The organism is Streptosporangium sp. NPDC048886 (genome assembly GCF_055586905.1).
In genome coordinates this window covers 1-54757 of record NZ_JBVJHH010000054.1, presented here as the reverse complement: position 1 = coordinate 54757, position 54757 = coordinate 1, and the positions used below count along the sequence as shown (strand labels likewise).

52 protein-coding genes are annotated in these 54757 nt (G+C 72.5%); 31 read left to right on the top strand and 21 right to left on the bottom strand.

Annotated elements, in window-relative coordinates; all coding sequences use genetic code 11:
* The 4 genes from ACZ6R6_RS43060 to ACZ6R6_RS43045 form a co-directional block, all read left to right on the top strand.
* A partial coding sequence (locus ACZ6R6_RS43060; RefSeq protein ID WP_470102720.1) for a condensation domain-containing protein occupies positions 1 to 1085 on the top strand: 1085 nt, incomplete at its 5' end.
* The gene (locus ACZ6R6_RS43055; protein WP_470102719.1) at positions 1072 to 4974 is read left to right on the top strand and encodes an amino acid adenylation domain-containing protein; all 3903 of its coding nucleotides are present in this window, start codon (positions 1072 to 1074) and stop codon (positions 4972 to 4974) included. The genes ACZ6R6_RS43060 and ACZ6R6_RS43055, both read left to right, overlap by 14 nt.
* Entirely contained in the window at positions 4971 to 5180 is a 210-nt protein-coding gene (locus ACZ6R6_RS43050) for an MbtH family protein (RefSeq protein WP_451930438.1), read from the top strand. Before ACZ6R6_RS43055 ends, ACZ6R6_RS43050 begins: the two co-directional genes overlap by 4 nt.
* A gap of 82 nt (positions 5181 to 5262) precedes the next feature.
* On the top strand, positions 5263 to 6015 hold the full coding sequence (locus ACZ6R6_RS43045) for a thioesterase II family protein (RefSeq protein WP_470102718.1): 753 nt from the start codon (positions 5263 to 5265) through the stop codon (positions 6013 to 6015).
* Positions 6016 to 6085: 70 nt separating this feature from the next.
* On the opposite strand, the gene ACZ6R6_RS43040 is transcribed toward ACZ6R6_RS43045, so the two are convergent.
* The 3 genes from ACZ6R6_RS43040 to ACZ6R6_RS43030 form a co-directional block, all read right to left on the bottom strand.
* The gene (locus tag ACZ6R6_RS43040) at positions 6086 to 6967 is read right to left on the bottom strand and encodes an esterase/lipase family protein (protein WP_470102717.1); all 882 of its coding nucleotides are present in this window, start codon (positions 6965 to 6967) and stop codon (positions 6086 to 6088) included.
* Between the two features lie 190 nt (positions 6968 to 7157).
* On the bottom strand, positions 7158 to 9209 hold the full coding sequence (locus ACZ6R6_RS43035; RefSeq protein ID WP_470102716.1) for an acyltransferase family protein: 2052 nt from the start codon (positions 9207 to 9209) through the stop codon (positions 7158 to 7160).
* Positions 9210 to 9331: 122 nt separating this feature from the next.
* Entirely contained in the window at positions 9332 to 10711 is a 1380-nt protein-coding gene (locus tag ACZ6R6_RS43030; RefSeq protein ID WP_470102715.1) for a glycosyltransferase family 2 protein, read from the bottom strand.
* Between the two features lie 485 nt (positions 10712 to 11196).
* On the opposite strand from ACZ6R6_RS43030, the gene ACZ6R6_RS43025 reads away from it, so the two are divergent.
* Positions 11197 to 12108 (top strand): carbamate kinase, encoded by a 912-nt coding sequence (locus tag ACZ6R6_RS43025; protein WP_470102714.1) that lies wholly within the window; start codon positions 11197 to 11199, stop codon positions 12106 to 12108.
* 46 nt (positions 12109 to 12154) lie between these two features.
* Entirely contained in the window at positions 12155 to 13246 is a 1092-nt protein-coding gene (gene bar, locus ACZ6R6_RS43020) for a barbiturase (RefSeq protein ID WP_470102713.1), read from the top strand.
* 54 nt (positions 13247 to 13300) lie between these two features.
* On the opposite strand, the gene ACZ6R6_RS43015 is transcribed toward bar, so the two are convergent.
* Positions 13301 to 13426 carry a hypothetical protein gene (locus ACZ6R6_RS43015; RefSeq protein ID WP_470102712.1) on the bottom strand — a complete coding sequence of 42 codons (126 nt, stop codon included), beginning with the start codon at positions 13424 to 13426 and terminating at the stop codon, positions 13301 to 13303.
* Between the two features lie 145 nt (positions 13427 to 13571).
* Between ACZ6R6_RS43015 and ACZ6R6_RS43010 the strand changes: the two genes are divergently transcribed.
* From ACZ6R6_RS43010 to ACZ6R6_RS42975, 8 genes are all read left to right on the top strand, one after another.
* Positions 13572 to 14126, top strand: coding sequence for an SseB family protein (locus ACZ6R6_RS43010; protein ID WP_470102711.1), 555 nt, complete (start codon positions 13572 to 13574; stop codon positions 14124 to 14126).
* 180 nt (positions 14127 to 14306) lie between these two features.
* Positions 14307 to 15212, top strand: a complete 906-nt coding sequence (locus ACZ6R6_RS43005; RefSeq protein ID WP_470102710.1) for a prepilin peptidase — start codon at positions 14307 to 14309, stop codon at positions 15210 to 15212.
* Between the two features lie 22 nt (positions 15213 to 15234).
* Positions 15235 to 15357 (top strand): hypothetical protein, encoded by a 123-nt coding sequence (locus ACZ6R6_RS43000; RefSeq protein WP_470102709.1) that lies wholly within the window; start codon positions 15235 to 15237, stop codon positions 15355 to 15357.
* A 58-nt stretch (positions 15358 to 15415) separates the two neighbouring features.
* Positions 15416 to 16594, top strand: a complete 1179-nt coding sequence (gene aroC / locus ACZ6R6_RS42995) for a chorismate synthase (protein WP_470102708.1) — start codon at positions 15416 to 15418, stop codon at positions 16592 to 16594.
* Between the two features lie 64 nt (positions 16595 to 16658).
* Positions 16659 to 17162, top strand: coding sequence for a shikimate kinase (locus ACZ6R6_RS42990; RefSeq protein ID WP_306867934.1), 504 nt, complete (start codon positions 16659 to 16661; stop codon positions 17160 to 17162).
* Positions 17159 to 18235 (top strand): 3-dehydroquinate synthase, encoded by a 1077-nt coding sequence (aroB, locus tag ACZ6R6_RS42985; protein WP_470102707.1) that lies wholly within the window; start codon positions 17159 to 17161, stop codon positions 18233 to 18235. Before ACZ6R6_RS42990 ends, aroB begins: the two co-directional genes overlap by 4 nt.
* A gap of 112 nt (positions 18236 to 18347) precedes the next feature.
* On the top strand, positions 18348 to 18782 hold the full coding sequence (gene aroQ / locus ACZ6R6_RS42980; protein WP_470102706.1) for a type II 3-dehydroquinate dehydratase: 435 nt from the start codon (positions 18348 to 18350) through the stop codon (positions 18780 to 18782).
* On the top strand, positions 18779 to 19585 hold the full coding sequence (locus tag ACZ6R6_RS42975; RefSeq protein WP_470102705.1) for an SGNH/GDSL hydrolase family protein: 807 nt from the start codon (positions 18779 to 18781) through the stop codon (positions 19583 to 19585). The genes aroQ and ACZ6R6_RS42975 overlap by 4 nt, the downstream gene beginning before the upstream one ends.
* A gap of 36 nt (positions 19586 to 19621) precedes the next feature.
* Here the strand turns inward: ACZ6R6_RS42975 and ACZ6R6_RS42970 are convergent, their stop codons facing one another.
* The gene (locus ACZ6R6_RS42970) at positions 19622 to 21646 is read right to left on the bottom strand and encodes an ATP-dependent DNA helicase (RefSeq protein ID WP_451930441.1); all 2025 of its coding nucleotides are present in this window, start codon (positions 21644 to 21646) and stop codon (positions 19622 to 19624) included.
* A 264-nt stretch (positions 21647 to 21910) separates the two neighbouring features.
* Between ACZ6R6_RS42970 and ACZ6R6_RS42965 the strand changes: the two genes are divergently transcribed.
* The gene (locus tag ACZ6R6_RS42965) at positions 21911 to 23266 is read left to right on the top strand and encodes a hypothetical protein (RefSeq protein ID WP_470102704.1); all 1356 of its coding nucleotides are present in this window, start codon (positions 21911 to 21913) and stop codon (positions 23264 to 23266) included.
* 67 nt (positions 23267 to 23333) lie between these two features.
* On the top strand, positions 23334 to 24920 hold the full coding sequence (locus tag ACZ6R6_RS42960; RefSeq protein WP_470102703.1) for a Na+/H+ antiporter: 1587 nt from the start codon (positions 23334 to 23336) through the stop codon (positions 24918 to 24920).
* On the opposite strand, the gene ACZ6R6_RS42955 is transcribed toward ACZ6R6_RS42960, so the two are convergent.
* Positions 24917 to 25174: a ubiquitin carboxyl-terminal hydrolase 14 gene (locus ACZ6R6_RS42955; protein WP_470102702.1), complete on the bottom strand. Its 258-nt coding sequence runs from the start codon at positions 25172 to 25174 to the stop codon at positions 24917 to 24919. The genes ACZ6R6_RS42960 and ACZ6R6_RS42955 overlap by 4 nt on opposite strands.
* Positions 25175 to 25396: 222 nt before the next feature.
* Here ACZ6R6_RS42955 and ACZ6R6_RS42950 point away from each other — a divergent pair, with 222 nt between their 5' ends.
* The 4 genes from ACZ6R6_RS42950 (at position 25397) to ACZ6R6_RS42935 (ending at position 27366) form a co-directional block, all read left to right on the top strand.
* The gene (locus ACZ6R6_RS42950; protein ID WP_470102701.1) at positions 25397 to 25798 is read left to right on the top strand and encodes a hypothetical protein; all 402 of its coding nucleotides are present in this window, start codon (positions 25397 to 25399) and stop codon (positions 25796 to 25798) included.
* A gap of 57 nt (positions 25799 to 25855) precedes the next feature.
* On the top strand, positions 25856 to 26197 hold the full coding sequence (locus ACZ6R6_RS42945) for a YidH family protein (protein WP_470102700.1): 342 nt from the start codon (positions 25856 to 25858) through the stop codon (positions 26195 to 26197).
* Positions 26194 to 26517, top strand: coding sequence for a DUF202 domain-containing protein (locus ACZ6R6_RS42940; protein WP_470102699.1), 324 nt, complete (start codon positions 26194 to 26196; stop codon positions 26515 to 26517). The genes ACZ6R6_RS42945 and ACZ6R6_RS42940 overlap by 4 nt, the downstream gene beginning before the upstream one ends.
* Before the next feature lie 123 nt (positions 26518 to 26640).
* On the top strand, positions 26641 to 27366 hold the full coding sequence (locus tag ACZ6R6_RS42935; RefSeq protein ID WP_470102698.1) for a hypothetical protein: 726 nt from the start codon (positions 26641 to 26643) through the stop codon (positions 27364 to 27366).
* 25 nt (positions 27367 to 27391) lie between these two features.
* Here the strand turns inward: ACZ6R6_RS42935 and ACZ6R6_RS42930 are convergent, their stop codons facing one another.
* Positions 27392 to 28507: a ferritin-like domain-containing protein gene (locus tag ACZ6R6_RS42930; protein ID WP_470102697.1), complete on the bottom strand. Its 1116-nt coding sequence runs from the start codon at positions 28505 to 28507 to the stop codon at positions 27392 to 27394.
* An 87-nt stretch (positions 28508 to 28594) separates the two neighbouring features.
* Between ACZ6R6_RS42930 and ACZ6R6_RS42925 the strand changes: the two genes are divergently transcribed.
* Entirely contained in the window at positions 28595 to 29227 is a 633-nt protein-coding gene (locus tag ACZ6R6_RS42925) for a TetR/AcrR family transcriptional regulator C-terminal domain-containing protein (RefSeq protein ID WP_470102696.1), read from the top strand.
* 63 nt (positions 29228 to 29290) lie between these two features.
* On the opposite strand, the gene ACZ6R6_RS42920 is transcribed toward ACZ6R6_RS42925, so the two are convergent.
* Positions 29291 to 29755, bottom strand: coding sequence for an aggregation-promoting factor C-terminal-like domain-containing protein (locus ACZ6R6_RS42920; RefSeq protein ID WP_470102695.1), 465 nt, complete (start codon positions 29753 to 29755; stop codon positions 29291 to 29293).
* 368 nt (positions 29756 to 30123) lie between these two features.
* Positions 30124 to 30537 (bottom strand): aggregation-promoting factor C-terminal-like domain-containing protein, encoded by a 414-nt coding sequence (locus ACZ6R6_RS42915; protein ID WP_470102694.1) that lies wholly within the window; start codon positions 30535 to 30537, stop codon positions 30124 to 30126.
* A gap of 222 nt (positions 30538 to 30759) precedes the next feature.
* Here ACZ6R6_RS42915 and ACZ6R6_RS42910 point away from each other — a divergent pair, with 222 nt between their 5' ends.
* Positions 30760 to 31245, top strand: coding sequence for a glutathione peroxidase (locus ACZ6R6_RS42910; RefSeq protein WP_470102693.1), 486 nt, complete (start codon positions 30760 to 30762; stop codon positions 31243 to 31245).
* Here ACZ6R6_RS42910 and ACZ6R6_RS42905 read toward each other — a convergent pair.
* Positions 31217 to 32215, bottom strand: coding sequence for a LacI family DNA-binding transcriptional regulator (locus ACZ6R6_RS42905; RefSeq protein ID WP_306867957.1), 999 nt, complete (start codon positions 32213 to 32215; stop codon positions 31217 to 31219). The two genes, ACZ6R6_RS42910 and ACZ6R6_RS42905, sit on opposite strands and share 29 nt — an antisense overlap.
* 177 nt (positions 32216 to 32392) lie before the next feature.
* Between ACZ6R6_RS42905 and ACZ6R6_RS42900 the strand changes: the two genes are divergently transcribed.
* Both ACZ6R6_RS42900 and ACZ6R6_RS42895 read left to right on the top strand, forming a co-directional pair.
* Positions 32393 to 33613, top strand: a complete 1221-nt coding sequence (locus tag ACZ6R6_RS42900) for an ABC transporter ATP-binding protein (protein WP_470102692.1) — start codon at positions 32393 to 32395, stop codon at positions 33611 to 33613.
* Positions 33614 to 33951: 338 nt separating this feature from the next.
* Positions 33952 to 34641 carry a hypothetical protein gene (locus ACZ6R6_RS42895; protein WP_470102691.1) on the top strand — a complete coding sequence of 230 codons (690 nt, stop codon included), beginning with the start codon at positions 33952 to 33954 and terminating at the stop codon, positions 34639 to 34641.
* A 101-nt stretch (positions 34642 to 34742) separates the two neighbouring features.
* Here ACZ6R6_RS42895 and ACZ6R6_RS42890 read toward each other — a convergent pair whose 3' ends face one another.
* Positions 34743 to 35495 carry an SDR family NAD(P)-dependent oxidoreductase gene (locus ACZ6R6_RS42890; RefSeq protein ID WP_470102690.1) on the bottom strand — a complete coding sequence of 251 codons (753 nt, stop codon included), beginning with the start codon at positions 35493 to 35495 and terminating at the stop codon, positions 34743 to 34745.
* Between the two features lie 176 nt (positions 35496 to 35671).
* Between ACZ6R6_RS42890 and ACZ6R6_RS42885 the strand changes: the two genes are divergently transcribed.
* From ACZ6R6_RS42885 to ACZ6R6_RS42870, 4 genes are all read left to right on the top strand, one after another.
* Positions 35672 to 36850, top strand: a complete 1179-nt coding sequence (locus tag ACZ6R6_RS42885; RefSeq protein WP_470102689.1) for a PQQ-dependent sugar dehydrogenase — start codon at positions 35672 to 35674, stop codon at positions 36848 to 36850.
* A 329-nt stretch (positions 36851 to 37179) separates the two neighbouring features.
* Positions 37180 to 37509 (top strand): hypothetical protein, encoded by a 330-nt coding sequence (locus ACZ6R6_RS42880; protein WP_470102688.1) that lies wholly within the window; start codon positions 37180 to 37182, stop codon positions 37507 to 37509.
* The gene (locus tag ACZ6R6_RS42875) at positions 37499 to 39262 is read left to right on the top strand and encodes a DUF4012 domain-containing protein (protein ID WP_470102687.1); all 1764 of its coding nucleotides are present in this window, start codon (positions 37499 to 37501) and stop codon (positions 39260 to 39262) included. The genes ACZ6R6_RS42880 and ACZ6R6_RS42875 overlap by 11 nt, the downstream gene beginning before the upstream one ends.
* Before the next feature lie 122 nt (positions 39263 to 39384).
* Entirely contained in the window at positions 39385 to 40044 is a 660-nt protein-coding gene (locus ACZ6R6_RS42870) for an arsenate reductase/protein-tyrosine-phosphatase family protein (RefSeq protein ID WP_470102686.1), read from the top strand.
* On the opposite strand, the gene ACZ6R6_RS42865 is transcribed toward ACZ6R6_RS42870, so the two are convergent.
* From ACZ6R6_RS42865 to ACZ6R6_RS42845, 5 genes are read right to left on the bottom strand one after another with little or no spacing between them, the layout of a single operon-like run.
* Positions 40034 to 41455 (bottom strand): tyrosine-protein kinase domain-containing protein, encoded by a 1422-nt coding sequence (locus ACZ6R6_RS42865; RefSeq protein WP_470102685.1) that lies wholly within the window; start codon positions 41453 to 41455, stop codon positions 40034 to 40036. The two genes, ACZ6R6_RS42870 and ACZ6R6_RS42865, sit on opposite strands and share 11 nt — an antisense overlap.
* 4 nt (positions 41456 to 41459) lie before the next feature.
* Entirely contained in the window at positions 41460 to 42476 is a 1017-nt protein-coding gene (locus ACZ6R6_RS42860; RefSeq protein WP_470102684.1) for a glycosyltransferase family 4 protein, read from the bottom strand.
* 20 nt (positions 42477 to 42496) lie between these two features.
* Entirely contained in the window at positions 42497 to 43495 is a 999-nt protein-coding gene (locus ACZ6R6_RS42855) for an NAD-dependent epimerase/dehydratase family protein (protein WP_470102683.1), read from the bottom strand.
* A gap of 14 nt (positions 43496 to 43509) precedes the next feature.
* Positions 43510 to 44520, bottom strand: coding sequence for an NAD-dependent epimerase/dehydratase family protein (locus ACZ6R6_RS42850; RefSeq protein ID WP_470102682.1), 1011 nt, complete (start codon positions 44518 to 44520; stop codon positions 43510 to 43512).
* Positions 44517 to 45710, bottom strand: a complete 1194-nt coding sequence (locus ACZ6R6_RS42845) for a glycosyltransferase (RefSeq protein WP_470102681.1) — start codon at positions 45708 to 45710, stop codon at positions 44517 to 44519. The genes ACZ6R6_RS42850 and ACZ6R6_RS42845 overlap by 4 nt, the downstream gene beginning before the upstream one ends.
* A gap of 308 nt (positions 45711 to 46018) precedes the next feature.
* On the opposite strand from ACZ6R6_RS42845, the gene ACZ6R6_RS42840 reads away from it, so the two are divergent.
* Positions 46019 to 47014 carry a glycosyltransferase gene (locus tag ACZ6R6_RS42840; protein ID WP_470102680.1) on the top strand — a complete coding sequence of 332 codons (996 nt, stop codon included), beginning with the start codon at positions 46019 to 46021 and terminating at the stop codon, positions 47012 to 47014.
* Positions 47015 to 47154: 140 nt separating this feature from the next.
* Here ACZ6R6_RS42840 and ACZ6R6_RS42835 read toward each other — a convergent pair whose 3' ends face one another.
* From ACZ6R6_RS42835 to ACZ6R6_RS42815, 5 genes are read right to left on the bottom strand one after another with little or no spacing between them, the layout of a single operon-like run.
* On the bottom strand, positions 47155 to 48471 hold the full coding sequence (locus tag ACZ6R6_RS42835; RefSeq protein ID WP_470102679.1) for a lipopolysaccharide biosynthesis protein: 1317 nt from the start codon (positions 48469 to 48471) through the stop codon (positions 47155 to 47157).
* Positions 48468 to 49529, bottom strand: a complete 1062-nt coding sequence (locus tag ACZ6R6_RS42830) for a glycosyltransferase (protein WP_470102678.1) — start codon at positions 49527 to 49529, stop codon at positions 48468 to 48470. The genes ACZ6R6_RS42835 and ACZ6R6_RS42830 overlap by 4 nt, the downstream gene beginning before the upstream one ends.
* A 20-nt stretch (positions 49530 to 49549) precedes the next feature.
* Complete coding sequence (locus ACZ6R6_RS42825) at positions 49550 to 50668, bottom strand: glycosyltransferase family 4 protein (RefSeq protein WP_470102677.1); 1119 nt, start codon at positions 50666 to 50668, stop codon at positions 49550 to 49552.
* Position 50669: 1 nt separating this feature from the next.
* A complete protein-coding gene (locus ACZ6R6_RS42820; protein WP_470102676.1) occupies positions 50670 to 51800 on the bottom strand; it encodes a glycosyltransferase family 4 protein in 1131 nt (376 codons plus the stop codon).
* Positions 51797 to 52948: a glycosyltransferase family 4 protein gene (locus ACZ6R6_RS42815; RefSeq protein ID WP_470102675.1), complete on the bottom strand. Its 1152-nt coding sequence runs from the start codon at positions 52946 to 52948 to the stop codon at positions 51797 to 51799. The genes ACZ6R6_RS42820 and ACZ6R6_RS42815 overlap by 4 nt, the downstream gene beginning before the upstream one ends.
* A 293-nt stretch (positions 52949 to 53241) precedes the next feature.
* On the opposite strand from ACZ6R6_RS42815, the gene ACZ6R6_RS42810 reads away from it, so the two are divergent.
* Together ACZ6R6_RS42810 and ACZ6R6_RS42805 are read left to right on the top strand one after the other, a co-directional pair.
* Positions 53242 to 53385, top strand: coding sequence for a hypothetical protein (locus tag ACZ6R6_RS42810; RefSeq protein WP_470102674.1), 144 nt, complete (start codon positions 53242 to 53244; stop codon positions 53383 to 53385).
* The gene (locus ACZ6R6_RS42805) at positions 53382 to 54716 is read left to right on the top strand and encodes a hypothetical protein (RefSeq protein ID WP_470102673.1); all 1335 of its coding nucleotides are present in this window, start codon (positions 53382 to 53384) and stop codon (positions 54714 to 54716) included. Before ACZ6R6_RS42810 ends, ACZ6R6_RS42805 begins: the two co-directional genes overlap by 4 nt.
* Positions 54717 to 54757: the final 41 nt, after the last annotated feature.

Here is a 54757-nt window from a genome sequence, read left to right as displayed (position 1 = left end):
TGGTGACGGTGCATCATCTGGCGGTCGACGCGGTGTCGTGGCGGATTCTGCTGCCGGATCTGTTCGCCGCCTGGCAGGCGGCCGTGCGGGGTGAGGTTGTCGCGTTGGCGCCGGTGCCGACCTCCTTCCGCAGCTGGGCCCGTCGCCTCCAGGACGAGGCCCGCGACCGGGCCGCTGAACTCGACCTCTGGACCCGGACACTCGGCGGCGGGACCGCGCGGCTGGATCCGGTTGTGGACACCTTCGGCACCCAGGGCCACCGGCTGGATCCGGTTGTGGACACCTTCGGCACCCAGGGCCATCTGACGCTCGAACTGCCCGCGGAGGTCACCGAGCCGCTGCTCACCCGGCTCCCGGCGGCCTTCCACGCCCGGGTCAACGACGTGCTGCTCGCCGGGCTGGCGCTGGCCGTGAGCAGGTGGAGCGGTCAGGACTCGGTCCTGCTGGACCTGGAGGGACACGGCCGGGAGGAGATCTTCCCCGGCGTCGACCTGTCCAGGACCGTCGGCTGGTTCACCACCATGTATCCCGTCCGGCTGGACCCCGGCCAGGCGGACTGGGCCGACCTGCGGGGTCCCACGGCGGGCCGGGCGATCAAACGGGTCAAGGAACAGCTCCGCGCCATCCCCGACAACGGGATCGGCTACGGCCTGCTCCGCCACCTCAACCCCGTGACCGCCGCCGAGCTGAGCCGGTACCCCGTCCCCGAGCTGGCCTTCAACTACCTCGGCCGGGTCGAGGCCGCCTCCGGCGCCGACTGGTCCCCGGCACCCGAATCCGACGCGGCCGGCGGCGGGCACGCGGCGGACCTCGCGCTCCCACACGCGCTGGAGGTCAACGCGGTCACCCGGGACACGCCCGACGGCCCCCGCCTCCGGGCGACCTGGTCCTGGGCGGGACGGCTGTACGCCGAGGCCGAGGTCAGGGAGCTGGCCGAGGCGTGGTTCGCCGCCCTCACCGGCCTGTCCATGCACACCGGCGGCGGCCTGACCCCCTCGGACCTGATGGTCTCCATCAGCCAGGAAGAGATCGACGCGTTCGCGGCGGAACTCGACGCGGAGTGGAGTGCCCGTGAGTCAGCTTGAGGACATCCTGCCGTTGTCGCCGCTGCAGCAGGGGCTGTTCTTCCACGCCCTGTTCGACGAGGCCGCGCCCGACGTCTACACCGCCCAGCTCGTGCTGGAGCTGGAAGGGCCCCTCGACGTCCCCGCCCTGAGGAACGCCGTGGCGACGCTGCTCCGCCGCCACGCCAACCTGCGCGCCTCGTTCCGGCAGCGGACCGGCGGCGAACCCGTCCAGCTTGTGCACCGCCGGGTCGAGGTCCCCTGGCGGGAGGTCGCCACCGCCGACGCCGCCGGGGTGGCCGCCGAGGAGCGGGCCCGCCGCTTCGATCTCACCAGACCTCCGCTGATGCGCTTCGTCCTGGTACGGCTCGCGCCGGACCGGCACCGGCTGGTCTTCACCAACCACCACATCCTGCTCGACGGCTGGTCCACCCCGCTGCTGGCCGCCGAGCTGCTGGCGCTCTACGGGGGTACGGAACCGCCCGCGGCCCCGCCGTACAAGGGGTATCTGGCCTGGCTGGCCGGCCAGGACCAGGCGGCGGCGGCCGGGGCCTGGGCGCGGGCCCTGGACGGGATCGCCGGGCCCACCCTGGTCGCCCCCGACCTCGCGGGCCGCCCGCCCGTCGACCCCGGCCGGGTCCGCGCCCATCTCAGCGAGGACCTCACCGGCCGTCTCACCGCCGCCCTGCGCGCCCGGTCGCTCACCCTCAACACGGTGGTCCAGGGCTCGTGGGCGCTGCTGCTCGCCCTGCTCACCGGCCGCGACGACGTCGTCTTCGGCGGCACCGTCTCCGGCCGGCCGCCCGAGCTGCCCGGCGTCGAGCGCATGATCGGCCTGTTCATCAACACGCTCCCGGTGCGGGTGCGGATCGATCCCGCCGAGACCCTGGCGGCCCTGCTCGGGCGGGTGCAGTCCGAACAGGCGGAGCTGTTCGCCCACCACCACCTCGGGCTCGCCGAGATCCAGCGCCTGCCCGGCCTGGGGCGGCTGTTCGACACCATGACCGTGCTGGAGAACTATCCCCTCGACCCCGCCGCCCTCGGCACCGCCGGGGACGGAGGGAGTCTGCGGCTCGCCGGGGCGTCGGGCACCGACGCCACCCACTACCCGCTCGCTCTGGCCGTCGTCCCCGGCAGGCGGCTCTCCCTGCGTCTGGACCACCGCCCCGACGTCGTCCCCCGTGCCGGCGCCCTCGGGCTCCTCAACCGCCTGACGCGCCTGCTCAAGGCCGTCGCCGCCGACCCCGACCTGCCGCTGGCCCGGCTCGACCTGCTGTCCGCCGACGAGCGCGGGCAGGTCCTGCACGGCTGGAACGGCGCAGCCGCGCCCGCTCCGGCCGAGGCGCCCTCCATCACCGAGGCGCCCGCCACCGCCGGGACGCCCGCTCCGGCCGAGGCGTCTCCCACCGGGACGCCCGCCCCGGCCGGGGACTCCCCCGCGGTCCCCGCCGCGGCGACGATCGTGACCGCCTTCGCCGAGCGGGTGGAGCGGACCCCGGACGCCGAGGCCGTCGTGAGCGGCGCGACCTCCCTCACCTACGCCGAGCTGAACGGGCGGGCCAACCGGCTGGCGCACCGGCTGATCGGGCTGGGCGTCCGGGCCGAGACCCCCGTCGCGGTCCTGCTCGAACGGTCGGCCGAGGTGGTCGTGGCGACCCTGGCGATCGCCAAGGCCGGGGGCGTGTACGTCCCGGTGCACCACGGCTACCCGGCCGGGCGGATGAGCTGGGTGATGGCCGACACCGGCGCGGCCGTCCTGATCACCGACCGCGAGCCCGGCTTCGGGCACGCCGCCGCGGTGGTCCGGGTCGACGCGGACCCGCCGCAGACCCTCGGGGAGGCCGGCCACGCGCCGCAGTACGACCCGCACGTGAGGATCCATCCCGACCGGCTCGCCTACGTGATGTACACCTCGGGTTCGACGGGCCGGCCCAAGGGCGTCGCCGTACGGCACCGCGACGTCCTGGCCCTGGCCGCCGACCGCCGATGGGCCGGCGGCCACCGGCGCGTGCTGATGCACTCGCCGCACGCCTTCGACGCCTCCACCTACGAGATCTGGGTGCCGCTGCTCAACGGCGGCACGGTCGTCGTGGCGCCGCCCGGCGACCCCGACCCCGGCTGGATCGGCGACCTCGTCGCCCGGCACCGGCTGACCGCCCTGTTCATCACCACCGCCCTGTTCAACCTGGTGGCCGAGGAGGCTCCGGGCACGTTCGCGGCGCTCGACGAGGTCCTCACCGGCGGGGAGGCGGCCTCGCCCGAGGCCATGCGCCGGGTCCGGGCGGCCTGCCCGGAGACCGCGCTCGGCCACGTCTACGGGCCCACCGAGACCACCACCTACGCCACCTACCACCGGGTCTCCCACGTCGGCCCGGCCGCGCCCCCCATCGGCCGGCCCATGGACGGCATGCGGGCCTACGTGCTGGACGGCCTGCTGCGGCCGGTCCCCCCGGGCGCCCCGGGCGAGCTGTATCTCGCCGGCTCCGGTCTGGCCCGCGGCTACCTGGGCCGTCCCGGGCTGACCGCCGAACGGTTCGTCGCCTGCCCGTACGGCGGGCGGATGTACCGGACCGGCGACCTGGTCAGCTGGTCGGCCGGCGGGGAGCTGGAGTATCTGGGGCGGGCCGACGACCAGGTCAAGATCCGCGGGTTCCGGATCGAGCCGGGCGAGATCGAGGCGGCGCTGTCGCGGCATCCCGAGGTCGCCCAGGTGTCGGTGATCGCCCGGGATCACCGGCTGGTCGCCTACGTGGTCGGCGCGGTCACCCCGCAGGAGCTGCGGCGGTTCGCGGCGCGGACGCTGCCCGAGTACATGGTGCCCTCCACGGTGGTGCCCCTGGCCGCGCTGCCGCTCACCCCGAACGGGAAGGTGGACCGCGCGGCTCTCCCCGGGCCGGACGCCGCGGTGTCCTCGCGCGCCCCCCGCACCCCCGCGGAGGAGGTGCTGTGCCGCCTGTTCGCCCAGGTGCTCGGCCTGGAGCGGGTCGGCGTCGACGACGGCTTCTTCGATCTGGGCGGCGACAGCATCAGCGTGATCCGGCTGGTCTCCCGGGCCAGGCAGGAGGGGCTGACGATCACCCCGCGCGAGGTGTTCGCGCGCCAGACGGTCGAGGCGCTGGCCGGTGCCGGCGGCCCGGAGACACGGCCGGAGGCGGGCGGCGGCCTGGAGGTGCTGCTCCCGCTGCGCGCCGCCGGCTCCCGGCCGCCGCTGTTCTGCGTGCACCCCGGCGCCGGGCTCGGCTGGCCGTACTCCGGCCTGCTCCGCCACCTCGGCCCCGACCAGCCGATCTACGCCCTCCAGGCCCGTGCCCTGTCCGAGCCTGACTACACGGCCCCGTCGATCGAGGCCATGGCCCTGGACTATCTCGGCCGCCTCCGTGAGGTCCAGCCGCGCGGGCCGTACCGGCTGGCGGGCTGGTCCATGGGCGGCCTGATCGCCCACGCGATGGCCGTCGAGCTGCGCGGGCACGGCGAGGAGGTGGCGCTGCTGGCCCTGCTGGACGCCTACCCCGGCGAGAGGATCGGCGCCGGCGGGGGCGAGGCGCTGCCCGGGCTGCTCGCCGCGGCCGGTTACCGGGGGCCGGAGGAGATGGGGGAGGTGGTGGAGTTCGTACGCGGTCAGGGCGGGCGGTACGCCACACTCGACGAACAGACATTGCTCGCGGTCTACCGCAATTACCGTAACGGTGTGAAGATCTCTCAGGAGCATGTGCCGCGGCGTTTCGACGGCGACGTGCTCCTCGTCATCGCCGCCCACGGCCGGGAGCCCGACATTCTCACGGCCGCCGACTGGAAGCCCTATGTCACCGGCACGATCGAAGACCACACGGTCGCCTGCGACCACGAGAGCATGTTGAACCCCGGGCCGATCGCGGAGATCGCCGCACTGCTCCGAAAGGAATTGGGATGAGCAACCCGTTCGAGAATCCCGACGGCGTCTACCTGGCACTGATCAACGATGAGGGCCAGTATTCGCTCTGGCCGTCCTGGGCGGAGATCCCGGCGGGCTGGACGGTCGCCTTCGGTGAGGACACCCGGCAGGCCTGCCTTGACCACATCGAGGCGAACTGGACCGACATGCGGCCCAAGAGCCTGATCAGAGCCATGGATCGATGAGCCGCACGGTCTTCGACGGACACGGGGGCCGGTGGGGCCGCGCGCACCGGCGCGGCCCCGGGGCCGCGGGCGCGGGGCGCGCGTGAGCTGGCTGCGCTGTTTCCATCGCCGCCCGAGAGCGACCACGAGGCTGATCTGTTTCGCGCACGCGGGCGGGTCGGCCACGGCCTACCGGGACTGGTCCGCGCTGCTGCCGGAGTCGGTCGAGGTGTACGGCGTGCAGCTGCCCGGCCGGGCCGACCGCTACACCGAGCCGCTGCCGGAGCACATGGAGGCGCTGGCCGGCGCGGTCGCCGAGGCGATGCCCCCGCTGCTGGACCGGCGTTTCGCGCTGTTCGGGCACAGCATGGGCGCGGTGACCGCCTATGAGGTCACGCGGGTGCTGGAGGCGCGGGGGACCGGCCCGGCGAGGCTGTTCGTGTCGGGGGCCACGGCCCCGCACGAGGCCAGGAGGAGAGGCGAGGTCTCGGCCTACGACGACGAGCGGCTCCTGGCCGAGCTGACCCGGCTCGGCGGCACCGACCTGGAGATCCTCTCCCATCCCGCGATGCGCGAACTCATCTTCCCCTACATCCGGGGTGACTACCGGCTCCTGGAGAACTACCACCACCGTCCGGGTCCCCCGCTGCGCACCCCGATCTCCGCCCTCGTCGGCGACGCCGATCCGGTGGTCACCACCGCCCAGGCCAAGTCCTGGGAGGCGCACACGGTCTCGGACTTCTCCCTGACGGTCTTCCCCGGCGGCCACTTCTACCTGCAGCCGCACCGGGCACAGGTGGTCGCCGAGGTCGCACAGCGGATGAGCGCCGCAGGCGTGGGCGGCGATCACGGCTGAGGACGCCGCCGGCGCCGCCGGTGGAGACGGGCTCCGCCGTCGACGACCGACCGGCAGGCGGAGGGGGCGCTCAGAGGATGAGGGCGAAACAGTCGGGCCGGTAGCCCTTGGGCAGCGGCCCGGGAGATTCCAGCGCCTTGTTGACGTAGGAGAGCATCACGGGGTCCAGCGTCTCCAGGTTGTGTCCGAGCGCTCCCTCGACGAGACCCTTGAGCGGGCAGTCGTCCTGGAGCATCCGGTTGGTGACCTGCTCCCGCGGCCCGTCGAGGAAGGTCGAGGCCGCCTCCTGCTCGGCCTTCAGGCCGAGGGCGGTGTAGCCGACCCCTGCTTCGACCATGGAGGGGGTGTTGAGCCGCTCCATCAGCGGCGAGTCGGTGCGGAGCTCGTCGCAGACCGTCTCCCACCCGCAGCTCTCGCGCAGCTCCCCGGTCAGCTCGTGGTGCGGGGCGCCCATCGTGATCAGCTCCGACACCCTGGGCGCCCCGCCCTCCAGCCGCATGTAGGCCCGGGGCACGATCCCGCCCAGGCTGTGCCCGACGATCGCCGCCTTCTCCGCCCCGGTGGCCTGGAGCACCCCCTCGACGAAGATCCCCAGCGCCCGGGCGGAGACCTCGATCGAGTTGCTCCACCCGTAGTCGAGCGCGAAGACGCAGTAGCCCTGCTTGCTCAGGTACGGCGCCGCCACCGGCCAGGTCACCGCCCCGGTGCTCTTGGCGCCGTGGACCAGGATCACCGGGTACGGCGAGCCCTCGCGGGGCCGGCAGCCGAAGTCGTTGGCGTCCTTCAGTCCGTCGGAGGCCATTCTCCTGGCCTCGGCGACCAGGTCCACCTCCGGGGCCGCAGTCGCCGTCTCCCGGTTCACCAGCGTGCCGGCCGCGAAGGTGAGGACCGCGAGCCCGGCCGCGGCGCACAGGACGATCACGACGATGTGGCCAAGACGGAGCCGACCCACTCGATCACTCCTCCGGAAAGGACGCGGAACAAGAGCCTTTCCCCGTCACCCGCCCGCGGTCTATGACCTGGCCGCGCCGGTTCCGCCCGTGGAGTTGGCGGCCCGCGACAACTTCCGGTTCAGGCCCTCCCGGCCGGGCCCCGAGCACCCGGCCGGAAGGGCGGTCATGAGGGGGACCGCGCGGCGGTCCTCACAGGACGGTGGGGATCAGGTCGAGGTCCTCCAGGTCCTGTTCGATCCGGGGGGCGAGCCGCGCCGCGAGGGTGTCGGTGATGTGCACGTCGTCGCGGTAGAGCACGATGCCGTCCAGTGCCGCGGGGCAGGTCGCGGCGGTGGCCGGGCAGAGCAGGGGGGTCACGTCCAGCAGGCGGACGCCGGGGCGCCCGCCCGCGGTGATCTGCTCGGCCAGCGGGTCGGGAGGCAGCCCGCGGCCGCGGGGGAAGGCGCAGTCGCCGGCCGGCCCGCCCGAAAGGCAGGCGGGCACGTCCTTACCGGGCAGCGGGGTGTCGCGCAGGTAGACCAGCGGGGCGCCGAGCCGGGTCAGCCGGTCGAGGGTGGAGTCCCAGGCGCGGGTCAGCGCGGCCCGGTCGGTCGCGTAGGCGTTGAGGGAGGCGACCAGGACCAGCCGGGGCGGGGGGCCGGCGGCGAGCCGCTTCAGCGCGTACTCGCGCCAGGTGTCGCACTCGTGGTACTCCCGGCCCAGGCGGGGGTCGACCACCGTGAGCCTGGGCAGCGGGCAGCCGGGCTTGGTCAGGACCTCAAGGGCCCAGCCCCTGCGCACGGCGACGCGCTCGGCGGCGGCGAACCACTGGCCGGCGTGGGAGTCGCCGACGAGGACGACCCTGTCCTTCGCGGCCGGGTCGCCGAACAGGCAGGCCGGGCTGGTCGTCGCGGTCAGCGCGACCTCGCACCCCTTCGACCGGGGGAAGTCGGTCCGGGCCTGGGCGGGCGGCGGCTGGAGCGCCGTGGCGGGGGCGTCGGCCACGGCGACCCGGGCGGTGGCCACATCCTGCACGGCTCCGCCGTTGAGCAGCAGCGCGGCGGCGACGGGGACCGTCACGGCGGTGCTGCCCAGGGCCAGGCCGCGCCTGGGCAGCGCGGTCACCACCTCCGACGTGCGCAGCGGGTTCTCCACCAGCTTCATGGTCAGCGCCGCCGGGACGGCCGAGGCCAGCACCAGCGCCAGCCGTACCGGCCAGGGCTGGGCGCCGAGCGCGGCCTCGGCGAGGACGAGGACCGGCCAGTGCCACAGGTACCAGGTGTAGGACAGCCGTCCGACCGCCCGGACGGGGGCCAGCGCCAGCAGTGCCGAGACCGGCGAGCGGAACAGGATGACGGCGACCGTGCCGAGCGTGGGGGCCAGGGCGGCCGTCCCGGGATAACGGGTCGTCGAGTCGAACACCACGACCGACCAGGCGATCGCCGCCGCTCCGGCCAAACCGAGCGCGGCCGGGACCGCTCCGGCGGCCGGGCGGGGGCGCCGTCCGGCCCCGCGCCCGGCGTCCGGGCCGTCCTGGACCGTGCCGGGCGGGCGCTCGCCGCGCGGCGGACGCAGGCGGGAGCTGTACGGCATGAGCAGGGCGGCGAGGGCCCCGGCGCCGAACTGCCATGCCCGCGAGGGCGAGGCGAGGTAGGCCAGGGGCTCGCTGAGAGCCGTCCAGCGCAGGGACAGGCCGAAGGAGGCGCAGGTCAGCGTCACGACGATGACCGCGACGGCGGGGACGGCGCCGCGGCCGAGGCGGCGGGCCACCAGGGCCGTCACCAGCAGCAGCGGCGCCCACAGGAGGTAGAACTGCTCCTCGACGGCCAGCGACCAGTAGTGCAGCAGGGGGCTGGGGTCGCGCGCGGCGGCCAGGTAGTCGGTCTGGGCGGCGACGGCGCGCCAGTTGGCGATCGACAGGGCGGCGGTGACCGCGTCGCCGGCGATGTCGCCGCCGCGCAGGGGCGGCAGCAGCAGCCAGGCTCCCAGCACGGTGGCGAGCAGCACGGTCCCGGCGGCCGGCAGCAGGCGCCGGGCCCGCCGGGCGTAGAACTCGGCCAGGGAGAAGCGCCCGCCGGCGGCGATGTCGCGCAGCAGCAGGCCGGTGATCAGGAAGCCGGAGACGACGAAGAACACGTCCACCCCGGCGAACCCCCCGGCCAGGCCGGGGACGGTGGCGTGGAAGGCCAGCACGGCCAGGACGGCCACCGCCCGCAGCCCTTCGATGTCGGGCCGGAAGCCGAGGTGATACCGCGGGGTCAAGGCGGTCGCTCCTTAGGAGGCGGGGAGAAGCGGCGGGAGTGCGGCGGAGCCGGAGGCGAGCAGGACGCCCAGCAGGAGCAGGGCGGTGATCGCCAGGGCCTCGGGCCAGCGGAACCGGTGGTTCAACGGAGGGTCCTCCACAGGTCGCGGATGAGGGGGAGGGTGATGTAGGTGGTGCCGCAGGCGAAGAGGGTCAGCGCCCAGTAGTCGTCCCAGCCGTGGACGGGGGCACGCAGGGCGATGCCGGCCCAGGTGGCGGCGGTCGTGACGGTCAGCCAGGCCAGAGCCGTCCGGCTGATCGAGGAGACCAGCCTGCTCCTGCCCGCGGCGGCCCCGCTCGGCACCCAGGCCGCCGCCTGGTCGCGCACCGCGTGCACGATGGAGACCAGGTGGCAGTAGGAGTAGAGGGTCTGCGCCCGGACCACCTCGAAGCGCCAGCGGCTCACCGAGACCGCCGGCAGCAGCACCAGCGCCACCCAGAGCGGCGCCACGAAGGGGATCATGTGCCAGGCCCGGACGTCCTCGGGGTAGAAGGCGAGCATGACGAGGCCGGGCAGTGGGACCGCCGCGATGTTGACGGCCGAGACGAAGTAGCTCAGGAAGCCGCTGTAGTAGGACAGCCGCACCCGCCAGGGCATCGGCGTGCGGTGGAAGTCGCGGTCGAACAGCAGGCTCATGCAGCCCATCGCCCACCGGTACTGCTGGGCGATGTAGGAGGCGACGTTGTCCGGGGACAGCCCCTTGGCCAGCAGCACCGGCACGTACTTGGTGCGGTAGCCGCGCCGCATCAGCTCGACGCTGGTGTGGATGTCCTCGCTGTGGTCGATCCTGGGGAAGCCGCCGATCTCCTCCAGCGTGGACCGGCGGTAGACCACGTTCGTGCCCACGCAGATCGCGCCGCCGTCGGCGTCCCTGGAGGGCTGCAGCCACCGGTAGAACATCTCCTGCGCCGCTCCGGCGGTCCGCTGCAGCCAGGGCATGTCCGGCGCGGTGTCGAAATACTGGGGAGACTGGGCCACGGCGATCTCCGGGTCCTCCAGGTAGGGGACCAGGTGGGCCAGGAAGTCCGGGCGCGGGCAGAAGTCGGCGTCGAAGACCGCGACGAGGTCGCCGGAGCTGATCGACAGGCCGTGGTTGAGGTTGCCCGCCTTCTTCAGGTGCCCCCGGTCGGCCCGGGAGCTGTAGCGGAAGCCGTACCGCTCCGCCAGGTCCGCCACCTCGGCGCGCGCGGCGTCGTCGAGCACCCAGACGGTGATCGGACCGTTCCACCGCAGGGCGGACAGGTGGCGGAAGGTGTTGTCCAGGATCGGCACCGGCTCGCCGCGGGTCGGCAGGAACACGTCCACGGCGGGCGTCCCCGCCGGCCGCCAGGACCGGACCAGCAGGTCGTGCGACTCCCACGTGGTGAGGCGCTGGCGCTGGCCGTCGACGAACGACATCGCCCAGCCCGCCAGGTTGAGCGCCAGCGCGGCGAAAAACGGCCACAGCGCGGGGTGGCGCATCGAGAAAAGGAGAACGGTGCCCGTGGTTAATGTCAGTGAAAGAGGCGCGCAGAGTAATACCCAACGCCTTTGCGGGCCGAAATAGAGTTTCAGCTCGCTGTCCGAGGGCGGCCGCGGAAGGTGGCGCACGGCCTCGTCAGAAGGTTTTTCCAGTAGTGCGTGCATGCGTAGGACCCCGATTTCCCAGCTGCGCGGGACGGATGACTTCCGTCTGTGGGACCAACTGTAAACAAACTTATCAGTGGCGTGCGAGCTGGCGGGTGAGGGGTGATGAAACACCGCGTTAACTGAATGAGATTCTGTACTGTGAAATATCCATGCTCGTTCTTATAAATGGCTATTTGTCCAATTCATCGGATCTTCGGATGTGTCCTAGATCACAGGCTGGCCCGGCCCGCTAACCGTGGAGTTCTGTCGAAGAACGGCCCCGCCTTGGGCAAAGAGTGCCCATGAGGCGGGCCGGGCAGGCCGTTAGCGTCGCCCGTGTGGGCGAACGAGTACTGATCGCGCTCGGCGGCAACGCGATGACGGCTCCCGACGGGAGCGCCTCGCCCGACGACCAGCGCCGGGCGGTGGAGGGGGCGATGCGTCACGTCACCGCCCTGATCGCGGCCGGCCACCAGGTGACCCTCACCCACGGCAACGGCCCCCAGGTCGGCAACCTGATCCTGAAGAACCAGATCGCGGCCGACGTCGTGCCCCCCGTGCCGCTCGACTGGTGCGGCGCGCAGACCCAGGCCACGATCGGCACGCTGGTGCTGAACGCCCTCGACGGCCGAGCCGTCGCCGTGGTGACCCGGACGCTCGTCGACCCCGGCGACCCGGCCTTCCTCGACCCGGTCAAGCCGATCGGCCGCTACTTCACCGAGGCGGAGGCCCGGCGCCTGGAGAGGTTCGGCCAGACCTGGCGCCGCTTCGACCGGGGCTGGCGCCGCGTGGTGGCCTCCCCGGAACCGCTGGAGATCCTCGACGCGCCCGCGGTGGCCGCGCTGGCGGCCGCCGGATTCACCGTCGTCGCGGCAGGCGGCGGGGGAGTGCCGGTGGCCCGCGACGCCGCCGGGCGGCTCACCGGGGTCGAGGCCGTGATCGACAAGGATCTGGCCGCCGCGCTGCTGGCGCGCGCCGTGGGCGCCACGGTCCTGGTGATCGCCACCGACGTGCCCGGGGCCGTCGTCGGGTTCGGCACGGCCCGCGCCCGGCCCCTCGGCCCCGTCACCGCGGCGGAGCTGCGCGTGTTGCACGCGGCCGGGCACTTCGCGGGAGGGAGCATGGGACCGAAGGTCGAGGCCGCGCTCCGCTTCGTCGAGGGGGGCGGCGGCCGGGCGGTGATCACTTCTCTCGAAGGCATCGGGGCGGCGGTCGGCGGGCAGACCGGCACCGTGGTGCGGAAAGAGTGAAACGACGCCATGACCTGTCGACACGACCTATCGAAAGGTGACAGCAATGCCGGAACCGATTGAAGTGCGCAAGGTGGCCATCGAGAGCGTGACCGACGCCTCCGGGCTGGCCAGGCTCATCGACGACGGGGTGATCGAGGCTCACCGGGTGCTGGCGGTCATCGGCAAGACCGAGGGCAACGGCGGGGTGAACGACTACACCCGGATCCTGGCCGACCGTGCCTTCCGCGAGGTGCTCGCCGCCAAGGGCCATCCGTCCCCCGAGAGCGTCCCGCTGGTGTGGTCCGGCGGCACCGACGGCGTGCTGAGCCCGCACGCGACGATCTTCGCCACCACGGCGCACGCCGAGCCGAGTGACGAGCCGCGCGTCAGCGTCGGCATCGCGATGAGCGAGGTGATCCTGCCCGAGGACATCGGCCGCCCCGCCATGGTGGAGAAGGTCGCCGCCGGGGTGCGCGAGGCCATGAAGATCGCCGGGATCGACGACCCCGCCGACGTCCACTACGTCCAGACCAAGACGCCCCTGCTGACCCTGGCCACGATCAACGACGCCAAGTCCCGGGGCAAGGACGTCGTCATCGAGGACACCGGCCCGTCCATGGACATCTCCAACTCCACCACCGCGCTCGGCGTCGCGGTCGCGCTCGGCGAGATCGAGATGCCCGCGGCCGAGCAGATCCACCGCGACCTGTCGCTGTACTCCTCCGTCGCGTCCTGCTCCTCGGGCGTCGAGCTGGACCGGGCGCAGATCGTGGTCGTCGGCAACGTGCGCGGCATCGGCGGCCGCTACCGGATCGGTCACTCGGTCATGAAGGACGCGCTGGACGCCGACGGCATCTGGGAGGCGATCCGCGGAAGCGGCATCGACCTGCCCGACCGGCCCCACCCGAGCGACCTGGGCGGCAGGCTGGTCAACGTCTTCATGAAGTGCGAGGCCGACCCGTCGGGCAGCGTCCGGGGGCGCCGCAACATCATGCTCGACGACTCCGACGTGCACTGGCACCGCCAGATCAAGGCCACCGTCGGCGGCGTCGCGGCCAGCGTCACCGGCGACCCGGCCGTCTTCGTCTCGGTCGCGGCGGTCCACCAGGGCCCCAGCGGCGGCGGTCCGGTCGCCGCCATCGCCGACCTCGGCTGATCCGCCCCGCGCGGCCGTGCCCCCCGTACGGCCGCGCGACCCGTGCCGGACGGGTCAGCCCCACAGCGTGTAGACGATCCCGAGGGTCGCGGCGAAGAACAGCAGCTCGACCGTGTAGCGGACCGTGCGCGCCGTCCGTGACTCCCCGGCCTGCCGACCGCGCTCGATCGTCTCCGGCATGACCCGCTCCTTCCATCGCATTTCCTGACGGATCGATCGTGGCCCGCCCGCCGGCCCGCGGTCATGGGGCTGTTGTCCCGGCTTTCCCGGGACCCCGGTCCCGGCGTTCCCTCCTCCCCTCCCGCCGCGGGTAGGCTCCGGACCCGTGCCGAGCATTCCCCAGCCCCTGGTCCCCGACGACGACGGAAGCGCCGACGCCTCCGTGGCGTCCGCTCTCGCTGCCCTGTCCGCCGGTACGGCGGACGCCGGCGCGGTGATATCCGCGCTGGGCGGAGCCCGGCTGCTCGTCCCGGTGGTGGCCCTGCTGACGGAGTCGGAGGTCGGCGAGCACGGGCTGCGGCAGGAGAAGGAGAGCGAGATGGCCCTGCCGAAGCTCATCGGCAACGACGGGCGCGAGGCGGTGCTCGCCTTCACCGGGACGGAGTCGCTGAAGCTCTGGCGCCCCGACGCCCGGCCGATCCAGGCCACCACCCTCCAGGTCTGCCAGGCGGCGGTGCACGAGAACGCGGCCGCCGTCGTGATCGACGTGGCGGGCCCGGTGCCCTTCGTGATCGAGGAGGGCGTCCTGCGGGCGTTCGCCGCGGTCGAGTCGGGCACCATCGACCAGCTGGGTCCCGAGGTCACCGTGGCGCGGATGGAAGAGGCCGCCCCGGCCGCCCGGCGGCGGCGGTTCGGCTGGCCCTTCCGCGGACGGAGCTGACCTCCCGGGCCGGTCCCATGCCCCGGGCCGTCCTGCGCCGAGGCGGTGACCCGGTCCGGCCGGCTCCGCCCTCCCCGAGACGCCGGGGCTCCGCGCGGATTATGGTCGGCCCGTGGACGAGCGCGGTGGGCGAGCGGGTGGTGGCGGCGGTCCGTGGGCGGCCCCGGCCGAGGGGGCTCGGTGAGCCTCCTGCCGGTCGCGGCGGCTGTCGTCGGCCTGGTGGCCGGGCTCTGGACCCGGGTCCTGGTGGTCCGGCACTCGGTGGCCGAGGGCGAGCCGCCGCGGTGCGACTGCCCGCACTGCGGCGTCCCGCTGCCCGGCCCGGGGCGCCGGGGGCGTACCGGAGGCGCCGGTCCGCGGCCGGCGGGGGAGTCCCCGGGCGCCGGTCCCGCGCGGACCGGCCGGCCGTCCTCGCCGGAGCGTTGGAGGCGCCTGCCGTGGGCCGGCCCGCTGCCGGCCGCGCGCTGCGCGGGCTGCTCCGGGCGGATCGGCCCGCCGCCGCTGGCGGTGGAGCTCGTCACCGCCCTGGCGCTGGCCGCCCTCGCCCTGCGCGCCGTGCCGCCGTCCGCCCGCTCCGGCGCCGTCCTCGCGGGGCGGCCGTCCGGCCCGCTGCCGGAGCTCGCCTCGGGGACCGAGCTGGCCGCCTACGGATGGCTGGCCGTGGTCGCCGTCGCGCTGGTCTTCGTCGACGCAGCCGTTCACCGGCTGCCCGACCGGCTCACCCTCGCCGCCTATCTCGGGACCGCCGCCCTGCTGACGGTGACGGCCGTGCTCGCAGGCCGTTTCGACGACCTGTTCAGAGCCGGGCTGGGCGGGCTCGCCCTGGCCGCCTTCTACCTGGTGCTGTTCCTGGTCAACCCGGCGGGCATGGGCCTGGGCGACGTCAAACTCGCGGCGGTGCTGGGCACCGCGCTCGGCTGGGCGGGCTGGGACACGCTGGTCGCCGGGACCTTCCTGGGCTTCGTCGCGGGTGGCCTCTACGGGGTCGCGCTGATGGTCCTGCGCCGCGCGGGCCGCAAGAGCGAGATCCCCTTCGGCCCCTTCATGGTCGCGGGGGCCTTCGCGGCCCTCCTCGCCGGCCTCTGATCGCCGGGGCGGTCACGCGACCTTGTCCGAGGACTCCGTCCAGGGATCGGCGGCGCTGTACGCCACCGACACCGACGGACAGCTCGAGGTGATCCTCGACCTCCTGCGCAGGTCGGCGGGGGTCCAGCGCGAGGCCACCGGCTGACGTCTCACCTGGTGAGCTGCGGCCATTCCAGTGGGCGGCACATGGAAGACTTGTCACCATGTTGCGCTGGTTGACTGCCGGAGAGTCCCACGGCCCTGAGCTCGTCGCGATCCTGGAAGGCCTGCCCGCCGGGGTGGAGGTGACCACGGCCGACATCGACGGGGCGCTGGCCAGACGCCGGCTGGGCTACGGCCGCGGCGCCCGGATGAAGTTCGAGCAGGACGTGGTCGACGTCGTCGGCGGCGTGCGGCACGGCCGCACGCTCGGCAGCCCCGTCGCCATCCGGGTGGGCAACACCGAGTGGCCCAAGTGGGAGACCGTCATGGCCGCCGACCCGGTGGATCCGGCGCTGCTGGAGGGCCAGGCCCGCAACGCGCCGCGCTCGCGCCCCCGTCCGGGCCACGCCGACCTCGCCGGCATGCAGAAATACGGCTTCGACGACGCCCGGCCGGTGCTCGACCGGGCCAGCGCCCGCGAGACCGCCGCCCGCGTCGCCCTCGGCCAGGTCGCCAGAAACTTCCTCAGGCAGGCGCTCGGCGTCGAGATCGTCAGCCACGTCGTCTCGATCGGCGGGGCGCGGGCCACGGAGGGCGTCCTGCCCGGCCCCGGCGACATGGAGGCGGTCGACGCCGACCCGGTGCGCTGCGCCGACCCGGTCGGCAGCGCCGCGATGGTCGCCGAGATCGACAAGGCCCACAAGGAGGGCGACACCCTCGGCGGCGTCGTCGAGGTGCTCGCCTACGGCCTGCCGCCCGGCCTGGGCAGCTACACCCACTGGGACCGCCGCCTCGACGCCCGCCTGGCCGCCGCCCTGATGGGCATCCAGGCGATCAAGGGCGTCGCCGTCGGCGACGGCTTCGAGACCGCGCGCCGCCCCGGCTCCCAGGCCCACGACGAGATCGAGAACACCGCCGGCGGCGTGCGCCGCATCACCAACCGGGCGGGCGGCGTCGAGGGCGGGATGACCAACGGCGAGCCGCTGCGCGTCAGCGCGGCGATGAAGCCGATCTCCACCGTGCCGCGGGCGCTGGCCACCATCGACGTGCTGACGGGCGAGGCGGCCAAGGCCCACCACGAGCGCTCCGACGTGTGCGCGGTCCCGGCCGCCGCGATCGTCGCCGAGGCGATGGTCGCGCTGGTCCTGGCCGACGCCGCGATCGAGAAGTTCGGCGGCGACTCCGTCGAGGAGGTCGCGCGCAACCTGTCCGGCTACCTTTCGTCGATGGTGATCAAGTGAGCGGGAGAGCCGACGGGCGGAGCCGGACCGGCTCCCGCCCCGGCCGGCCGCTAGAGGAGGCGCAGTGAGTCCCCGCGTAGTTCTGATCGGCCCTCCCGGATCGGGCAAGTCGACGGTCGGCAGGCTGCTGGCCGACCGCCTGGGGGCCGCCTTCCGTGACACCGACGCCGACGTGGAGACCGTGGCGGGCAAGCCGGTGAGCGACATCTTCGTCGAGGACGGCGAGGAGCGCTTCCGCGAGCTGGAGGCGGAGGCCGTACGGCTGGCGCTGGCCGACCACGACGGCGTGCTCTCCCTCGGCGGCGGCGCGGTCCTGGCCGAGGCCACCCGTGAGCTGCTGGCCGGCCACCCGGTGGTCTACCTGGAGGTGGGCCTGTCGCAGGCCGTGCAGCGGGTCGGCCTGGCCTCGGCGCGACCGCTGCTCGTGCTCAACCCGCGCAGCCAGCTCAAGAAGCTGATGGACGCCCGCCGCCCGGTCTACGAGGGGCTGGCCACCGTCATCGTGGCGACCGACGAGCGCAAACCCGACGAGGTCGTCGAGGAGATCGTGAAGGGACTGCCGGCGTGACGGTCTCCAGGATCAGGGTCGAGGGGGACGCCCCCTACGACGTGGTGATCGGCGCCGGCGTGCTCGGTGAGCTCCCGGGCCTGCTCGGCCCGGGGGTCCGCACCGTCGCCGTGGTCCACCCGGCGAGCCTGCCGGAGATCGCGCGGCCGGTCTGCGGCGCGATCGAGGCGGCCGGACACGAGGTCGTCCCGCTGCCGGTGCCCGACGCCGAGCAGGCCAAGACGGTCGAGGTGGCCGCTCAGCTCTGGTCGGCCTTCGGCCGTTATGGGATCACCCGCTCCGACGCCGTGGTCGGCGTCGGCGGGGGGGCCACCACCGACCTGGCCGGGTTCGCCGCCGCCACCTGGCTGCGCGGGGTCAAGGTCGTGCAGGTGCCGACCACCCTGCTCGGCATGGTCGACGCCGCGGTCGGCGGCAAGACGGGGATCAACACCCCCGAGGGCAAGAACCTGGTCGGTTCCTTCCACCCTCCGGCCGGGGTGCTGTGCGACCTGACCACGCTGGCCTCGGTGCCCCGCGACGACTACGTCGGCGGCCTCGCGGAGATCATCAAGGGCGGCTTCATCGCCGACCCGGCGATCCTGGCGCTCATCGAGGACGACCCCGAGGGCGCCCGGTTCCCCGAAGGACGGCACACCCGCGAGCTGATCGAGCGGAAGGTCCGGATCAAGGCCGCCGTCGTCGGCGCCGACCTGCGCGAGGGCGGCGTGCGCGAGATCCTCAACTACGGCCACACCCTGGCCCACGCCATCGAGCGGGTCGAGGACTACCGGATGCGCCACGGCGAGGCGGTGGCCATCGGCATGGTCTACGCCGCGGAGCTGTCCCGCCTGGACGGCCGGATCGGCGCCGACGTCGTGGACCGGACCCGGTCCATCCTGACCTCGGTCGGGCTGCCCGTCTCCTACCGCCGTGACGCCTGGCCCCAGCTCCGCGACCACATGCGCCTGGACAAGAAGAGCCGCGGCGCCAAGCTGCGCTTCGTCGTCCTGGACGACCTGGCGAAGGTGTCCCCGCTGGAGGACCCGCCCGAGGCCCTGCTCGAAGCCGCCTACGAGGAGGTCGCCCGGTGAGGCGGCCGGCCCCGGCGGGACGGGCGGTGAGACGGGAAGGCGGGCGCCGGCCGTGCCGCGGGCACGCCGGCCGACATGGCCGCATGACCGGCGGAGAGCGGTGATCGACCCCATGAGACCTGTATACGTGCTCAACGGCCCCAACCTGTCACGGCTCGGCACCCGCGAGCCCGACGTCTACGGCGCGGAGAGCTTCTCCGACCTGGCCGCGCTCTGCCGCGAGACCGGCCGGGAGCTGGGCCTGTCGGTGGACGTCCGGCAGACCGACGACGAGGCCGAGATGGTGGCCTGGCTGCACGAGGCGGCCGACGGCCGGGTGCCGGTGGTCCTCAACCCGGCCGCCTTCACCCACTACTCCTACGCGCTGCGCGACGCCATCGCCCAGCGCACCGCGCCCCTGGTCGAGGTGCACATCTCCAACCCGGCCGCCCGCGAGCGGTTCCGGCACACCTCCGTGGTCGCCGCCGTGGCCACCGGCACCATCGCCGGCTTCGGCCTGAAGTCCTACGTGCTCGCGCTGCACGCCATCGCCGAGGACGCCCGGTGAGCGGTCACCGTTCCTTCGTCGCCCTCGGCGACAGCTTCACCGAAGGGCTGAACGACCCCGCCCGGCCGGACGCCCCTGGGACGGGCGGACCCGGTGCGGACCCGGCGCAGGCCGGGCGCTACCGGGGCTGGGCCGACCGGGTCGCCGAGCGGCTGGCCGCGCTCGACCCGGACTTCCGCTACGCCAACCTCGCCGTGCGCGGCAAGCTCATCGACCAGATCGTCGAGCACCAGGTCCCGCGGGCCATCGGGATGCGGCCCGATCTGGTCAGTCTCTGCGCCGGCGGCAACGACCTGCTCCGGCCGGGCAGCGACCCCGACCGGATGGCCAAGAAGCTGGCCGGAGCCGTACGCGACCTGCGGGCCACCGGCGCCGAGGTGCTGCTGTTCACCGGCGTGGACCCGCGCGACACCCCGATCATGCGCCGCGTCCGCGGCACGGTCGCGATCTTCTACATGCACGTCAGGTCCATCTCCGAGCTGCACGGCTGCCGCCTGGTCGACCTGTGGTCGATGCAGGGCCTGCGCGACTGGCGCGCCTGGAGCGACGACCGCCTGCACATGAACGAGGAGGGCCACCGGATGGTCGCCGCCAAGGTGTGCGAGGTGCTCGGGGTCGACTGCGACGACGACTGGCGCAAGGTCTGGCCGCCCCGCGAACGGGTGGATCCCGCGGTCAAGCGCCGCGAAGACGTCCAGTGGGTCCGCCGGCACCTTGGCCCCTGGGTCGTCCGCCGCCTGCGGGGCCGTTCCTCCGGTGACCTCCTCGACCCCAAGCGCCCGGATCTGGACGTCTTCTCCTGACCGGAACGGCGCCCGCGGCCGCCGACGGCCCTGACCTCAGGAGGCCGCCAGGCGCCTGAGGGCGTCGCGGACCTTCGCCGGGTCGTTGGTGGGCCAGAAGGGCGGCAGGGAGTCGCGCAGGAAACCCGCGTAGCGCGCCGTGGCCAGGCGGGGGTCCAGGACCGCGACCACCCCCTTGTCGTGCTGGCTGCGCAGCAGGCGGCCCGCTCCCTGGGCGAGCAGCAGGGCGGCGTGGGTGGCGGCCACCGCCATGAAGCCGTTGCCGCCCTTGGCGGCGACGTGGCGCTGGCGGGCGGAGGTCAGCGGGTCGTCCGGGCGCGGGAAGGGGATGCGGTCGATGATGACCAGCCGCAGGGAGGGCCCCGGCACGTCCACCCCCTGCCACAGGGACAGGGTGCCGAACAGGCACGTCGGCTCGTCCTCGGCGAACTGCTTGACCAGCAGCATCGTGGAGTCGTCGCCCTGGCAGAGCAGCGGCACGCTCAGCCGCTCGCGCAGGGCCTCGGTGGCGGCCTTGGCGGCGCGCATCGAGGAGAACAGGCCGAGGGTCCGGCCGCCGGCGGCCTCGATCAGCTCGGTGATCTCCTCCAGGTAGGCCTCGGGCAGGCCGTCACGGCCCGGCTGGGGCAGGTGCTTGGCGACGTAGAGGATGCCGCTGCGCGGGTGGTCGAAGGGCGAGCCGACGTCCAGCCCGGTCCACCCGGCGCGCTCCTTGCCCCCCTCCTTGGCGCCCAGGCCCCACTGGCGGGCCAGCCCGTCGAAGGCGCCGCCCAGCGCCAGCGTGGCGGAGGTCAGGATGACCGTGCGGTCGCCGAAGAGCTTGTCGCGGAGCATGCCCGCCACGGTCAGCGGGGCGACCCGGAGCAGGGGCGGGCGGCGCTCGGTGCCCGCCTCCAGCCAGACCACCTCGGCCCGGTCGACCTCCTCGGCGTGGCCGAACGCCTCCAGCATCCGCTGCGCGGTGTCGTGGACCTCGTCCAGGGCGGTGAAGGCGGCCTTGCGCAGCCCCGCGCTCTCGGGGTCGTCCTTGTCGGAGCTCATCCGGGGGCCGAGGGCGGTGATGCACGCCCAGGCCGCGTCGCGGATCAGGGCCAGTGTCAGGCCGAGCACCTCGGGGAGGTCGTCGAGGCGGCCGGCGGGAGCGACGGCCAGCAGGGCCTTCAGGTCCTCGCCGGCCTCCATGAGCCGGTCGGCGAGGTGCTGCTCGATCAGCTTGCCGACCCGGCGCACGGTCAGCGCGACCATGGTCTCCGACAGCTCGCCGGTCACCACCGAGGTGACCCGGTCGACCAGCTCGTGGGCCTCGTCCACCACGACCACCTCGTGCTCGGGCAGGAGGGGGAAGTCCTCCATCGCGTCGATGGCCAGCAGCGCGTGGTTGGTGACGACGATGTCGGACTCGCCGGCCCGGGCCCGGGCCAGCTCGGCGAAGCACTCCATCCCGCTCGGGCAGCGCGTGGCGCCCAGGCACTCCCTGGCGCTCACCGAGAACTGCCGCCAGGCCTGCTCGTTGACGCCGGGGACGAGCTCGTCGCGGTCGCCGGTCTCGGTCTCCTCGGCCCATTCCTGGATGCGCTGGACCATCCGCCCGGTGAGGCTGACCTCGCGCGGGTCGAAGAGCTGGTCCTGCTCGTCGTCGGGCCATCCCGCGCTGGCCTTGTAACGGCACAGGTAGTTGCGGCGGCCCTTGAGGATCGCGAACGTGGGCTCGTGCGGGAGCTGCGGGGCGAGCGCCTCGGAGAGGCGGGGCAGGTCGCGGTCGACGAGCTGGCGCTGGAGCGCGATGGTGGCGGTGGAGACGACCACGGCGCCCTTGGCCGTCATCGCGTGGCGGATCGAGGGGATGAGATACGCCAGGGACTTGCCGGTGCCGGTGCCCGCCTGGACGGCCAGGTGGTCACCCGACTGGATCGAGTGCTGCACCGCCTGGACCATCTTGATCTGGCCGGGCCGCTCCACCCCGCCGACGGCCTCGACGGCGGTGCTCAGCAACTCCTCCACCGGCGGCAGGTCCGCCTTCGGGGAGACGTCTTCGGCGGGGGCGATGGAGTCGGTCGGCACGACAGCCAACCGTACCTCTTCCCCCGGACAATCGCGGCTGTCTCCGGTGAGTCACCGGCCGGGCGCATCCCGGTATTCCGGGACCCGGCGCCCGGCGCCCGTGGCAGACTGGCGGGATCACCCGGCTCACCGGCCTCCAGGGATCAAAGAAGATCGCCCGTTTTGGTGTCATAGTGACGGAAGATGGGGACGGAAAGACCGGTTCGGTAGAGTTTCCCGAGGTCGAGTGGACGAATAAAGGCTGGTTAAAGCACTATGTCTTCCATGTCGGAAGTTGTCCCGTTGCCGTCGTTCGGCGAAGTGTTCTTTGACGAGCGTGGCCAGGAGCGGGTGCTCCGGGTCACCTGGCACGAAGGCACGCTGGTGCTGAGCCTGTGGCGCGGGGAGATGTGCAGCGCCAGTTTCCGCATGCCCATGCAGGACGTGGGCCGCCTGGTGGACACCCTCGACGAGGGCTTCGTCGAGGCCGGTGGCCAGTATCCCGACGAGGTGGGCGAGCAGCACCTCCCGGCCGGCGACTACCAGGAGCACGGGGAGTTCCCCGGCACCGGCCAGTACGCCCGCCCGCGCCCGGAGGACTACGCCCAGCAGCAGTACGCCGACCCGGCGGCCACCCAGGTCTCCCCCCCGCCCGACGAGCCGCGCCCGGCCCCGGCCCTCGGACCCAACGACGTGCTGGTGGCGCGGGGCGCCGTACCACCGTTGGACCGGTCCCACGAGCGCCCGCCCGCCGGATACGGCCCGGCCGACGTGGTGCCGCGGGAGAACCTGATCGTGGGCGACTCCCTGCCCTACGGGCAGGCGGCGCCGGCCGAACCGCACGGATCGGGCTCCGGCGATCCGCTCTACCAGATGTCCGCCGACCCTTACGCGGGCCAGCAGCCCGACCCCTACGGCGTGCCGTCCCAGCAGCCCGACGCCTACGCGGCCCAGCAGCCCGCCGACCCTTACGCGGGCCAGCAGCCCGACCCCTACGGCGTGCCGTCCCAGCAGCCCGATCCCTACGCGGCCCAGCAGCCCGATCCCTACGGCGCGCCCGCCCAGCAGCCGGTGGACCCCTACGCCGCCACCCAGGCCCAGCGGCGCCCCGACTCCTACGGCGCGCCCGCCCAGCAGCCGGTGGACCCCTTCGCCCCCCCGGCCGGCCGGCAGCAGCCGGTGGATCCCTTCGCGCCGCACGCCGAGCAGTTCCCCTCCTCCGGCCGCCAGCCGCACGCCGACCCCTACACGGCCCAGCAGCAGCACTCCACCGACCCCTTCGGCTTCGCGGCCCAACAGCAGCAGCAGGCCGCCTACGGCTCCGCGCAGTCCGACGCCTACGGCTACCCCGCCCCGGCCCAGCCCGACCCCTACGCCTTCGGCGCCCAGCAGCCCGCCCCGCAGGCCGGTCATCCGGCGGACCTGCGCGACCTGTACGGCTCGCCGCCCTCCTACCAGCAGGACGTGGACCCCTCCGACCCGCTCGGGCTCCGCGGCCAGCAGGCCGACCAGCGGATGCCGCGCCCCTACGTCGATCCGCCGCACTCCACCGGCGAGCGGCTCCGCCCCGAGCCGCGCTACGACGACCAGCGTTATGATGATCGCCGCCCCGAGGACAGGGACGAGCGCCGCGACTGGTGACCGGCACCGGGTGCGCATCACCGTGAGGGGTCCCGTACGCTGATCGCCCATAACGGGTGGGAGTGGGATGAATCAGGCATCGGTGCTGCAGATGTTGGTCGTGCCGGTCATCGCGATCGCGGTGGCCGCCGTGGCCAGGCGCAGGGGATGGCCGGTGCCCCTGCTGCTGGTGTCGGCGGGGCTGGTGCTGTCGCCGCTGGTGCCGGAGTACGAACTGGACGCCGAGCTGGTCCTGCTGGTGTTCCTGCCGCCACTGCTCTACTCCGCCGCGATCGACAGCTCCTACCTGAGGCTCAAGGCGGTGCTCAGGCCGGTCGCGCTGCTGTCGGTCGGGCTGGTGCTGTTCACCACCCTGGTCATCGGCTGGGTCGTCCACCTGCTCATGCCCGGTCTGCCGATGGCCGCCGCGTTCGCGCTGGGCGCGATCGTGGCGCCGCCCGACGCGGTCGCCGCGGTCGCGGTGGCCCGCAGGCTCGGGCTGCCCCGCAAGGTGGTCACCATCCTGGTGGGGGAGAGCCTGTTCAACGACGCCACCGCGCTCACCGCCTACCGGGTGGCCATCGCCGCCGCGGTGGGGGCCGGGGTCACCTGGCTGGACGCGGCCGGCAAGCTGCTCTACTCGGCGGTGGGCGGCGTCGTCGTCGGCGTCGTGCTCGCGTGGATCCTGGCCCGGGGGCTGATGTACCTGCGGGACGCGCTGGTCGAGAACACCGTCATGCTGCTCATCCCGTTCGTGGTCTACCTGGCGGCCGAGAGCGCGCACGTCTCCGGTGTGATCGCCGTGGTGATCGTCGGCCTCTACATCGGCCACCGGCTGCCGGCCACCGCGGGGTTCGGCACCCGGATCCTGTCCAACGCCGTCTGGCGGATCGTGGACTTCTTCCTGGAGTCGGTGGTCTTCGTACTGATCGGCCTGCAGCTGTGGCCGATCACGCAGGAGCTGCGGGGCGAGGACCCGTGGCGGCTCACCGGGATGGCGCTGGCCGTCTTCGCCGCCGCGGTGCTCGCCCGGATCGTCTGGGTCGTACCAAGCATCTACCTGCCCAGGGTCCTGTCCAGGAGAGTCCGCCGGCGTGAGCCCCACGCGCCGTCCTGGCAGAACGTGGCCATCGTGAGCTGGGCGGGCATGCGCGGGGTGGTCTCCCTGGCCGCGGCCTTCGCCCTGCCGCAGGGCTTCCCCGGCCGCGACACGCTGGTCTTCCTCACCTTCGTGGTGGTGATCGGCACCCTGCTGATCCAGGGACTGTCGTTCCCGGCGCTCATCAGGCGGCTGAAGATCTCCAACGAGCAGGAGGTCTACGCCGACAACCTCGCCGAGGCCGCCGCCCAGCAGGCGGCGGCCGCCGCCGGGCTGGCCCGGCTGGAGACGCTGGTGGCCGAGGGCGTCATCGACGTCCACGAAGAGGTGGTGGAGCAGCTCAGGTCACGGTCCGAACGCCGGGCGCTCACCGCCTGGGAGCGCCTGGGCGGCGGCACCGGCCCCGAGGGGGAGGAGACGCCGAGCACCGTCTACCGGCGGCTGCGCAGGGAGATGCTGGCGGCCGAGCGCGAGGTGCTCGTAGGGCTCCGTGACCAGGGGCGCATCGACGACGAGGTGCTCCACCGGATCATGCAGGAGCTCGACTTCGAGGAGGCCACCCTCGAACGCGTCTAGCCGATGACGTTGTCGACGTAGCACCACCGCCAGTCCTCGCCCGGCTCGAAGGAGGCCACGACCGGGTGGCCGCTCTCCTTGTAGTGGGCGGTGGCGTGCTTGCCGGGTGAGGAATCGCAGCAGCCGACGTGCCCGCAGGAAAGGCACTCGCGCAGGTGGACCCAGCGCATGCCGGCGCTGAGGCACTCCTCGCATCCCTCGGGTGTGCGCGGGGGCTGGGTCTGGGCCTCGGCGATGTGCTCGCAGGTAAGCATTTTTCCCCTTATATGGCCATCACTGGCGGTCATAGAGCCAGGATCATGGTGTGATGAGGCTGAGGCCGTCCACGGCGGCGCCGTCGCACGGCGCCGGCCGGCTCCGCCCGGGGCCGCGCCGGGCACGGACGGATCAGCTACCCCTACCTTACTCCGCGCGTTTTCCGGCCAGACAGGCGTGAGCGGCGCCTGCCGTACCGGCCCGTTGGGTAGGGTCGGGGCATGCGACCCCTTCCGCGACGAATTCCCGCCCTCGCCGCCTCCGCGCTGGCCGCTGTGCTCATCACCACCGGATGCTCCGAGATCCAGCAGGTGAGCGAGGGGGTGGACAAGGCCCAGCAGTGCCTGCAGGCCGCGGGCATCGTCACCGACACCGTGCAGAAGATCACCGGCCTGATGGACGACCCCGCCGCGATGGAGAAGGCGCTGAACGACGGGGCCGCCAAGCTCGGCGACCTGGCCGACAAGGCGGCCAACACCACGCTCAAGGAGGCCGCCGACGGGGTCGCCAAGGACCTGGAGGGTCTCAACGTCACCAGCGCCAACGACGCCATCGACGCGGGGCAGAAGGTGGCGACCGACTCGGTCAAGTGGGTCGAACGGCTCACCGGCGCCTGCGGCTGAGCCTCCGCTCAATCCCGGGTTCTCGATGGGGAATGTCGCTGAAATAGCGTCGTCCTCATGGACAGCCCTGGCAACGAACCCGACCCCCGATTCACCCTCGCGAACGAACGCACCTTCCTGACCTGGCTGAGCACGTCGCTCGCGCTGAGCGCGGGCGGCGTCGCCATGGCCGCGGTCTCCGAGGACGTCTTCGTGCCCTGGATGCGGACCCTGCTCGCGCTCACCCTGGTGTGCCTGTCGGCGCTGTCGGCCGCGATGGCCTACCCCCGCTGGCGTCGGGTCCAGCGCGCCCTGCGCAGCGCCGCCCCGCTCCCGCCCCCCGCCATCGCCCCGCTGCTGGGATACGGCGTGGCGGCCGTGGCCGTGCTCGCCATGATCCTCATCCTGCTGGGCCGATGAGTCCCCTGTGGGATGAGGGCCTGCAGAACGAGCGGACCCGGCTGGCCTGGGTCCGGACCGCCGCCGTGCTCGCCGTCAGCGGGCTGGGCGCCGCCGGGACCGGGCTGCGCATCGGCGTCCCCCCGGTGATCGTCGCCCCCTTCGCGCTGGCCGCCCTGTGCGGCGCGCTCCTGCTGGCCCGCACCGGCGTCCGCTACCAGCGCGTGCAGCGCGCCCTGCACGGAGGCGCCCCCCTCGACGAGCGGGCCGACGCCGTCATCGCCTGGCTCGGCACCCTGGCCGTCGCCGCCGGGGCCGTCCTCTTCGCGCTCGTCCGCTAGTCCCCGGCGCGGTGCGGCCGGTGGGGCGGATGACTCAGTCCCGCACACACTTCCGTCCGCCGGACCGCCGACAGGCCGACTGTTTTCTCCTGATCCGATAAAAATGCGGCAAGATATCGCAGCATGTCACGCTTTGATGATCTGCCCGGCTACGCGGCGTCGATCGCTCCCCTGATCGACGCCGTTCACCTCGGCGTGCATGTCGCGAGCCGGCCACTGAGCCGGGAGCTCGTCGAACGGTCGGGCTTCCACGCCGATCTGCTGATCGATCTGCGCTACGTGCTCCCGGCCCGGCCGCTCACCCCCGAGGGGCTGACCGCCCTCTACCGCTACAACCCCTTCGACGACGACGAGGTCGGGGTCCAGCTCGCCCAGGGCGCCCTCATCCTCGGCGAGGACGGCCTGCTGCGCGCGACGGACAGCGCGCTGGCGTTCATCGCGGACCTGTACGAGGCGCACGCGGTGGTGACCGGCCGGATGTGGGCGGCCCACGCCGACCGGCTGCCCGAGCTCGCCGACCTCGCCGGCCGGCTCCTGCGGGCCGCCTCCGGCAGCGGCGGCACGGCCTTCGCCCAGGCCGCGCCGCCCCACGAGCCGGTGGGGACCCCGGCGGGCGTGCTGCTGTTCAACCGGCTGGCCGCGCTGCGCTACCACCGCGCCGACGCCCACGCCGCCGCCTGGCGGGAGGCCGGTCTCACCGCCGCCCAGATCGTCACCCTCACCTCGGGGCCGGTCCGCGACCGGATCGAGGCCGACACCGACCGCCGCGCCGCCCTGCCGTACGAGACCCTGAGCACCCGGGAGCGGCAGACCCTCCTGGTCGGCCTGAGCGTCCTCGACCAGCCCTGAGAGCCGGCCGGGGCGGGGCCGCCGGCTAGGACTCCGCGCCCAGGGCCACGGTCTCGGCGACCTCGGCGTGGCGCTCGGCCTCCTCTGCGGCGAAGCGTTCGGCGTCCAGCTTCTCGGCGATGTCCTCGTCCTGCCTCATCAGCGCGTCCAGGCTCTGGCCGGCCATGTCCAGGACCCCCATGTCGGCGTAGGCCTGCTGGAGGCGGGGGCTCCACAGGCCGATGTCCTTCACGCACGGGACGATCCGGCTGAACAGCAGGGAGCGGAACAGCTTGAGGTACTCCGAGCGGTCGACGGCCTCCATGGCCTCGGCGACCTCCGCCTTGTTCAGGCCGATGGTCTCCCACGTCTCCCGGCCGCGCAGCCGGTCGCGCATCAGGTAGCAGCCCTCGATGACGAAGTCCTCGCGCTCGCGCAGCTCGGCCTCGCTGAGCTGCCTGTAGTAGTCGCGCAGCGCCATCCGGCCGAAGGCCACGTGCCGGGCCTCGTCCTGCATCACGTAGGCGAGGATCTGCTTGGGCAGCGGCTTGGTGGTGATGTCGCGCATCACCCCGAAGGCGGCCAGGGCCAGGCCCTCGATGAGCACCTGCATGCCGAGGTAGGGCATGTCCCAGCGGGAGTCGCTCAGGGTGCTGTCCAGCAGGGCCTTGAGATGCTCGTTGATGGGGTAGGCGAGGCCGACCTTCTCCTGCAGGAAGCGGGCGTAGGTCTCGGCGTGCCGGGCCTCGTCCATGGTCTGCGTGGCGGCGTAGAACTTGGAGTCGAGCTCGGGGACCGACTCGACGATCCGGGCGGAGCAGATCATCGCGCCCTGCTCGCCGTGCAGGAACTGGGAGAACTGCCAGGCCGCGCCGTGCAGGCGGACGTCCTGCCGCTGCTTGGCGTCCATCCGGTCCCACAGCGGCGTGCCGTGGATCGCGATGGTGTTGTCCGGGATGCCGAGCACGTTGTACGGATCGACCTCGATGCTCCAGTCGATGCGCTTGACGGAGTCCCACTGCTTGTCCTTGCCCTTCTGGTACAGGGCGAGCATGTGGTCCCTGCCGTCGTCGTACTCCCACGTGAAGCGGGCGGCTCCGGCCGCCTCGACATCCCACGTGGAGAGCTCGGCCGGGATCGTGTAGAGATCGTGAGTCGACATGCGGCCTCCAGAGACGTACACCGTACGTACACCAGCGAGAGTCGCACGTACGGTGTACGTGCGTCAAGATGAGGAGACAATGGCGATATGCCTGCAGAGCCGCTGTCCCGTCCGCGGATCGTCGCCGCGGCCATCGCCCTGATCGAGCGCGAGGGAGCCGACGCGGTGTCCATGCGCAGGATCGCCGCGGAGCTGGGCGTGGGCGTGATGTCGCTCTACAACCACGTGCCCAACAAGTCGGCGCTGCTCGACGCGGTGGCCGAGACCGTGCTCTCGCAGATCGAGTTCGTCGACGACCCGGGCGCCGACTGGACCGACCGGGTGCGCATGCAGGCGCTCGCCTTCCGGCAGATCGCCCACCACTACCCCCGCTGCACGATGGTGGTGGTCAGCCGCCAGCTCCAGTCGACCGCCGGGCTGCTGCCGGTGGAGCGGGCGCTCGCCACGCTGCGCAGCGCCGGGTTCGGCGGCCACGAGGCGGTCCGCATCCTGCGGGTGTTCATCGCCTACATCGTGGGCTCGCTGCTGCGGGAGGTCGGGGTGACCCCGACGTTCGCCCCGGTCCACCGCCCCGACATCGCGGTCGAGAACGTCGATCCCCTGCTGTTCCCCCAGGTGAGCGGGCTGGCCCCGATGCTGGCCGACTGTGACCACGAGTCGGAGTTCGAGTTCGGCCTGGAGCTGCTGATCCAGGCGATAGCCGTACAGCTCAAAAGGTGACGTCCGGGGCCCGCGAGCCCCGGACGTCCGAGGAGTGTTCCCTTCCCCTGGACACTCCCGCGGTCAGTACCAGTTGCTGGACTGGAAGTGACCCCATGCGCCGCACGGAGACCCGTAGCGGCTCTTGATGTAGCGCAACCCCCAGTTGATCTGTGTGGCCGGGTTCGAGCGCCAGTCCCCGCCGCTGCCGCGCATCTTCGAGCCCGGCAGCGCCTGGGGGATGCCATAGGCCCCCGAGTACGGATTGTGCGCCTGATGGTTCCAGTTGCTCTCTCTGGTCCAGAGACTGTCCAGGCAGCGGAACTGGCTGTGGGACCACATGCGGCGGGATACGAGGCGGAAGGCGATCGCCTTGTTCCTGCTCCTGCTGGTCCTGGTGGTCAATACGACCTTGGGTCGGGCCTGGGTGAACCAGACGCCCTGGTGAACCGTCCTGACCGGCGCGTTCCAGGCCGGTTCCGCGATTCCGGTGATCTCCTCGGCCCGCCCGACCGCCGCGGATCCGACGATGGCCGAGGTGGCGAGCACGCTCACGACTGTATTCCGCAGAACGCGGTGTCCGTTCATGTTGATCCTTGTCCGCTGGCCGCGTGCGGGAGGCGCGCGAGGGGGCCATGGCCCCGGCTCGCGCGCCCGGCAGTCCGGCGCCCGTGGCTCGGACGTGGAAATGCCCGCGTGGTCTCGCCGGCCCGTTTCCGGCATGAGACACCGCGACGGTTTCTCTAGGCGCTTTCTAGTACGCGGGGCGAGCGCCGAACGGTGGTTGCGACATGCCGCGGAAAGGTGTTTGCCCGATCTTCGTGGTCTACGGGTGGTTCGACGGGTACCGGGTTACCACGGGCGGGACGCCTAGAGGGGGGGAGGAAGCGAAAATCACCCCGACATGGGGTTTGGATCTAGTACCAGCCGCGTGACTGGAAATGCGCCCACGCTCCGCACGGTGAGCCGTAGCGCTTCTTGATGTAGGTCAGCCCCCACTTGATCTGCGTCTTGGGGTTGGTGCGCCAGTCGCTGCCGGCGCTGGCCATCTTCCCGCCGGGCAGCGCCTGGGGGATGCCGTAGGCGCCGGAGGAGCGGTTGCGCGCCCGGTGGTCCCAGTTGCTCTCCCGGGTCCAGAGCCGGCTGAGGCAGCCGAACTGGCCCTTCGCCCAGCCCCGCGCGGAGACCATGGGCGCGGCGATGGCTCTGTTGCCCTGTCGTGCGGCGGAGGCCGAGGAGGAGGCGGAGGATGCCTGGGCGACCGTGGCGGTGGTGCTGACGGCGAGCGCCGAAGTGATCAGCAGCACGCCGGTACGGCGTAGCGTCGGCATAGGGGATTGCCTTTCGCAGGGATCGGGGGACGGCCGCCACGATGCCCCAGCGATTCCCCGGCGGGCCAGTCGACAACGCCTGTCAATGCCCGTGTCAATGATCGGTAAAGAAAGGATCAAGCGCCTGGTGAGGGGCTCGGCGTCTCATCTATGGCGTCTGTCACATTTCACTTTATGGACGCCATAACTCCCAAACGTGACAAGACGATTAGGCTGCAGCCCATGAGCATCCGTGATACCTCCGTGCGCACCCTCGCCGGCACGCCCACCACGCTGGCCGAGCTGGCCGGCGACAGGGCCGTCCTCATCGTGAACGTCGCCTCCAGGTGCGGTCTCACCCCGCAGTACGCGGGTCTGGTCCAGCTCCAGCGCGACTACGCGGACCGGGGTCTCACCGTCGTGGGCGTGCCCTGCAACCAGTTCATGGGCCAGGAGCCGGGCAGCGCCGAGGAGATCCAGGAGTTCTGTTCCACCACCTACGGCGTGGACTTCCCGCTGCTGGCCAAGACGGACGTCAACGGTGACGGCCGGCACCCCCTCTACGCCGCGCTCACCCAGGTCCCCGACGCCGACGGCCAGGCCGGGGACGTCCAGTGGAACTTCGAGAAGTTCCTGGTCTCGCGCGAGGGGGAGGTGCTGGCCCGGTTCCGCCCGGCGATCGAGCCCGGCGACCCCGCCGTCATCGAGGCGATCGAGAAGTCCCTCTAGGGGCGCAGCTGCCCCTGACGATCAGCTCGGTGGGCAGCAGCACGCTGCGCGGGCGCCGTCCGCCCGCGCGCAGCACCAGCTCGGCCGCGCGGTAGCCGATGTCCTGCGCCGGCTGGGCGATCACGGTCAGCGGCGGGGAGCACAGCTCGGCCCAGGGCACGTCATCGAACATGATCAGTGACAGGTCTCTGGGCACCCGCAGGTCCAGCTCCCGGGCGGCGAGCACGGCCGCCTCGCCCAGCAGGTTGCCCCCGGCCAGTACGGCCGTCAGGTCGGGCCGGCGCTGGAAGAGCCCGGCGGCGGCCGCGTAGGCGGAGTCGCGGCTGCCCCGCGCGGAGACGATGAGATCCTCGTCCACGAGAGCGCCCAGGGCCTGGCGGAAGACGGACCGGCGCTGCTGCTGCCCGGGACCGCCGAGATAGGCGATGCGGCGGTGGCCCAGCCCGGTCAGGTAGTCCACCGCGGTCCGCACGCCCGCGCGGTCGTCGGCCAGGACCGCCGGCACGTCGTCGCGCCCGGCCGCGACCCGGTGGGCGAAGACCGTGGTGAGCCCGGCCCGCAGGGTCGGCGCCCAGCTCTCCCCGTCGCCGGCGGGGACCGCGATCGCCCGGTCCACCCCCTGCTCCAGCAGCATGCCGATCAGCTCGGCCTCACGCTCGGCGTCGTCGCCGGTGGTCCCCAGGATCACCGGCTCGCCCGCCGAGCGCGCGCAGGCGAGCACGCCGTCGGCCAGCCGGCCGTAGAAGGTGTCGGTGATGTCGGGCAGCAGCAGCCCGATCCCGCCCGAGCGCTGCTGGCGCAGGTTGCGGCCGAGCGCGCTGGGCCGGTAGTCGAGCTGGGCGGCGACGGTCAGCACCCGCTCCCTGGTCTCCGGACTCGCCGATCCGCCGGACAGGACCCGCGACACCGTGGCGACTCCGACCCCCGCCGCCTCGGCGACATCCTTGATGGTCGTACGACGCATGCTCATGGAAACGATTCCATCATGTTTTCCGTATCCGATCCAGTGCGGAGAGACAGGTCCTTACACGCTGACAAGGAAGAACCAGATCGACCCTTGACACGGATGTCCGTTTCCGGTGAGATGCATGAAAACGTATCCACATCGGGTGAACGCGGGGTTGGCCCGAGGCGCTAAGGACTGTCCATGGCATCCATCGTTCTCAGCAACGTCGACAAGATCTACGCGGGCGGCGTAAAAGCCGTGAACGGCCTCAACCTTGAGATCAAGGACGGCGAGTTCATGGTGCTGGTCGGCCCGTCGGGCTGTGGCAAGTCCACCGCCCTGCGTATGATCGCCGGCCTTGAGGACATCAGCGGCGGCGAGATCGCCATCGGCGACCGGGTGGTCAACCACCTGCCTCCGAAGGACCGCGACATCGCCATGGTCTTCCAGAACTACGCGCTCTACCCGCACATGACCGTCGAGGAGAACCTCGCCTTCGGTCTGAAGCTCCGCAAGATGCCCAAGGCCGAGATCTCCAAGCGGGTCAACGAGGCCGCCAAGATGCTCGGTCTCGAGCAGTACCTCAAGCGCAAGCCGGCCGCCCTCTCCGGTGGTCAGCGCCAGCGTGTCGCGATGGGCCGCGCCATCGTCCGCGAGCCGCAGGCCTTCCTCATGGACGAGCCGCTGTCCAACCTGGACGCCAAGCTCCGCGTCTCCATGCGCGCCTCCCTCAACACCCTGCACGAGCGTCTCGGCGTGACCACGGTCTACGTCACCCACGACCAGGTCGAGGCCATGACCCTCGGCGACCGCGTCTGCGTCCTGCGCGACGGCCTGCTCCAGCAGGTCGACACCCCGCAGAACCTCTTCGACAACCCGGTCAACCTCTTCGTCGCGGGCTTCATGGGCTCCCCGTCGATGAACTTCGTCAACGCCGAGCTGGTGCGCGGCGACGGCGGCGCCCACGTGTCCTTCGCCGGCTTCAAGCTGCCGGTGCCGGCCGAGACCTTCACCGAGAAGCCCGGCCTCGACCAGCACTTCGGCAAGAAGCTCATCCTGGGCATCCGCCCCTCCGACTTCGACGACGCCGTCGCCGCCAACGGCTCCGCCGGCGGCTGGACCCGCCTGCAGGTCCGCGCGGAGGTCACCGAGGAACTGGGCTCCGAGATCAACGTCCTCTTCCTGATCGACGCCCCGCCCGTCCAGCACCAGGACACCGTCGCCGCCGCCGACGCCGGAGACGACGAGGAGGCGGCGCTCCCGCTGGTCGGCGACAAGTCGCTGTGGACCGCCCGCGTCAACTCCCGCAGCCACGTCCGTCCCGGCCAGAACATCGAGCTGGTCGTCGACACCCACAACCTCCACTTCTTCGACCCGGTCTCGGGTCTGGCGATCGGCCACCCCGCCAACGCCCGCGTCTGACCAACCCCGTAAGCCGGACGGGCCCGCGCCACGACCCCCTCCCGTGGCACGGGCCCTTCCGTGTGCGCACCTTGGGTGCGGCTCGACACTCCGGTAGGGCGCAATAAGTAATGACCGGGCTTTTTGTTATTAATAGTATCTAATATGAATATCCGTCATAAACGGGCAATTTGCCGCTAAATTCAATGGTTTCCGATTTACGGTGACGGTTGTTACTGTTTACTGAATTCGTTAGCGTGTAGCCGTTCCGAGTGGCGGGGTATCTGATGGATGCCTCCGCCACAGCGAGGTGCAGGGAGAATCCGGTCCCCCGGACTCGCGAACGACACGGGAATCAGATGAATTCGCACATCAGAAAATTCACTTCCGGCCTCCGCGCGGGAAGGCGCGTCCTGAACGCCGCCGCCGTCACGACACTGGTCGGAGCGGGTCTTGCTCTGTCGTACCAGGCACCGGCCACCGCCATCACGGCGAGACCGGCGGCCGTCCAGACCTATGGGCACCTCGCCGGAGTCGGGTTCCGGGGCTTCCTCCTCTGCGGAGGGGGCGGCGGGCACTGCGGGCCCTACCGGTGGGGCGCCTGCGCTCCCCACTGCCACCATCACCACCACCACTGCGACTGCCATGACGGCCGGCGGGGCCGGCGTGGCGTGCAGGGAGTCCAGGGAGTCCAGGGGCCTCGAGGGCCGCAGGGCCCGCCGGGGGCGGCGGGACGTAACGCCGGCATCGACACGGCGTTCCAGGGCAACAACAAGTTCGTCGGCCGGCTGCTGAACGGGACGGCGCTGATCCGCGACCCGCGGACGACGCCTCCCTGGAACAACATCTCGACGCTGGCCGGTTTCCCCACCGGGGCGATCGACATCTCCCTGGCGGTCATGGGCAACACCCTGCACGTCACCGTGCTGGGAGCCGATGGCGCGGTCAGGCAGACGCAGTGCACGCTGAACCCCACTCCGGGGACCGGCAACAACCCGGCGTGGCCGGGGAACTGCACCGCCTTCGAGAACCTCACGCCGCCGCTCTGAGCTCCGGCGCCGAGCCGGTGAGCTGACGCGGACGCGCCGTGCCCGGGATCTCCCGGGCACGGCGCCGTCGTCTCCGGCCGTTCTCCGGCGAGGTGCCCGCCCTACCGGCGGCCCAGGCGGCGGGAGATCTCACCCGCGAGGTTCTTGGGGACCAGCCGGCCGGCCCCGACGATGACCTTGTAGCGGATGTCCGGGACGCTCACCCGCCTGCCGAGGGCCACGTCGCGCATGGCCTCCCGCACCACCTTGTCCGCCGACAGCCACAGGAAGCCGGGGATCCCGGAGACGTCCATCGCGGCGCGGTCGTGGAACTCGGTCCGGACGAACCCCGGGCACAGGGCCATCACCCGCACGCGGCTGCCGGTCAGCTCGGCGGCGGTGGACTCGCTGAAGTTGACGACCCACGCCTTGGAGGCGCTGTAGGTGCCGCGGGCGAAGAACGCCGCCACCGACGCCACGTTGATCACCGCCCCCCGGTCGCGCTCCCGCATCCCCGGCAGCGCGGCCAGCGTCAGCCGCAGCACCGCCTCGCAGTGCACCTTCAGCATCCGCAGCTCGTCGGCGACCGGGACGTCGAAGAAGTTGCCGGGATGGCCGAAGCCGGCGTTGTTGACCAGCAGGTCGACCCCCTCGCGCAACCGTCCCTCGACCGCCGTCAGCCCCTCCTCGGTGGCCAGGTCGGCCGGGAGCACCTCGGCCTTCACCCCGTAGCGCAGGCGCAGTCCTTCGGCGGCGGCGGCCAGGCGTCTGTCGTCGCGGGCGACCAGGACGAGGGAGAAACCGTCGGCGGCCAGGCGGCGGGCGAACGCGGCGCCGATGCCGGCGGTCGCGCCTGTGATCATTGCGGTGGGCATGCGTGCAGTCTAGAGACCGCGCCGCCCGGCCCGGTGGTTCCCCGGCTCTCCCGCCCCGCGGCCCTCCCGCCCCGCGAGGGCGACGCGCCCGGCGAGGGCGACAACCGCGGTGGAGCCGTGTCGCAGGACATCATGAGGTGCGTCGCCGATCGATGAATCGATGAAGGGTGAGAACCGTGCCGATCTCCTACCGTGGCGGGGTTGGGCTGGCCGTGCTCGGCGCGGTCCTGATGGCCTGCTCCACGGGCGACCCCGTCGCCTCCGCCGCGCCGTCCGTCTCCACTCCCGCGGCCCCGCCGGCCGAGACCGCCCCGGAGAGCGCCGAGGCCGTCCCACGTGTCCGGTTCACCGAGATCGCCCAGCTGCAGATGCCGGTGGCGATGGCCCTGCGCAAGGGCGACCGGACGCTCTACGTCGCCGAGCAGACGGGACGGCTGCGCGCGATAGCCGACGGCAAGGTCGTGCCGGATCCCGTCGTGGACCTCTCGTCGGAGGTCAGCCGGGGCAACGAGCAGGGGCTGCTCGGGGTGGCCTTCCATCCCCGCGGTGACTTCCTCTACCTGAACTGGACCGACCGCGAGGGGCACACCCACATCACGGAGTGGGCCTTCACCGGCGGGAAGGCCACCGGCCGCCGGGACGTGCTCGTCCAGCGGCAGCCGTACCCCAACCACAACGGCGGCCAGCTCGCCTTCGGACCCGACGAGCTTCTCTACATCGCGCTCGGCGACGGCGGCAGCGGGGGAGACCCGCAGGGCAACGGGCAGAACCTGGGCACCTGGCTGGGGAAGATCCTCAGGATCGACCCGCGCGGCACCCCGTACAAGGTCCCCCGGGACAACCCGTTCGTGGGCAGGGCGGGCGCGAAACCCGAGATATGGGCCTACGGCCTGCGTAACCCCTGGCGGTTCTCCTTCGACCGGAAGACCGGCGACATGTGGATCGGCGACGTCGGGCAGAACGCCTGGGAGGAGATCGACTTCCAGCCCGAGGAGAAGGGCGGCCTGAACTACGGCTGGAACCTCAGGGAGGGCAGCCACCCCTTCAAGGACGGGGCCCGGCCGGGCAGGCTGGTCGACCCCGTGATCGAGTACGCCACGGGGCGCGAGGGCACCTGCTCGGTCATCGCCGGCTACGTCTACCGGGGCAGGAGGATCCCGGGCCTGCGGGGCCGGTTCCTCTACGGCGACTTCTGCGCGGGCTGGGTCAAGGCGGCCCCCGCCGACCGGCCCCGCCGGGCCCAGGAGGTGGGCAGGGTCGAGCAGCTGTCGTCCTTCGGCCAGGACCACGACGGCGAGCTGTACGCGCTCAGCCTGTCCGGCCCCGTTTACCGGCTTGAGGCCGGTGAGCGCTGAGGTCGGACCCCTTAGGGGGCGTGCCTGGAAATTTACGGCAATTCGGATTATCAGCTGACAGTATGGCCGGATGGCCACCGGCCGGCGGTATCGAGCGTCAATGGACGGAGAACAGTCAGCGATCGTTCGGTAAGGGCGGTGAGCTGAACAGGGCGCCTCATGCCGAGGTGGATATAACGGGTTCCGTGGACATGTCGCTCGTATTCCGGGCGGCATTCTCCACGGCCTGAATCATCGCCACGGGGGAGTCTGGAATGGCCAGAGAACGGATGATGTCTATTCTTCTAGCGGCGGCGATCGGGGGTGGATTCGCGCTCGCAACCGCCACGATGGCAACCGCCGAAACCGGGACGCCGACGACGCTCGCCGTTGTCTCGGCGCCCTATCCGCCGGGACCCGTCAACAACAATAACAACAACAACGGCGCCGACCCGACGGATCCGAACTTCGACTGCGACGACGACAGTTGCTGCGACGACAGCAGCAGCTGCTGTGGTGGTGGCGGCTGCCGGGGGATCGTGGAGAAGACCGGCCCGGAGCTGCCGTTCACGGGAGCCCCAGTGGCGGCCGTCGCCACGCTGGGCGGTGGCCTGGTGGCCGCGGGGACCGCCACCACCGCGATCGCCGCACGGCGCCGCCGATCCACCAGTGCCCTCTAGAGGACGGCGCCGAGTCGTCATAACCGGCCTGCTGGCCCCCGTCGCCGTGGTAGCACTGGCGGGGGGCTGGTCGGCCCATCTCGGCCTGAGCGTGCGAGACCACCTGGAGGCCGCCAGGAGCGCGCTGCTCCAGCTGCGCGCGGTGACGAGCACCCGCGACCCCGCCCTGATGGGCCGGGCGCTCGCCGACGCCCAGCGGCACGCGGCCGAGGCGCGGCGGCTCACCGCCGGCGCCTACTGGACGATGATGACCCATGCCCCGCTGGTGGGGGACGGCGCGACGACCGTGCGCGGGCTGGCCGAGACCGCCGCGGAGCTGACCGATGTGCTGACCGCCGTCCAGCGGGCCGCCGCGGCGTTCGTCACGGTCAAGGCCCACTCCCCGGACAGCACGCCGGAGCTGCTGACCGAGCTCGGCGCGGCCGCGCCGGTGCTGGACGAGGCGGCCACCCGGCTCGCCCGGGCGGGCTCCCGCCTGGCGGCCACCCCGGCCGAGACCGGCGTCGACCTGCTGGACCAGGCGCGCGACACCGCGCTGCACGAGGTCGACCGGCTGCGGGGCTGGCTCGCCGGCGCCGCGACCGCCGGCGCCCTGCTCCCCCCGATGCTGGGCCGCGACGGCCCGCGCCACTACTTCCTGGCCTTCCAGACCAACGCCGAATCGCGGGGGACCGGGGGGCTGGTCGGCGCGTTCGGCATCCTGCGGGCCGACCACGGGAAGATCGGCATCAAGCGGCTGTCGGCCAACAGCGGCCTCGCGCCGAGCCTCGCCCCCGTCGCCGACCACGGCCCGGACTTCCTGGCCCGCTACGGGCCGAGCGCGGTCACGCTGCTGGCCAACTCCAACCTCTCCCCGCACTTCCCGTACGCCGCGGCCACCTGGACCGGGCTGTGGGAGCACAACACCGGCCGGCGGCTGGACGGCGCTCTGGCCACCGACCCCGTCGGCCTGTCCTACCTGCTGCAGGTGATCGGCCCGATCACCCTTCCCGGTGGGGAGACGGTGACCGCCGAGAACGTCGTCGACCTCACCGAACGCACCGCCTACGCCCGCTACACCGACCCCGTGGCGCGCAAGCGCTTCCTCATCAGGGTCGCCGGCGCGGTCAGCGAGGCGCTGCCGGAGTCCTTCGCGGAGCCCTCGAAACTGCTGCCCGTCCTGCTCCGCATGGTCGACGAGCGCAGGATCCAGGTCTGGAGCCGGCGGCCGGCCGAGCAGTCGCGCCTGGCGGCGACCGCCGTCGGCGGCGTACTGCCACGGCGGCCGGGGCCGTTCGCGGGGCTGGTGGTCAACAACTCGGCCGGCGGCAAACTCGACTACTACCTGGAACGCTCCCTCGACTACGAGCTGGACCAGTGCTGGGGTGGTCTGCGCTCGGCGACGGTGCGGGTCCGGCTCACCAACGACGTGCCGCGGGGGAGCCTGCCCGGCTACGTCACCAGCCGGCTCGACTCCCCTGAGCGTCCCCACGCGCCCGGCTCCAACCTGCTGTGGGTGTCGCTGTACGCCGGGGTCGGAGCGGAGCTGCGGGCGGTCCGGCTCGACGGCGACCGGATCTCGGTCATCGAGGAGGACGAACGGTCCCACCCCGTCTACTCCACCCTGCTGGAGTTCGCCCCCCGGCAGTCGCGGACGCTGGAGTTCGACCTGATGGAGTCCTCCTCCGGCGCGCCGCCGCTGGTCCCGGTGCAGCCGCTGGTCCGTCCCCAGCACACCAGGGTCGTCGCGGACACCCGGGGCTGCACCCCCTGACGGCGGTGCGGCCCCGCCGCGAAGGACCCCCACCACGGGGCCGCCCCGCCAGGAGGCAGCAAAGGGTAAACAGCGGCGTGCCGTGAGCGGGTGCCCGGCGGGCGCGACCTACCGTCACCCTCATGCAGGGTTCACCGGACAGCGCCGAGACCGTCGATCCCGCGCCGGCCGGACCCGACGGCTCCGGCCGCCGGGATCCGGAGGCCCTCCCCGTGCCGGCCGAGGACGCCGGGTTCCGCATCCTGTACGTCTGCACGGGCAACATCTGCCGCTCTCCGCTGGCCGAACGGCTGACCCGGGCGGCCCTCGGCCCGTGCCCGGCGTTCCAGGTGGCCAGCGCGGGCACCCACGCCGAGCCGGGCAGGCAGATGGCCGAGCGCGCGCAGCGCGTGCTGGTCCGGCTGGGCGGCGACCCCAGCGGGTTCGCCGCCCAGCCGCTGACCTCCGAACTGGTGGCCGCCGCCGATCTCGTGCTGACCGCCACCGCCGAGCATCGCGCCGGATCGGTGGCCAAGCATCTGCCGGCGGCCGCCCGGGCCTTCACCATCGCCGAGTTCGGCGCGCTGGCCCGGGCCGTGCCGGCCGCCGCGGTCACCTGCCACGAGGATCCCGTACGGCGGGCCCGCGCGCTGCTCACCGAGGTGCGGGCACTGCGCGGGCTGGTCCACGTGGACCAGCCCGACATCCCCGACCCCTACGGCGGCTCCCGGCTGGCTTACCGGGCCGCGGGACGGAGGATCGCCACGTCGCTCGCCGTCCCGCTCCGGCTGCTCACGCGTTAGCCGGCGCCTTGACTTCGGCGTCGGAGTCCTTGGCCTTGGCCTTGGCCTTGGCCTTCACCTCGGCGTCGGACTCGTAGCCGTAACCGTAGCCGTAGCCGTAGTACTGGCTGTTCCTGGCCGGAGCGAAGTTCAGGACGGTCCCCACCACGCGGGCGTTGATCGACGACAGCATCTCCGCGGCGCGGGCCACGTGCTCCCGCCGGGTCTTGCCATAGCGCGCGATGAGCAGGGTGCCGTCGCAGACCGCCGCCAGCGTCGCGGCGTCGGTGATGGGCAGCAGCGGCGGCGCGTCGACGATCACCATGTCGTAGCTCTCGGTGAGCTGGGCGAGCACGTTGCGCATCCCGCGTGAGCCGAGCAGCTCGCTCGGGTTCGGCGGGATCTGGCCGCTCGGCAGGACCGCCAGCTCCGCATCCCCCCAGGTCTGGATGACGTCCTGCAGCCGCGCCCTCTCGATCAGCACGTCCGTCAGGCCCGTGGTGCCCTCGATCCCGAGGTAGCGCGGGATGCGCGGGCGGCGGAGGTCGCCGTCCACCAGGATCACCCGCCACCCGGCCTGCGCGAGCGTGATCGCGAGGTTGGCCGCGGTCGAGGACTTCCCCTCACCCGGCAGGCAGCTGGTGATCACCAGCGATTTCGGGTGCCGGTCGACGCCGATGAACTGCAGGTTGGTGCGGAGCGAGCGGAACGCCTCGGCCCTGGAGGAGCGGCCCCGGCTGCGGACGATCAGCGGCAGGCGCCGCGCGTCCCGCTCGTAGCCGATGGTCCCGAGGATCGAGGCCTTCGACGCCTGCTGCAGCGCCTCGTCCGACTTGATGGTCGTGTCCAGGCGGTCGCGGAGGATCAGCGAGCCGACGGCGATCGACAGCGCGATCACCATGGCGAGCCCGAGATTGACCAGCGGCCTGGGGCTGACCGGCGCCACGGGGACGTCCGCCTCGTCCACCATGGTGACCCTGACGGTGGCGCGGCCGGCGGGAGTGGGCCGCTCGATCTGGTCGATCAGCTTGGGGAACTCGACGCCCAGGGCATTGGCCAGCCGCGCCGCCCGCGCGGGGTCGGTGTCGGCGACCGTGGCCCGGATGAGCACGGTGTCGGGGATGGACTCCGCGGTGACGTTCTCCTGGAGGCGCTGGACGTCCTCGCCCGCCGCGATCTGGCTGATCATGCGGCGGCTGGTCAGCAGCTCGGCGTAGGACTGCACCCGCTGCTGGGAGAGCATCCCCGCCTGGTAGGCGGTGGAGAGGCTGCCCTCCCTGTCGTGGCCGGAGACCAGCATGGTGATCGTCGCGACGTATTTGGGAGGCGTGCCGGCGGTCACGACGGACGCCGTGGCCACCGCCAGGAGCAGGGAGAAGACGATGAGCAGCCAGTTCCTGCGCGCGAGCCTTATGTAGTAGAGCAGATCCACTGGATCATCGCCGCCCTTCGTGGATGTTTGTCGCATGGGCCTTGGAACGGCCTGACGGATAGACGTGCACTTTCTGCGGCAGACCGATCAGCATGAGGGCCGTTCCGATCGCGGCGACCGTCGCGATGATCGGGGAGACCCAGCCCAGGGCCGTCATCAGGCCGAGAGCGCCGGTGACGGCCGCGACGGCGGCGAGCGTGAGGACCGTGAGCCGCGTGCTGAGGCCGAGCCGGCGGATGCGGTGGGAGACGTGGTCGGTGCCGCCCTGCAGCAGCGGGCGGCCGGCCCGCTTGCGCGACAGGAACACGACCCCGGTGTCGACGGTCGCGATGAAGGTCGGCAGGAGCAGTCCCGCGACCACCGTGCCCGCACCCTGCCCGGTCATCAGGAGCGCCGCCGAGCAGGCGAGGACGAATCCGATGAACAGCGACCCGGTGTCACCCATGAACACCTTCGCGGGCGCCCAGTTGTGCAGCAGGAAGCCCAGGCTGGCCAGGGACAGGGTCAGCAGGACCAGTCCGATCGCCGGATGGGCGTACACGAAGGCCGTCCCCGCGAGGAAGGCGGCGCTGACCGTCGTGATGGCGCCCAGCGCGCCGTCCATGTTGTCGAGCAGGTTGAAGGAGTTGGTGATCACGACGATCCACAGGACGGTGAACGGAGTGTCCAGCCAGCTCCCGGTCAGCGGCGCCTGGACCCCGCCCAGCACGACCCCGCCGGCCGCCACCGTCTCGACCGCCAGCCGGGTGAACGGGGACAGGGACGAGAGATCGTCGATCAGCCCGAGCAGGGCCACCGCCACGGCGGCGATCATGATCGCGGTGGTCCGGAGATCGGCCAGGCCCAGCGCGACGGCCGTCGGGATGACCGTTCCCAGCATGACCGCGACGCCGCCGAGGTAGGGGATGGGCCGCTCGTGCGCCTTGTAGCCGCCCGGCCGGTCGGTGAAGTCCCAGCGCAGCGCGAGACGCCCCAGCAGCGGGGTGGCTCCGGCGGCCAGCAGGCCGCCGGTCGCGCTCACGATGGCGATAGTGGCGCCGTTCACCGCTGGGACGCCGCCAGATCGGCGCGGGCCTCCGCGATGGTCTCGGCGAGGACGTCGTCGAGCGACCGCCTGGGCACCCACCCGGTGAGCTCGCGGAGCTTCCTGGTGTCGGGGACCCGGCGGGCCATGTCCTCGAACCCCTCCTCGTAGGCCTCGGCGTAGGGGATCAGATCGACCCCGGACGTGCTCCCGGTGAGCTCGGTGATCAGTTTGGCGAGCTCCAGGATGCTCACCTCCTCGCTCGAGCCGACGTTGAAGGTCTGGCCGACCGCGCCGTCGTGGTCGAGCAGCCGCACCAGCGCCTCGACCACGTCCCCGACGTGGGCGAAGCACCGGGTCTGCGTGCCGTCGCCGAAGACGGTGAGCGGGAGACCGCTGACCGCCTGCCGGACCAGACGCGGGATGACCATGCCGTAGGCCGGGCTCTGGCGCGGTCCCACCGTGTTGAACAGCCTGACGACGATCGTCGGCAGGTCGCGTTCCTTGTGGTAGGCGTTGGCCAGGATCTCGTCGACGGCCTTGGCGGTGCTGTAGGCCCACCGCACCACCGCCGGGCTGCCCAGGATGCGGTCGGAGGTCTCGGTGAGCGGCCCGCCGGAGTTCTTGCCGTAGATCTCGCTCGTGCTGGTGAGGAGGATCTTGCGCCGGTAGCGGTGCGCGGCCTCGATGACGATCTCCGAGCCGCGGATGTTGGTCGTCAGGGAGCGCAGCGGCTGCTCGACGATCAGCTTGACCCCGACGGCGGCGGCGAGGTGAACGACCACGTCACATCGGTGGACCAGTTCGTCGACCATGAGCTCGTCGAGGACCGAGCCGTGGACGACGCGCAGCCGGGGGTGCCCGGCCAGGTGGGCGAGGTTGGCGGGCCGGCCGGTCGACAGGTTGTCCAGGATCACGACGGAGTCACCGCGGGCGAGCAACGCGTCGGTCAGATGGGACCCGACGAAACCGCTCCCCCCGGTTATCAGGTAGGTGCTCCCTGCTGAGTTGCTCATCGGCTCTTCCGATCTCATGTGTGACACGTGCTTGTGGATGACGAGGGCACGGCGTCGGACACCCGTGCTGAGCCCTCGCGGCGGCCGGGGCCCTGACTCATGGCCTTCTCGAACCAGGTGACCGTCATGCTGAGCCCGTCGTCCAGCGACACCGGGCGCACGCCGGGGAACAGGCCGGCCAGCAGGCGGGCAGCGGCCTGCGACTGGCGGATGTCGCCCGTCCGGGGCGGCAGGAAGGTCGCCTCGACGGGGCGGCCGAGGACCGAGGCGAGGGCGTCTTTCAAGGTCAGCAGGGAGACGCAGGTCCCGAACGCGAGGTTCACCGGGCTCCCGCTCGTCACCCGGCGGACGGCCGCGTCGGTCAGGACGTCGACCACCGATCCCACGTAGGTGAAATCACGCGCCTGGCTCCCGTCACCGTAGATCGGCACCGGCCGGCCCTGCAGGGCCGCGGAGACGAAGGCCGGGATGACGGCCGCGTAGGCGTGGTCGGCGGCCTGCATCGGCCCGTAGACGTTGAAGAAGCGGAAGGGCAGCACCGGCAGGCCGAAGCTCTCCGCGTAGGCCAGGCCGTACGCCTCGGTCGCGAGCTTGCTGGCGCCGTACGGGCTGAGCGGCCGGGTGGCGAGATCCTCGTGCTTGTGCTGCTCCCGGCAGTCGCCGTACACCGAGGACGACGAGGCGAGGATCACGTGCGGCCGGCTCGCGCGGCAGGCCTCCAGGAGGTGGAGGGTGCCCGTGGCGTTGACGGAGTGCGAGGCCAGCGGGTCGTGCAGGGACCGGGGCACGGAGGGCCGGGCGGCGAGATGGACGACGTGGGTGGCGCCGGCCACGACCTCCGCCAGCAGCTCCCGGTCCAGGATGCTGCCCAGCACGAAGTCCACCCTGACCTCGTCGAGGTTGGCGAGGTCTCCGCTGCTCAGGTCGTCCAGCACCGTGATGCTCTCGACCTCGGGCCGGGCCGCGAGCGCCCGGCACAGATTCGCGCCGATGAATCCCGCTCCACCGGTCACCAGGACTCTCACCTGTTCATCCCTCCCATTATCCCTGTCGTGCCGAGACGATCGCGGTGCCCCGTGCTCAGCGATCGGTAAAGGGCTTCGGTGTCCGCGACGAGGCGTTCCACGGTGAAGGAGGCCCTGGTCCACTGGCGGGCCGCCTCGCCCATCCGGCGGGCGAGCGCGGGGTCGGACAGCAACCTCACGACGTGCTCGGCCAGCTCGCCGGCGGTGGTGCCGGCCAGCAGGCCGGTCTGTCCGTCCCGGACGATCTCGGCGATGCTCCCGACCCGGGTGGAGACGGCCGGGGTGCCGGCCATCCCCGCCTCGATGAGCGTGAGAGGCGTGCCCTCGTTGTCGGAGGTCAGCAGGACCACGTCGGCGGCGGAGTACACCGTCTCCACGTCCTTCCTCCAGCCGAGCAGGTGGAAGGCGTGCCGGAGCGGCCCGATGTCCCGCTCGACCTGCTCGCGCAGCTCGCCCCCGCCGCAGACGACGAAGTGGCAGCCGGGCACCCGCCTCAGCACGGCGTGGGCCGTGTCGACGAACCGGTCGGGCCGCTTCACCTGGGTCAGCCGGCCCACGTACGCCACGACGGGCGCGTCCGGGGGGATGCCCAGCGCGGCCCGGGCGGCCCCGCGGTCGGGGACCGGGCCGAGCCGCACACCGGGGGCGATCACGACGTACTGCTCCGGCCGGCCGATGCCGGCTCCGAGAAGCTCGTCGCGGACCCGGGAGCCGACCGTCACCAGCCGGTCGGCCATGGAGGCCAGGACCCGCTCCGACTGGACGTAGAGCGCGCGCTTGGGGCGCGAGAAGTATCCGTTGAGGAGATGCCCGTGGAAGACGTGGACGCGGGCCGAGCCGACGCCGGACAGGCAGGCGGCCACGCGCCCGAGCGCGCCGGCCTTCGCCGTCCGGGTGTGGACGATGTGCGGCCGGAACTCGCGCATCGCCCGCATCAGCCGGATGAGGGCGAGGTAGTCGCTGGAGGGCCGGATCGACCGGCCGAGGCCCGGGATCAGGTGAACGCGCACCGCCGATCCCTTCAGGTCGAGGTGGTCGCCTTCGGCGGCGCCGACGTGGCCCGTGTAGAGGCGGTGATCGAACTCTTCGGGATTCAACCGCTCGGACAGTCCCATCACCTGGGTGGCGGGGCCGCCCACGTTCATCCGGGCGATTATCTCCATGACGCGAATCCGGCCGTCTGGCTTCATGAGGGCTCCTCGACACTGGGCCAGGTACGTCGGAGAAGCTAGCCCGGGATTCGCCCCGCTTCATCGCTGCCGTCACGGTGGCGGCGAAATGTTTCCATATTCCGTACCCGCTCATGATCGAGTCAGCTTATTTGGGGCACTTGGTAAGCCGTGGGTCGTCTCGGTGATTCAGCGTGTCGTCCTTGATAGGACATCCCGGTTGGTGGACCGTGGCGCCTGTGAATTTCAACCAGGTCAGTGTGACCGACCTGATAAACGGTAATGTCGGGCAGGGGCGGATATTCCATACGAATATCTGGTTCAAGAGCGTGAATAATGCCCGCTATGAGAGCTTGCTGCCCTATCTCGGCCGCGTGGACAACCTGCTGCTGGTCTGTTCCGACCGGCGCGTCATGCGCGGCCTCCAGTTCCGTGCGCTGAACTCCACGATCGGCGTCCACGGCCGTGCCCTGTTCGGCATGGCCGCCCGGGCCTACCGGTATGGGTTCGTCACCAACACCAGGCACCTCCCCTATGTCGACTTCCCGGTCGTGGTCGACATGGACGATCCGTTCTTCACCGAGCGGGAGGTCTCGGCGCTCCGCTCAGCCAGGCGGGTCGCCGCCCTGGTGGTGACCAACGAGGCGGCGGCTGACCGCTACCGGGAGCTCGGACTGACCTGCCCTATCCATGTCATAGGCCACGGGCTGCGCCCGTCCGGGCCCGACCCCGCCGCCGCCCGGAAGATGCGCGAGCGGAAGCGGCCGGGCGAGCTGACCGTGGGCTACGTCGCCGCCTGGCATCTGACCGGGACGGACCGGGGCTCCGACGACCTCTACAACGTGGACCACCTCATCGACGAGCTGTGGCCCCCGGTGGTGGCCGCCTGCCCGCGGGCACGGCTCTGGCTCGTCGGCGGCGTCGGCAGGGCCCTCGGGCGCAAGCTTGAGCACAGGCAGGACATCGAGCTCGTCGGGCACGTGCCGGCCGAGCAGGTGCCCGCCTGCATGGCCGCCTTCGACGTCGGGATATACCCCCGCCGGATCGCGCACGAGCGCTCGTCGATCAAGGTGGCCCAGTCCGTCGGCTGCGGCGTGCCCGTCGTCGGATACCGCGGGGTCCCGACAGAGCTGATCAGCCGGCTGGAGTGCGGCCTGACGGTGGACTCGGCCGGCGACTTCACGGCGGCACTGGTGCGCCTGCTCGACGACGGGCCGCTGCGGGCGAGGCTGTCGGCCAGAGCCCGGGCGGCGGCGGCCCAGGTCGACTGGGACGTCCTGGGCGACACATACGCGCGGCTCCTGGACGAGGCGCTCCCGGCCTGAGGGAACGCTGAGGGACAGGGTCCGGAGATCTCGCGGGCAGCGGGACACGGGCGCGACCGCGCCCCGGGGACCCTCCCGGGGCGCGGCGTCCCCGTCGTCCCCGCTCGCCGGCGTGGACCCCCCGATCCGCGCCGGCGGGCTCACCCGTCGGCGGTCACCAGCTTCCGCAGCAGGACGAGCCAGCAGCCCGAGCCGGCGACGGCGAGGGCCAGCGACCCCCACCCGAAGGCGAGCGAGATCTGGACGGCGCCCGTGGCCGTCCAGCAGGCGGCCGACAGCAGGGCGAGCAGGAGGACGCCCTCGGCGGCGAGGTAGGTCAGCCGCCAGCCCGGCCGGCCCAGTGCCAGGGGCAGCACCTTCGACCACGACATGCTGCCCTTCACGCACGCCACGCCCAGCAGCAGCACCGCCGTACCGCCGGCTCCGGCGTACTGGGCGCCGTAGACCAGGCCGAGCACGTCTCCGGTGATCGGGGCCGCGACGGTGAGCGCGACCACGCCCACCGCGGCGAGCAGCAGCGTCGCGCGCACCACGTCCCGCCTTATGAGCCCCCTGTCTCCCACCGCGGCGGCCTGGGCCAGCCGGGGGTGGAGCATCGAGGCGACCGGGCTGATCAGGGTCGTGTAGAGGCGGCTGGGCGCCGAGGCGAGCTTGAGAACGGTCACGAGGGCGGGGTCTCCGAGCAGGCCCGCCAGCGCGAGGACGCCCGACTCGGAGGCCGCCGCCACCGACGTCCCCGCCGACGCCTTCGCGGTGAAGGCGACGAGGCCGGCCGGCAGCGGGACCCGGGTCACGGCCGGCCCCACATGGGTGAGGACCGCCCGCAGGGACAGCCTGCCGAGCACCACGGCCGTCACGACGGCGCCCACGGCCTGACCGGCCAGGTAGGCCGCCGGGCCGCCGGTGAGCAGGCCGCCCAGCGACAGCGCCGACGACAGGACCGCGCACCGCAGGCGCACGACCCCGAGGTCGCGCAGGCGGTCGGCCAGGGCGAAGGCCGCCCCCGCCGCGCCGGTCGACGCCGCGGCCCCGCCGGAGACGGCCGCGAGGGCGAGCATGAGCGCGAGGCCGCCGCCGGCCAGGCCCAGCAGCCATGCCGCCAGCACCACCAGCAGGCCGAGGCAGCCCGCCGCCGCGCCGATCGCCACATCCCAGCGCAGCAGCCGGGTGAACAGCGCCGAGCCCTGCCCGCTCCGCTGCTGCTCGATGGGGACGAACCGCTGCGCGGCGTCCTCCAGGCGAGGATCCAGCAGCAGGAACCAGACGCCCGACAGCGCCTGGGCGAAGATGACCTGACCGGACTGCTCGGTCCCCCCCAGCCGGATCAGGACGGCCAGGCTGACCATGGACAGCACCGCCTCGCCCTGGCCGGTGGCGGTGAGCGAGGTGAAGGTCCGCAGGTGCCGCCGGCCGGGCGAGCGTATGTGGTGGATCACGCGTTCGAGCAGAGCCGTCATGACCGGGGACAGACCTCGTCGTACAGCCTGTCGAACCACTCCGCGGTCCGCCTGACGTCGACGAGGTCGGCGCTGTCGGCCGCCGCTCGCCGGAGGGAGGCGTGGGTCTCGGGACGCATCGCCCGCAGGATGGCCGCGGCGAGTTCGCCGGAGTCCCCGGGTGGGGTGAGAAACCCGTTCCGGCCGGAGACCACCAGGTCGGACACCCCCCCGACGTCCGTGGAGACCACCGGCACACCGGCGGCGAGCGCCTCCATGACGACCACGGGCAGCCCTTCGTGGGAGGAGCTGAGCACGAGGAGGTCGGAGCAGGCGATCAGGCGCCCGGCGTCCGGCACGTGCCCGATCAGGCGCAGGCCGTCCAGCCCCAGGGCGGCGACGCGTCCGGCCACCTGACCGCCCAGGGGACCGGACCCGGACAGCAGGAACAGCGCGCGCGGGTCCTCGGCGAGAACCTTGCCGGCGGCCTCGATGAGCAGCCCGTGGTTCTTGGCCGGCCGGAAGTTGGCCACGTGCGCGATGAGGAAGGCGCTCTCGGGGACGTCCCATTCCCGTCTGACCCGCTCCGACTCCAGGGCCCAGCGGCGCTGCCTGTCCACGCTGACCCCGTGCACCCGGGTGCACAGCGCGCGGGCGCCCCAGCTCGTGGAGGCGTGGGCGACCTGGGGGGAGACGGCGACGGTCCGGGTGTCCAGCCATCCCGTCGCCCGGTCGAGCAGCAGGGTCATGGTGCGGTAGCGCACGTTGTGCACGGTCGTGACCAGCGCAGGGCGGGGTCGCCACAGGCGGGAGGCCGGACGCAGCAGCGCCGCGGGGAGCGGGGAGTGGAAGTTGAGCACGTCGGGCGCCAGCCGCCGGACCGTCCGGACGAGGCCGGCCGGGCGCGCGGACGAGCTGAGGTCGACCACGTCCACACCGGCTGACCGCAGCAGGTCGGTGAGGTTCGGCGTGGCGGCCCGCCGGCACACGACGGTGTAGCGCTTGCCGGTGGACGGCGCGGCGAGCAGCCGCTCGACGAGCAGGACCTCGGCGCCGCCCACGTCCAGTGTCTTGATCACTTCGCAGATGTGCGGGCCTTTCACGACGCCGCCCCGGCACGCCGTGGTCTCCGAGCGTTCATGAGCTCCCCGTACCATTCCTCGACCCGCGCCGTCACCAGCGGCCAGTCCAGTGCCGCCACCGCCCGCCTGCCGCGTTCGACCATCCGGAGCCGGAGCCCCTCGTCCTGGAGGACCGAGCGTAAGAGCGCCACCAGCTCCGGCGTGGATCCGCTGGGGAAGCTGAGATAGGCGCCGTCGTCGGCGACGACCGGTCCCAGCGAGGCGTCCGACGACACGATGACGGGGGTGCCCAGCGCCAGCGCCTCCAGGGCCGCGGTGGGTATCCCCTCCCCGACGGCGGGCAGCCGGCGGGAGGCCAGCACGAAAGCCTGGGCGCGGCTCACCAGCGCGTAGGTCTGGTCGGCGGAGAGGGGCCCGGCGAACTCGATGCCGGAACCGGTCCCCGCGAGCCGCCGGAGCCGGGCGCGTTCGGCCCCGTCTCCCGCGATGACCAGGCGGGCGCCGGGCAGGCCCGCGCGCAGCGCGTGGAACGCCTCGATCAGCAGCGCGTGGTTCTTCACCTTTGCCAGGGAGCCGACGCTCACGACCAGCCCCGGCTCGACGGGGTGCCGTCCCCGGAACCCCTCCAGGTGGGGGATGTCCAGGCCGCTGGACATCGTGCGGATCCGCCGGGCCGGTATCCCGGCGGCGAGCAGGTCGTCCCGCGGGCGGGCGCCCAGGGCGATGAACCCGTCGACGTGGCGGAAGGCCCAGGGCATGACGCGCCGGTGGCGCACGGTGAGGGCGCCGTGGACGGTGACCACGAAGGGGACCCCGAGCCGCCGTACGGCGGGCCCGAGGGCGAGCGCCTCGCAGTGGTCGCCGTGCAGGTGGACGAGGTCGACCGGTCGCGTGCGCCGGAGCGCACGCGCGCACTCGGCGGCGAAGGCCACCACGTCGGACCTCCTGGAGGCCAGCCGGCCGAGGAGGCAGGGGGTCAGCGGCAGCCGCTCGGCCCCCGGCGGCGCCTCGCCCCGGCGGTGGGCCACGACCACCTGGTGCCCGTTGAGGATCTGCTCCCGCGTCAGGCGTTCGATGTGGCGTTCCTTGCCGCCGGGCTCGGGCGGCAGCCGGTATCCGACACGGAGGATCCTCATGTCATCTCCTCCTGAGGGAGTCTTCGGCGACGACGCCCTGGATGAAATCGGCGAAGCGGTCGATCATGAGCTCGAAGTCGTGGTGCTCGCTGACGTAGCGGCGCGCGCCGTTCCCCATCTGCCGGGCGCGCTCGGTGTCCGTCAGCAGCGTGGTGATCGCCTCCGCCCAGTCGCGGGCCTGCGCCGGAGCCAGCAGCCGGCCGGCCTCGGGGCCGACGATCTCCCGGTGCGCCGGTATGTCGGAGCAGAGCACCGGCAGGCCGCAGGCCATCGCCTCCAGCACCGCCCGGGGCTGGCCCTCCGACCAGGAAGGGTGGGCGAGGACGCGCGCGTGCTGGAGCACCGAGACGACCTCCGCCTGCGGTACGGCGCCGCGGAGCTCGACGTGGTCCTCGATGCCGAGGGCGCGTGCCTGTCCGAGCAGCTGGGAGCGGGCCGGTCCCTCGCCGAGGACGACCAGCCGCGCGTCGGGGACGTTCTCCAGGACGCGCGGCCAGGCCCGCAGCACGGTCGCGTGGTTCTTGAGGTGGAGCAGGCTGCCGACCATGACGGTGTGGATCGGTTTCAGGCAGGGGGCCGGGGCGGGGGCGAACATCCGGGTGTCCACGCGGCTGGCCACGTGGATGACCGGGCGCCGCGTCAGCCGCTGAGCCCGCTCCCGCAGGCCCCGGCGCACCACGCGTACGGCGGAGGCGCGGTGCACGGCCGCCCGCGAGACCACGGCGAGCGCCGCGCGTTTGAGCGGCCCGCCGTACTCGGGTCCCGGATCCAGCACGTCCCCCTGGATCTGCACGATGTGCGGGGTGGTCCGCCGGGTGCGCGACAGCTCCGCCGCGACGGCGGCCAGCGGGTCACTCGACATCAGCACGTCACCGCGGGCGCGCAGGCCGTGGTCGATCACGTGGCGCGCCTCGCGGAGGAGGACCGGCCGGGAGCCGTCCGGGACGCGGTACAGGCGCACGGGGTCGAGGTCGACGAAGCCCGCGGCGGCCCCTCCGGCGGGGACGATCACGTTGTACGGGGCGCCGAGACGTTCGGCCAGCGCCAGCGCCGGGCGGAGGTTGACGTCGTCGGCGTGCAGGTCGTGGGCCCAGGGGCTGGAACCGACCAGGGTGACGGAGACGGGTTTCACAGGAGGTCCTCCAGCATCCGAGCGACTCGCTGGGGGGAGAACTTGTCCCGGGCTCTGTCCCGGAGCCGGCCGCCGAGGGCGTCGCGCTCGGCCCGGGGCAGGCCGGCGAGCTCGACCACGCCCGCGACCAGGGCGGCGAGGTCTCCGACGGCGCAGACGAAGGGGTAGTCCCGGCCCACCACGTCCACCGAGCCGCCCGCGCCGGTCGTCACGACGGGCAGCGCCGAGCTCATCGCCTCCAGCAGCACGCGGGGGAAGCCCTCCTCGTAGCTCGGCATGAGGAAGCAGTCCGCGGCGCCGTACAGGTCGGGCAGGTCGAGGTTGGGGACGGCGCCGAGGACGTGCATGTTCGGACGTCCGGCGGCCAGCCGGTCGAGGTGACGGCGGTCGGGGCCGTCCCCCACCACGACCAGCCGCACCCGGTACGGCAGCGCGGCGTCGACGGCGTCGAGGAGCCGGGCCAGCAGCCGCGTCCCGCGCCGGAAGGAGAGCCGGTGGACGAAGAGGATGACGAAGTCGCCGTCGTCCCACCCGTGCCGGCGGCGGACCTCGGAGCGCCGCGCGGGGGCCAGGGGAGTGAAGCGATCACTGTCGATGTCGTTGTACAGCAGGCGCATCCTGCCGGCGGGCACCCGCCACCGCCTGCGCATGACCGGGACCATCGTCTCCGGGCCCGTGACGAAGGCGTGGACGCACCGCGCGAGGACATAGTTGAGCCCGTCGTCCAGCCGCCGCCGGACGGTCTTCCTGCGCCCCGGCTCGATCAGGTCGGCCGTGCCGCTCCGCCACAGGAATATGCGGGGCCGGAAGATCGGGTAGGTCAGCACGAGCACGATGAGCAGCAGGCGCGAGTAGCGCAGGAAGTAGGTCCGGTAGCCGGCCCGGTGGCAGGTGCGTATCGCGCGGACGCAGTTGAGCAGCCGGGCGGGCCGGGTGCGGCCCAGCACGGGGACGACCATGCGCACGCCCGGCAGTTTCCCGGGAGGCGTGCCCCGCTCGACCAGCGCGACCAGGTCGGCCCGTTCCCCGAGCGCCTCGAGAAAGGCGGGAAGGTGCGCGAAGTGTTCCGTCGCGTCGACCGAGAGATGGGGAATGGCGTAGACGATTTTCGGCCGGGCGCGGGAGTGCACGGCATCTGTCGTGATCACGGACGTCATCATCGCAATCAGGAATGCTCGTAGCGGCACGGCACTCCGTCTGTCAGGGATATTGCGCGATCATTACGCTGTCATTGATCCGGCCAGTGCCGACCTGGTCCGATGGCCTGGTCAGGCGCCGGGTGACAAGCGGCGCGTAGGCATATATCCGGTCCGGCCCAATGCGATTGTTCCGGATTCATATATGCGATTCCCCCGTTGGGTGTGCCCCGAGTGTCTCTTCCGTGGCGACACGCGAAGGAAACAGAGAGTACATGGCCATTGCTCTCTGTACAGTCGCTGAGGTGCTGATCGAACAGCAGGTGCCGAGAGGGGGGCTCGTGATAGCGCCCGATGGGAGCCGTTCACGGCCGGTCCAGGTGATCCCGGCGCGGCCGACGGCCGCCGAGGCGGTCGCGGTGGTCCGCGGGCCGGTGGTGCGGCGGTGACCGCGCACCGCTGGACGGTCCCGGGGAGATTGCGCAACCTCTGCTTGGCCGTGGCGATATCCGGGTCGGCCGCCCTGCTCAGCGCCATGGTCGCGCGGGACCAGACCGAGGTCCTCGGCTGGGCCGCGCTGCTCGTCGGCGTCCCGCTGTTCGTCTTCGCCGCGCCGGCCCGGCTCATCGTGTGCGTCATGGCCTTCTGCGTCCTGACCGTGACCGCGGTGTGGCCCACGCTGACCTCGGTGGGAGGCGTGGACGTCAACGCCGGGGACGCCCTTCTGCTCCTCACCGCCGTGGCGGCCCTCGTCCGGGCGAAGGTCGGCACGCGCCACGTGCTCATCATCGCCATCGCCCTCTTCGTCGCCTTCGGAGTGGCGCGGAGCGAGTTCTCCGGGGCGGTGGCCTTCCTCCGCGTGGTCGAGCCGCTGATCGCGGGGGTCGCGGTGGGCCTGTACCTGCGGCCCGGCGCGGACCTCTGGCGCGACGCGCGCTGGATCTGCGTACTGATGATCGCGACGGTCCCCCTGGTCAGCGACTTCGACGGCCGGTGGGCGGGGTTCCCCGGCGGCCCCAACGAGATCGGGCTCGTCTCCGCCGTCGTGACGGTGCTCGGCGCCGCGGAGCGGAACCGAGCCGTCAAGCTGCTCCTGATCGGGGCCGGGCTGACAGGGCTCGTCGGCAGCAAGGGAATCGCCGCGACGGTCGCCCTGATCGCCGGACTCGTCATGCTCACCCGGGTGTCGCGCTCCGGCTGGCTCGCGAGAATGCGCATGAGGCGGGTGCACCCGCTGGTGATCGTCCTGGTCGGCATCCTCGCCGTCACGTTCGTCCCGATCATCCGTCCGGACCTGGCGACCACCGTGGACATCCACGCGGCCCAGGCGGGGGTCTTCGGGCAGCTGTTCGCCAAGTCCGACCCGCTGGTGGGCTCGGGGTGGGCCGTCGTCGACCGGGGCGCCTTCGCCTTCACACCCTATGAGGGCCTCCATGACGTCTATCTGGACGTCACGGCCTACCTGGGTCTCGTGGGGATCGCGCTGCTGGTCCTGCTGCTCTGGCTCGCCATGCGCGCGGCCGATCCGCTCACCCGCGCCGTCCTCGCCAGCGTCGCGGTGTGGTTCAACACCACCGGCGCCTTCCCCGGGCCCGGCTGGGGCATCCTCGGACTGGTGATCGCGGCCGCGCTCTGCCACGCGCGGCTGCGCGCGGCGGGGCCCGCCGGCCCGGCCGGCGTCCCGGTGCCGGAGCTCCCGCACGACCGGGCGCGGCCCTGCCATGATCTGTCTGAAGGGTCGGCAAGGACATCGGAAAACGCGGGTGTCCGGCCGGGTTGAAGATCGTTGTGTCGGCAGACTCGCGTGTATGGCCAGGACTC

Coding starts and splice junctions, on each gene's coding strand:
- ACZ6R6_RS42960 (WP_470102703.1), top strand. CDS start 23,334: ATGAATCAGGCATCGGTGCTGCAGATGTTGGTCGTGCCGGTCATCGCG.
- ACZ6R6_RS42945 (WP_470102700.1), top strand. CDS start 25,856: ATGGACAGCCCTGGCAACGAACCCGACCCCCGATTCACCCTCGCGAAC.
- ACZ6R6_RS43030 (WP_470102715.1), bottom strand. CDS start 10,711: ATGCGCCACCCCGCGCTGTGGCCGTTTTTCGCCGCGCTGGCGCTCAAC.
- ACZ6R6_RS42910 (WP_470102693.1), top strand. CDS start 30,760: ATGAGCATCCGTGATACCTCCGTGCGCACCCTCGCCGGCACGCCCACC.
- ACZ6R6_RS42870 (WP_470102686.1), top strand. CDS start 39,385: ATGCAGGGTTCACCGGACAGCGCCGAGACCGTCGATCCCGCGCCGGCC.
- ACZ6R6_RS42890 (WP_470102690.1), bottom strand. CDS start 35,495: ATGCCCACCGCAATGATCACAGGCGCGACCGCCGGCATCGGCGCCGCG.
- ACZ6R6_RS42895 (WP_470102691.1), top strand. CDS start 33,952: ATGAATTCGCACATCAGAAAATTCACTTCCGGCCTCCGCGCGGGAAGG.
- ACZ6R6_RS42965 (WP_470102704.1), top strand. CDS start 21,911: ATGTCGGAAGTTGTCCCGTTGCCGTCGTTCGGCGAAGTGTTCTTTGAC.
- aroQ (WP_470102706.1), top strand. CDS start 18,348: ATGAGACCTGTATACGTGCTCAACGGCCCCAACCTGTCACGGCTCGGC.
- ACZ6R6_RS42845 (WP_470102681.1), bottom strand. CDS start 45,710: ATGAAGCCAGACGGCCGGATTCGCGTCATGGAGATAATCGCCCGGATG.
- ACZ6R6_RS42835 (WP_470102679.1), bottom strand. CDS start 48,471: ATGACGGCTCTGCTCGAACGCGTGATCCACCACATACGCTCGCCCGGC.
- ACZ6R6_RS42950 (WP_470102701.1), top strand. CDS start 25,397: ATGCGACCCCTTCCGCGACGAATTCCCGCCCTCGCCGCCTCCGCGCTG.
- ACZ6R6_RS42905 (WP_306867957.1), bottom strand. CDS start 32,215: ATGAGCATGCGTCGTACGACCATCAAGGATGTCGCCGAGGCGGCGGGG.
- ACZ6R6_RS42940 (WP_470102699.1), top strand. CDS start 26,194: ATGAGTCCCCTGTGGGATGAGGGCCTGCAGAACGAGCGGACCCGGCTG.
- ACZ6R6_RS43015 (WP_470102712.1), bottom strand. CDS start 13,426: ATGCCGGAGACGATCGAGCGCGGTCGGCAGGCCGGGGAGTCACGGACG.
- ACZ6R6_RS42930 (WP_470102697.1), bottom strand. CDS start 28,507: ATGTCGACTCACGATCTCTACACGATCCCGGCCGAGCTCTCCACGTGG.
- ACZ6R6_RS42900 (WP_470102692.1), top strand. CDS start 32,393: ATGGCATCCATCGTTCTCAGCAACGTCGACAAGATCTACGCGGGCGGC.
- ACZ6R6_RS43050 (WP_451930438.1), top strand. CDS start 4,971: ATGAGCAACCCGTTCGAGAATCCCGACGGCGTCTACCTGGCACTGATC.
- ACZ6R6_RS42855 (WP_470102683.1), bottom strand. CDS start 43,495: ATGAGCAACTCAGCAGGGAGCACCTACCTGATAACCGGGGGGAGCGGT.
- ACZ6R6_RS42955 (WP_470102702.1), bottom strand. CDS start 25,174: ATGCTTACCTGCGAGCACATCGCCGAGGCCCAGACCCAGCCCCCGCGC.
- ACZ6R6_RS42880 (WP_470102688.1), top strand. CDS start 37,180: ATGGCAACCGCCGAAACCGGGACGCCGACGACGCTCGCCGTTGTCTCG.
- bar (WP_470102713.1), top strand. CDS start 12,155: ATGCCGGAACCGATTGAAGTGCGCAAGGTGGCCATCGAGAGCGTGACC.
- ACZ6R6_RS42825 (WP_470102677.1), bottom strand. CDS start 50,668: ATGAGGATCCTCCGTGTCGGATACCGGCTGCCGCCCGAGCCCGGCGGC.
- aroC (WP_470102708.1), top strand. CDS start 15,416: ATGTTGCGCTGGTTGACTGCCGGAGAGTCCCACGGCCCTGAGCTCGTC.
- ACZ6R6_RS42925 (WP_470102696.1), top strand. CDS start 28,595: ATGCCTGCAGAGCCGCTGTCCCGTCCGCGGATCGTCGCCGCGGCCATC.
- ACZ6R6_RS42915 (WP_470102694.1), bottom strand. CDS start 30,537: ATGCCGACGCTACGCCGTACCGGCGTGCTGCTGATCACTTCGGCGCTC.
- ACZ6R6_RS42935 (WP_470102698.1), top strand. CDS start 26,641: ATGTCACGCTTTGATGATCTGCCCGGCTACGCGGCGTCGATCGCTCCC.